This is a genomic window from Streptococcus sp. 2022WUSS135, from assembly GCF_044427045.1.
Lineage (GTDB): Bacteria > Bacillota > Bacilli > Lactobacillales > Streptococcaceae > Streptococcus > Streptococcus hashimotonensis.
Window position 1 is genome coordinate 1 of sequence record NZ_JAOTGL010000009.1, and the last position, 57,671, is coordinate 57,671.

A 57,671-nucleotide genomic window follows, 5' to 3' on the forward strand; every position below is an offset into this window, starting at 1 on the left:
GTATTTGGTAGGATGAAGGGTGTTTTTGGCGTGCGCAGAGTCCATGTCAGAGGTCAAAAGGTGGTTGAAACTGAGATAGGATTCCTCCTAATGAGCATGAATCTCACGAAATTGGCTAAGAAATTAGTCCAAGATAGTAGAAGCAGAAAGAAAAACACAGACAGTTCGGCTGAATTTCATCAGAATCAGCTTGAATCTATCTGTGTTTTTTATTTACTGGCTAGTTTTTGCCCAGTCTCTTTTCATTAAATATCTGTCGAATTAATAGCTGTGCTCGGTTTTTCTTTCGGTTTACGCAGATGGAAGAAAATAGTTACCCCAAAATAGATAGCAAATAGGACAACTCGAATAATATAATTCATCATTGCCTGCGCCTCTACTGACTGACGCATAACTGAATCAGTATAAATTTGACTCAACCCTTTCTCACCAATAAAAGCATAGGTCGAAAATAAGAGAGTTACAAAAAGATAACCCAGGTAGGCATAAGAAGCCTGCTCATTTTTCTTGAGGAAAAGCAGTACAATCGTCGCAATCACAGCAAGTAATAACACAACTGCAAATGCCTTATTGACAAGATTCGTTTGGAAATTGACAGACTCTCTCATATAGGTAAAATATACCTCATCAAGCCCCTCTACATTAAAATTCTGCAACAATTGACGCACAGCTGCCTCATCGTACTTCGCAAAAAACACATTAAAGACACGCACTACGCTCGCAATAGATGACAGCACAACAAAGATATACAAATGAATTGGTCTTTTCATAATAGCCTCCTTTTTTCTATATTTTATACTCATATTTTTATATTGTCAATCATATATTTCATTTGACTGCAAATATAATTTTGTTATACTAAGTTCAAAGGAGGAAAGCTCATGAAGAAATTGCCCACCTATATCGGAGTGATTATTTTTGTAGTCACTCTACTGATTAACTGGTTATTGCCAAGTCTTGCTAAAGTACTGAATACATTTTTCATTTGGACTATCGTAGCCTGCCTACTCTACACCATCTACTACTGGATTCGCTACTGGCTCTATGTCCGACAACAGAGATAACAAAGACTCCTCTAAGTTCACTGCTTAGAGGAGTTCATTTTATTATGACTTCTCATCAACTAAATGCACATTAACCCGACGATAGGTTTCTGTAAGGTCTAGCAATTCCGCTTCAATCTCTGGTGTCAATTGATCTGCCGTCATTCTCCAAGTCCAGTTACCACCAAGCGTATTTGGCAAGTTCATGCGAGCTGAACCATCCAAACCAAGTAGGTCCTGCATAGTAGCCACCGCCATAAAGGCAGGCGAACCAAAGAGCAGGCGGAAGAGGGCGTGATGGACCGTTTCATCATCGCGTCGATTGCTATACTTATCTAAGAATGCACGTGAAGCAGGAGTCGTTTCATTTTCGTACCAGCCAAGAATCGTATCATTGTCATGGGTTCCCGTATATGCCACCACATTATTAGGATGGTTATGTGGCATTTCAATGCTGTCGCCCTCAGGGTCAAAGGCAAATTGCAGGACTTTCATACCAGGAAAACCTGTCGTATCACGCAATTGGATAACCTTGTCCGTCACAGAACCGAGATCCTCAGCAATAATATTTAAATCACCAAGTTCACGTTTGATTGTATCAAATAATTCAAAACCTGGTGCTTCGACACGGTAACCGTTTACAGCAGTTTCTTCACCTGCTGGAATTTCCCAGAAAGAGGCAAAGCCGATAAAGTGGTCGATACGTACCATATCGTATATCTTAAAGGATTCACGTAAACGAGCAACCCACCAAGTAAATCCGTCATGCTTCATCGCTTCCCAATCATAAATCGGATTGCCCCAAAGCTGACCAATTTCCGAAAAGGCATCTGGTGGGCATCCTGCAACCACACTCGGCTTGCCTTCTTCATCCGTTTTAAAGAAATGTGGATTAGCCCACATGTCGGCAGAATCAGCCGCGATATAAATTGGCATATCCCCAACAAACTCAACACCTTTGGCATTGGCATAAGCCTTTAAAGCCTTCCATTGTGAAAAGAATAAATATTGTGTAATGCGGTGATAATCAATTCGATCTGCTAACAAGTGACGATAATATTCCAAGGTATCGTGGTAACGTAAGCGCGCCCCTTGATCTTCCCACTCTGTCCAAGGTTTGAGATCAAAATGCTCTTTTATAGCCATATACTCCGCAAAGGTATGAATCCAAAAGTCATTCTCCCCTAAGAACATCCAGTAATCTTCTGGCAAGCCTTGTGCCTTCATGTTGGCAACCGCCTTCTCCAGTAATGGACGGCGAGCATAAAAAACAGCTGCGTAATCTACCTCTGTAGGATTCTGCCCAAAGTCAACACCTTGTAAATCCTCTGCTGCCAGCCAGCCTTTATCAATCAATATATCGAAATCAATAAAATGAGTATTCCCTGCAAAAGCTGAAAATGACTGGTAAGGAGAATCTCCATAACTGGTTGTTCCCAAAGGTAAGATTTGCCAATAGCGTTGCTTAGTTCTTACCAAAAAATCAACGAATTCATAAGCCGATTGTCCCATGGAACCAATTCCATATTTCCCTGGTAATGATGAAATGTGCATCAGCACACCACTCTGTCTTACTTTCATAAGTTCTCCTATCTAATCCGCTTGCACAACGCAAACGTTTTCTCTTTTTTATTATATACTGAAAACGGTAACAAATCAAGAAATTTCCATTTAATTCTGTTAGTTCACATGCCATTCCATATTTCTTTTCATTAATATGTGCAAAAAAATTCTTATATTTTTTTAAACTCAAAAAAAATTTTAAAAATTTTTATAAAAACGCTTGCAAACGGATTCAATCTAGTGTATAATGAAGTCAACTTAGGAAAACGTTTGCGCAAAGCAAGCGTCACACAAAACTATTTATCTTCGGAGGGAAGAAAATGAAACACAATCTCCTTAAGAGCGTTGCTCTTCTTGCTGCATCAACTGCTGTTTTAGCTGCATGCTCAAACTCAGGTTCATCAACAGAGGCATCTAAGTCTGCTGAAGGTAGCAAAGAATTGACTGTCTACGTTGACCAAGGTTATGAATCTTACATCAACGATGTCAAAGCTAGCTTCGAAAAAGAAAATGGTGTATCTGTTACAGTTAAAACTGGTGATGCTTTAACTGGTTTGGATAACTTATCATTGGATAACCAATCAGGTTCAGCCCCAGACGTTATGATGGCACCATACGACCGTGTAGGTAGCCTTGGTTCTGAAGGTCAACTATCTGAATTGACTCTTGCAGATGATAGCAAAGCAGATGACACAACAACTGCTCTTGTAACAAACGGTGGTAAAGTTTACGGTTCACCTGCGGTTATCGAAACACTTGTTCTTTACTACAACAAAGACTTGTTGACTGAAGCTCCTAAAACATTTGCAGAACTTGAAACACTTGCTAAAGACAGTAAATACGCATTTGCTGGTGAAGAGGGTAAAACTTCAGCATTCCTAGCTGACTGGACGAATTTCTACTATACATACGGACTTCTTTCTGGTTACGGCGGCTATGTATTCGGTGAAAATGGTACAAATCCAAAAGACATCGGACTTGCTAATGAAGGTGCCATCAAAGCAATTGAATACGCTAAAACTTGGTACGAAAAATGGCCTCAAGGTCTTCAAGACGGTACTGCTGCAAACAACTTGATTAACACTCAATTTACAGACGGTAAAGCAGCTGCTATCATCGAAGGTCCTTGGAAAGCAGCTTCATATAAAGAAGCTGGTGTAAACTATGGTGTTGCAACAATACCAACTCTTGTAAACGGCAAAAACTACTCAGCATTCGGTGGTGGTAAAGCATGGGTTGTTCCAGCAGGCGCTAAAAACCAAGAAATGGCTCAAAAGTTTGTTGACTTCTTGACTGCTACAGACCAACAAAAAGCACTTTACGACGCTACAAACGAAGTTCCAGCTAACACTGAAGCTCGTGAATATGCTGTAAGCAAAAAAGACGAATTGACAACTGCAGTTATCAACCAGTTTGCTTCAGCTCAACCAATGCCAAACATCTCAGAAATGGGTTCAGTTTGGACACCAGCTGGTAACATGCTCTTCGAAGCTGCAAGTGGCTCAAAAGACGCTAAGACTGCTGCAACAGACGCTGTGAAAGCTATTGCAGACGAAATTGCTCAAAAACACAGCAACTAGTCAAGTTTAAAGTTGGACTGGGAGTTCTCTTCCCAGTCTACTTTATTACTTAACGATAAACTGAATAGATATAGTCTTTTAGTTTACTTTTAGTACGAGGCAATGAGTCGCAGGCATAACTGAAGTTAGGCAAGGCGAGTTAACGAAGTAATAAAAGAAAAACCAAATGACGATAACATCCACCATCTATTCAGAAGCTATATAAGGAGACTATGACTATGAAACAAAATCCAGGTAAGGCACTCCTTTTGTCCCTGATCCCTGGTCTCGGACAAATCTACAATAAACAAAAAGCCAAAGGATACATCTTTTTAGGTGTTACGCTTGCCTTCCTTGTTTATTTTATTGCTATTGCAGCTGGTGAATTAGGCAACTTGATTACCCTCGGTAGTGTTCGTGGACAAGATAATTCGCTATTCATGCTGATTCGTGGTTCTTTCCACTTAATTATCACAGTTGTCTATCTCGCTTTCTATGCACTCAACCTAAAAGACGCACGTGATACTGCGAAACGATGGAATTCAGGGATGCCAGTGGCTACCACATTAAAAGAAATGGTAAAAGGTATCTATGAGAATGGTTTCCCATATCTCTTGATTATCCCATCATATATTGCGATGACCTTTGCTATCATCTTCCCAGTTGTCGTTACATTGTTTATCGCCTTTACAAACTACGACTTCAAACACCTGCCACCAAGCGCATTGTTGGATTGGATTGGTATTACCAACTTTACAAACATCTGGAAACTAAGCACATTCCGTACCGCATTTGGTTCTGTACTTGGCTGGACAATTATCTGGGCACTCTGCGCTTCAACAGCTCAAATTGTTATCGGTATCTTGACAGCCATCATCGCAAATCAACCATTCATCAAAGGAAAACGTATCTTCGGTGTTATCTTCTTGCTCCCATGGGCTGTTCCTGCCTTCGTAACTATCTTGACTTTTAGTAACATGTTCAACGATAGTGTCGGTGCTATTAACACACAGGTATTGCCATTCTTGAGCAAATTCCTACCATTCATCGATAATTTCCTTATCCCTTGGAAGACCGACCCATTCTGGACTAAAGTTGCCCTCATTATGATGCAGGCTTGGCTTGGTTTCCCTTATATCTATGTTTTGACCTTAGGTATTTTGCAATCCATTCCAAACGACTTGTATGAAGCTGCTTACATTGATGGTGCAAGTGCCATTCAAAAATTCCGTAACATCACCCTTCCGATGATTTTAGCAGTAGCAGCTCCAACACTAATCAGTCAATACACCTTCAACTTCAACAACTTCTCTATCATCTACCTCTTCAACAATGGTGGTCCTGGTAGCGTCGGTGGTGGAGCAGGTTCAACTGACATCTTGATTTCATGGATTTATAAATTAACCACAGGTACATCACCTCAATACTCAATGGCGGCAGCAGTTACATTGATTATCTCAATGATTGTCATCAGTATTTCCATGATTGCCTTCAAAAAACTAAATGCTTTTGAAATGGAGGATGTATAAGATGAAATTATCTGTAAAATTTAGACGTAGAATCAATCAGACCTTAACCTATCTCTATCTGATTATTCTGTCTGTTATCATCATCTATCCTCTCTTGATTACAATCATGTCCGCCTTCAAGTCTGGTAACGTGGTTGCCTTCAAATTGGATAGCAATATCAACTTTACACTAGACAATTTCAGCAAGCTCTTTAGCGAGACTCTATACGGAACCTGGTACCTCAATACGCTTATCATTGCTCTCTTGACAATGGTTATTCAAACAAGTATAGTGGTACTAGCGGGTTACGCTTATAGTCGCTATAACTTCATCGCTCGTAAGCAGAGTTTGGTCTTCTTCTTGATTATCCAAATGGTACCAACCATGGCTGCTCTTACTGCCTTCTTCGTTATGGCCCTCATGCTCAATGCACTCAACCAAAGCTGGTTCCTCATCTTCCTTTATGTCGGTGGTGGTATCCCAATGAACGCTTGGCTCATGAAAGGCTACTTCGATACGGTGCCAATCTCACTTGATGAATCTGCAAAACTAGACGGCGCTGGTCACTTCAGACGTTTCTGGCAAATCGTCCTCCCACTCGTTCGTCCAATGATTGCTGTACAAGCGCTCTGGGCCTTCATGGGACCTTTTGGAGATTACATCCTATCCAAATTCTTGCTTCGTGAAAAAGAATTCTATACTGTAGCTGTCGGCCTTCAAACCTTCATCAGTGATGTGAAAAATATGAAGATTGCCTACTTTGCGGCAGGTGCCATTCTTATTGCCCTCCCTATCAGTATCCTATTCTTCTTCCTACAAAAGAACTTTGTATCTGGTTTAACAAGCGGTGGCGACAAGGGATAACCCTGTCCCACCTTTTCCCTTTTTAGGGGAAACATTGATATTTATGAAAGGTCCAACGAATGCTCCCATATCCTTTTTCCTATTTTTCTAGTATCTTCTCTCCAAGAAATATGTTTGCCAATCGTAGACTAATGAACCTTTGGCAACGGTTGTTTACAACGCTTTTTTTAGTGGCGCTCTTGCTCATTCCGAGCTCCCTACAGACTGTCAATCTCGAAACCTATCCTTTAGAAAATTTCGTAGAAGGTATCTATTCACCTCTGACAGATCAGGTCGTAGATGACCTCCGTCAACATGCAGTCATCGAAAACAACCACCTAACCTATACTGGAAATACTAACTGGGAGCAAGTGACATTTGGTGATACTGTTAGCTCTAGTTCTGACTTTACTTATCAATTCGCCAATCAGTCTCTAACTATTCGTAAAGGAAGTGATATTCTAAGCGAATTGACTTATGAAGATTTGAATACTGACGATTTTGCTAGTAAGGAAACATTAACTGCAGCCATCTCTAAAAAATGGTATCAAGCCAACCGAGCAGCTGTCGGACTGTCCATCACTCTTATTTCGACCTTTATTTTAACAACAAACCTACTCTTCATCCTACTAGGAGCCAGCTTCTTCCTCTTTTTGACTAAAAAGTCTCGTTTCTTCCATTTTGAAACGTTTGCAGAGTGCTATAATTTTGCTCTCAACTGTCTGGGCCTGCCTACTCTTATAGCCTGTCTAATTGGACTATTTGGTCAACCTGTGACTACCCTTCTAACCATACAAAATATCCTATTTGTGCTATGCTTGTTATGGGTATTTTTCAAAACAAAATTCAGAGATGAAATCTAGGAGGTCTATATGCGTGCAACCATCAAAGATGTGGCTAAATTAGCTGGTGTCTCGCCATCTACAGTTACTCGTGTCATTCAAAATAGCTCTGCCATTAGCCAAAAAACGAAAGACTTGGTTAGGAAAGCCATGGCGGATCTCAACTACCATCCAAACCTCAACGCTCGAAGCCTAGTTTCTAGCTATACACAGGTTATCGGACTGGTTTTGCCAGATGACTCGGATGTTTTCTATCAAAACCCCTTCTTCCCTACTGCCTTACGAGGAATTTCTCAAGTTGCAGCAGATCATAATTATGCCATCCAAATCTCCACAGGAAAGAATGAAGAACAACGTCTAGAAGCGATTTCTCAGATGGTCTACGGCAAACGAGTGGACGGCCTCATCTTCCTCTATTCCAAGCCCGACGATCCATTGGTACAATTAGCTATCCAACACAAATTCCCCTTCCTCATTCTTGGTAAGGCGGATTCTCCATTCATATCACTAGTTGATAATGATAATATCCAGGCCGGCTTTGAAGCTACCAACTACTTCATCAATAAAGGTTACAAAAACATTGCCTTCGTCGCTGGTAACAAAGAGTTGGTCGTATCTCAAGACCGTTATACAGGTTACAAGAACGCCCTTAAATCGCATAATATTCCCCTGGATGAAAACAAGGTCAAGTTTGTATCTGGCTTCCTTCTCGAAGACAGTGCCTATAAAATTTCTAAGAAATTACTCAAACAAGACCTGGATGCAATCGTCACAACCGACACTTCCGTTGCCGAAGGTGTTGTCAAATATCTCAACGAAGTCGGAGTCAAACTTCCTATCATTTCTTTCGACTCCGTCAAGCCAAAACTAGATATTGAAGCCTACGTTGACGTCCACGCTATTAAACTAGGACGTGTCGCATTCAATACTCTCCACCAAATCATCAATGACAACAAGGAAGACAAGCAAGTCTGCTACCGACGTGTCATTCCACATACCATTACCGAACTCTAACTTAGAAAGGAGCCTTTTGGCTCATGGCATTACGACAATTCCAAGCATTCCTTGATGATGTAGCAACTATTCGCTTGGTCATGGAAAAACGATTCGACTCCGAACATATGAGCTTCTCACTCGAATCAAATGATGCTACGTCTCAACTTTTTATCCATTCCTGTCTAGAAGTAGATAATCTCGTTATCTATTATCTAACCAGCCTCCATGCATTGACATTGGACAAGGACTATACCATCTACGACCAGGACCGTAATAAAGCTGAACTCGGCTATGGTCATATTGTTCGCTCGACACTTTTTGAACAAAGTTATACATACAATGGGCAAGACTTGGGAGCAACCTATCGACCAGAGGCAACAACCTTTAAGCTATGGGCACCGATTTCTAAGCAAGTTTTTCTTGTTCTAGAAGGAAACCCACATGCAATGACTAAGGGAGCAAAAGGAGTTTGGGAAATTACTGTTGAAGGAGACCTAGAAGCGCACAGCTATCACTATCTCCACAAAGTAAACGGTGAATGGATTTCCGTTCACGATCCCTACGCCCTGTCTTCCACAGCCAACTCAGGTGACAGCTACGTTATCAATCCAGATAAACTTCATAAAATCCGTCGTGCTAAGACCCAACGACCTATCTCTCAGGCCATTATCTATGAAATGAGCGTCCGTGATTTCTCATGGCAAAAAGAAGCTGGTTTCAAGCACCGCAGTCAATTTCTCGGATTGACAGAGTCTCCTACCATGGATGGCATGAAGCTAGGAATGGATTACATCAGAGAACTAGGCGTTACCCATATTCAATTATTGCCTGTTTATGATTTTGGCAGTGTGGATGAAAATAAACCCCAAGCTGTTTACAACTGGGGCTACGACCCTATGCAATACAATCTGCCAGAAGGTTCCTATTCTAGCCAACCAAATGATCCTTACGCACGTATTCTAGAGCTACAAGAAGCTATTCAGGCCTACCATGATGCAGATATTTCCGTTATTATGGACGTTGTTTACAACCACGTCTATCATGCTGAAAAGTACGCATTTGAGCTCATCGTTCCAGGCTACTTCTATCGCTATGATGACCACGGCATGCGAACAGACGGGACATTCTGCGGTAACGACGTTGCCAGCGAGCGCAGTATGGTCCGCAACTACATCAAACAATCCCTTCGCCAATGGCTAGAACTCTATGGTTTTGATGGCTTCCGTTTCGACCTTATGGGTATTTTAGATAGCGAAACAATCAACCAGATTCAAACTGAATTATCTGCCATTTACCCAAATGTCTACCTCTATGGTGAAGGCTGGAAAATGGCAACAGGCCTCGAATTTGAAAAGCTGGCTCACCAGTATAATGCAGAGCAATTACCTGAAATCAGCTTCTTCAATGACGATTACCGTGATACCTTTAAGAAACTCTTGCTCAATCCAAACCGTCTAGTAGATAAACAATTGCACGAAAAGGTACAACATCTCCTGACTGGTAGCCGATTAAGCCATTTCTTAACGCCTCAACAGTCCCTCAACTACATCGAATGCCATGATAATGCTACAGCATTTGACTATTTCCATATTGAGAATCCAAACTGGACACCTCAACAGCAAAAACGTGCTGCAAGTTTTGGTCTCCAGCTCATCTTAATCTCTCAGGGTATGGCCTTCATTCACAGCGGACAGGAATTTTTCCGTACAAAAGATGAAATAGATAATACTTACAATGTCCCTGACCGTATCAACCGTCTGGACTGGACACGAGCTATTCGCTATAAGGAACATATCGAGTTCATTCAGGAATTAATTACCTTCCGTAAAAATAATCCAATACTCAGCCAGGATAACTACGAAAGTATCCAAGAAACTTGTGATTTCTACTGGTTAACTGAATATGTTCTTCGCTATCAAGTGACAAGTGAAGAAAAGACCATTCAATTTATCATCAACTTTGCGGATAGCGACTTTACCTATGAACGTGAAAAAAATAAGACAGTTCTCTACAACTATCCTCCAGTCGAAGAGTGTGATCAGCAAGAAATCACGATTGCAGGACAGAGTATTTGCATTTTAGAAGACAAATAGGACTTTAGACCGATGAAACACGATATAGTCTGAGGTATACTATAGTCAATCCTAAATATTTTTCATAATCTCCTTAAAACTCACTAGTCACGCTGGTGAGTTTTTTTGTGTGACAAAAAAACAACCCAGCATAAAGCTGAGTTGAGGCTCTTTACATCAATTCCATTATCTTCCGACCAATGCGTTCAATGTCATTCTGCATCCCTCTAAGTTCAAAGGTGTCTATAACAGGAAAATTAAATCGCTCAGCATATTGCTTAGCAGTCAGACAATATTGGTTGTTAAAATTGCGGTTGCCTGAGCCAACGACACCCAGACAGAGCTCTGCATTGGTCCCCAAAGCGATAAAATCTCCGAGAGGATTGGTCAGAATTTCCACATCTCCGTTGTCCACTCCATTTCCACCTTCTAAGTAGGTTGGTAAAAAGGCGACAAAGGGTGCATCTAGCTGATAGAAAGGAATATCCCGCTTGACCAAATCTTTAACATGGACCAGTTCAACCTCCCAGTCAGTTTGAAATTGGAAAAAGGACTTTAGGCGTTTCACAAAACTTTCTGTATTGCCACTCAAACTAATGTAAACCAAATATATTTTCTTCTTCATACATTTCCTCTTTATAATAAAAACACTACATGTAGACTGTAAATACTATTTTACTCCTACATGTAGTGTTTGTCAATCAGTCACTTTCCACAAACCGACCAATAATATTAACGTTGTCAGCTACCGATACAAAGGCTTTGGGGTCTGCCTTTTTCATAATATGCTTGAAATCATTGAACTCTGCACGAGTGATGATGGTAATGAGAATCGTCTTTTGCTCATGGTTATAAGCACCCTCAGCACCGTTGATAATGGTCACACCGCGATTGAGCTTCTTATGGATTTTCTTAATGACTCGTTCAGGATGATTGGTGATAATCATGGCCTGCATCCGTTTTTGTTTCACGAAAATCGCATCTGTCATGCGACTGGAGATAAACAGCGCAACCATTGAATACAGGGCATATTGCCAGCCAAAGGTCATCCCTGCAATCAACATAATCATAATGTTGACAATCAAGGAAATGGAGCCAACTTGACGTCCCGTCTTCTTGCGAATAATAATAGAGACAATATCAGTACCACCACTGGATACATTGTTCCTAAGCGCAAAGCCAATCCCAGTTCCCAGCATAAGACCACCAAAAATAGCATTGACTAAAGGATCTGTCGTCAGAGTAACTGGTGGCATAAATTGAATAAAGAAAGAACTAAACGATACCGTAATAAAAGTAAAGATAGTAAATTTATAACCAATTTTATACCAAGCTAAGATAAGCAAGGGGATGTTCAGACCGTAGTAGACCACCGCAATCGGTACACTCCAACCAGCGTAAGAAGCTGCCAGAGCAGAAACAATTTGTGCAAGACCAGTAACTCCAGACGAATAGACATTCCCTGGTCTAAAGAAAAAATTGACTGCAATACTAGATAGGAGTCCATAAATAATGGACCCCGATATCCGTTCAGCATATTTTTCCCGAGAAATTCCCAAAATGACCGACCAAAACTTATTCTTTCTGGCCTTTCTTAAAAAGCGTACACGCTGTTTTCTGAAAAATTTATTCATTTTCAAGTGTAATGTCTAAAGCCAATTCCTCTAATTGAGCTGATGCAACCGTACTTGGTGCCTGTGTCATCGGATCAGATGCCTTGTTATTCTTCGGAAAGGCGATAACTTCACGAATATTATCCTCACCAGCCAATAACATGACAAAGCGGTCCAAACCGATAGCCAATCCACCGTGTGGTGGGAAGCCGTAGTCCATAGCTTCAAGCAAGAAACCAAACTGCTCATGCGCATCTTCAGCTGAGAAACCAAGAGCCTTGAACATCCGTTCTTGCATATCTTTTTGGTTGATACGAAGGCTACCGCCACCTAATTCATAACCGTTCAAAACGATATCGTAGGCAACTGCACGAACCTGTGCCAAATCACCATCCAAATGATGAGCTGTTTCTTCTGTCGGCAAAGTGAATGGGTGGTGGGCACTCATGTAGCGACCTTCTTCTTCAGACCACTCAAACATTGGCCAGTCTACAATCCAGAGGAAGTTGAACTTGCTGTCGTCAATCAAGCCTTGTTCCTTAGCCAAGCGGTTACGCAAAGCTCCCAAGGCATTGTTGGCTACTTCCAATTCATCTGCCACAAAGAGGACCAGGTCCTTATCTTCAAGTTGTAAACTTGCTGTCAACTTATCTGTAATACCTGTCAAGAACTTAGCAACTGGCCCCGCTAATTCTCCCTTGTCCACTTTCACCCAAGCAAGACCTTTGGCACCAAATTGTTTGGCGTATTCTGTTAATTTATCAATATCTTTACGTGAGTAGCTATCCGCCGCACCCTTGACTACAATAGCCTTGACAACAGGTGCTTCTGAGAAGACCTTGAAGTCAACTTCCTTGACAACCTCTGTCAAGTCTTGTAAAAGCATTTCAAAACGAGTATCTGGTTTGTCTGAACCATAGAAGTTCATAGCATGGTCATAGGCCATACGAGGGAATGGCAAGGTCACATCGATTCCTTTGGTATCTTTCAAGACCTTAGCAATCAAGCCTTCTACGATGTCTTGGATTTCAACTTCATTCAAGAATGAGGTTTCTAAATCCACCTGTGTAAACTCAGGTTGACGGTCCCCACGCAAGTCCTCATCACGGAAACACTTAACGATTTGGTAATAACGGTCAAAACCAGCATTCATCAAAAGCTGCTTAGTAATCTGTGGACTTTGTGGCAGGGCATAGAAATGACCTTTTGACACACGAGATGGTACCAAGTAGTCGCGTGCACCTTCTGGTGTTGACTTAGTCAACATTGGCGTCTCCACATCAATAAATTCCAAGTCATCCAGATAATTGCGAATGCTGTGGGTTACAGCTGCACGTAATTTGAAGTTGTTGAGCATTTCTGGACGGCGAAGATCCAAATAACGGTAACGAAGACGGGTATCATCACTAGCTTCAATGCCATCTTTGATTTCAAACGGAGTTGTCTTAGCTGTGTTCAACACTGTTAAGCTGGTTACTTGCAGTTCAACAGCTCCTGTCGGGATATTGTCGTTAGCTTGCTCACGCTCCACAACCGTTCCTGTTACTTCGATAACGAATTCAGAACGAAGACTCTCCGCTTTTGCCATCACTTCAGCTTCAACTGACTCAGGGTTAATCACCAATTGCATAATACCTTCACGGTCACGCAAGTCAATGAAAATCAGACCACCCAAGTCACGACGACGGCCAACCCAACCTTTCAAAGTAATTTCCTGTCCGACATGTTCTTTACGAACACGTCCAGCGTACATAGAACGTTTCATTTTCTTCCTCTTTTACTGATTTTATACCTATTCATTCTACCATAAAATGGCTGATTTTTGGGGGAAATTGCCGAGAAAAATCTAAGAACCTGCATTCACCGGCCAGCATTCCTATCTAAGGCTAGTTATTCAGCTACTCAGCCTTAGTTTTTTCAAAATACAGTCCGTATTCCTTCAAAAAACTATCTCTTATATAACTTGACTTGTGAGTACAGGCTTAAAAAACCAGCCTTAAACGACTGGTTTAGTATAAAGCATATCTAAATGCGGAATATCGTCCTCTGGATAGACTTCTGAAACTGGCTCGAAACCTAACGAACTATAGAACTTTTCTAAATGGGCTTGGGCACCGATTTTAATCTGACTTTCTTTCCATTCGTTTGTAATAAAGTGAATTGCCTGCTCCATCATTGGTCGACCTAAACCTTTGCCACGATGACTTGACTTGATGACCACACGACCAATGGAAACTTCATCATAACTTAGACCAGCTGGCAATATTCTCAAGTAAGCCACTAACTCTCCTTCATCAGTTCCCAAAAGATGAAGACAGTTTGGATCCTTTCCATCAACTTCAGGATAGGGACAGGCCTGTTCAACGACAAAGACATCAACTCTCAGTGTCAATATACCGTAAAGTTCCTGTAAACTTAGTTGGTCAAATGCTTTTATTTCCCACTGCATAGCTTCCTCCTAGGGCAAGATGTTGCCTGCACTTTTATATATTTCGTACCATTCTGGTCTAGTCAAGGTAATCTCACTAGCTTGTGCAATCTTGGTCAAACGTTCTGGATTCATGGACCCAACAATAGTTTGAATCTTTGCTGGATGACGCAAAATCCAAGCCACGACAATTGTTTCATGTGAAACATTGTATCGCTCTGCTATTTCCCCAATCGTTTGATTTAAAAGAGCATAATCTGGATGATTGGCAAAAATACCTCGTTGCAAATCAATCAAGAAAGGAGACCAGGCTTGGATAGTGATTTTTTTAAGCTGGCAATAATCAATCAGCCCACCATCACGCATAGTTGCAGCATCATCTTTCATATTGACATGTAATCCAGCATCAATCAAAGGCGTGTGAGCAGGAGATAGCTGCAATTGATTAACTGCAAGCGGTTGATCGAGATAGGATTGCAATAACTCCATTTGGTAAATGTTTTGGTTGCTGACGCCGAAATGATGAACCTTCCCTGTTTTTTTCAAGAGATAAAAGGCTTCTGCCACTTCCTCTGCTTCCATGAGAGCGTCTGGTCTATGTAAGGCGAGAACATCCAAATAATCTGTATCCAAGCGCTTCAAAATCCCGTCCACAGATTCCAAAATATAGTCTTTTGAAAAATCAAAATAACCCTTACGAATGCCACATTTGGACTGGAGAAGCAGGTCCTCACGCTTGAGACCTGCCAATTTTGCCCCCTGAGCAAAGCGAATTTCTGACTCACCACCACCATAAATATCTGCATGATCGAAAAAGTTAATGCCGCGACCCATTACAGTATCTAACACTTTAGCAGTTTCCTGCTCTGTCAAACTAGCCATTCGCATACAGCCTAAAGCAATTCGAGAAACCTGTAAACCTGTCTGTCCTAATTCTTGCATGTCTCTTCTCCTTGTAAGCGTTTTTCTTCTATTCATTATAACAGAAAAACTCAGCCGAAACTGAGTTTTAGTTAAAACCATAAATTCTTTTCGCGATTTTATAGACAGCATTGGAAATTTTTCGACCTGGATAACCGTATAAGTTAGTTAATTGCCCGAGTAACCCTTTTCGAACGATTTTAAAGAGAGCTGGATTGTTATCACGAATATAGTGCCATAATTCCTGCTTTTTCATCATGTGTTCAGCCGTTCCAGCACGATTGAGAAGGGCACAGGAGATAATGGTTGTAATCTCCACATGATTGAGCAAATAACTCCGTAAATCAGGATTGTCAATCGCCTCCAAGTCTAAATTATCTACCAAAATCCGATTGACTTTTAACTGCTGGTCAATGCGCTTAATCATGACGGATTCATTGACAGACTGGTCATTTCGACCAATAAAGTAACGATAAAAATCTACTGGTAGATAGAACATGGTTTTCACAGCCTGTAAAGGAGTAAATACGAAAATATTATCCACATAGAAAGTATGCTCTGGTAGAACGAGACCAACCTCACGCAATAAATCTGTCCTGTAAATCAAGGAATGCATCATCATGTATTGACCCTTGGAAAAGGCACCCACATCCTCCCAACCGAAGATACGGTTCTCAGGTAGAGTGGATTGATAAGACATGGATTTTTTACGAGATTGCCCCTCTTTTTCATAAACAAAATTGGAAATGAAGGCATCAACTGGCGTATTTTCGTCTTCCAATGCCTGCAAACTCTCTAGGATCTTCAAATAGGCTCTGGTATCAACCCAGTCATCTGAATCTACAACTTTAAAGTACTTCCCCTTGGCCTCACGTACCCCTGTATTTACAGCTCCGCCATGGCCCTTATTGTCCTGATAGATGGCACGTACGTTTGAAAATTGATTCTCTAGTCCCTCTGCGATTTCCTGAGTCCGATCGGTCGAACCATCGTTGATAATCAGAATTTCAACCTTGTCACCACCCATTACAAGGGAATGAACACAGTAATGAAGGTAAGCATCCGAATTATAACTCGGAATGGCAATGCTTAGTAAGGTCATCTTTCTCTCCATTTGACACAATTTGTTACTATTTTATCACATTTTCAGGAAAGTTGCTTTTGATATTTTCGTTTTGCTTGATAGGCTTTCCATAGTTGGCCTAAGCCCTTGAAAAAATGGCCATTGACAATGGTTAGAATCCCTTCCACCATCGGTAAATCAAGCATGTCACCTGTCATCTTTGCCATAGCCCTAAATGGCATATTATAAAGGAACAACAGGTTCAAGTCAGGAGTCCCTTTCTGCTCTGCTTTTTTGAGTAAGCTAACCAATAGTTTATGCACCCCACGTGCCAACCCACTCTTAGCAAATTGGAGTTTCAAAACTGGATCGTTCAGGCTCAGTTCTTGACCAATTTTCCAGGTTTCTTCTGGAACTGGACGTCCAAGCAATTGTGCAAAATCCTGCGATGAAACAGCCTGTACTTGGGCTGTCAGATAAGTCGGAAGCTGTTCTGAAGCAGGAAATTGGTCTACTGTACCATGTCGGGTAATCTCGCCAATCAAGCGAATATCCTGACTACTTGCACCTACATACAAGAGATAATTTCCAGCCTCTACTTCAAATTGGCCTGTCTCTCTATTAAAATAACGGAAAGTATAGTCCTCAAAAGGGATAAAAATTTGTTTGGACTCGCCTGCTTTTATAAATACCTTTTTAAAGCCTTTTAATTCCTTTACAGGTCGGTAAATCTGACTGTCTTCTTTGCCTACGTACAATTGGATAATTTCAGCCCCATCTACTATTCCTGTATTAGTGATCGTGACGGAAACCCCTGATTCAGACACTTCTAATTGACTGTAAGAAAAGTCTGTGTAGGACAATCCATAGCCAAAGGGATACTTGACATCCTTGTCAACGCTTGTAAAGTAACGGTAGCCTATATAGAGAGCTTCCTTATAGAGGGCAAGATCTCCCTCAGCAGGATAGCCCTCAGAAGACGGAACATCTGCCAACTCAACAGGATAGGTCTCGCTTAGTTTCCCTGACGGGTTGACACGACCTGTCAAGGTATCTAACATGGCTCTAGCGCCAGCTTCTCCTGATAGATAGCCGTGAAGAACCGCATCTACATCCACATCCCAATTCATATCCACAACCGAACCCGCTGATAGGACAACAACGATTTTTTTACCTGTCCCTACCAAGACATTCAGTAAGGATAACTGATTTTTGGGGAGACTTAGATGTTGACGATCCAAGCCTTCACTTTCACTCATTTCATCCAGCCCCATATAGTACAGAACAAGTTCTGCTTGGTTAGCAAGGTTGACAGCCTTGTCAACTAATTCCCCATCTTCTTTATCTACACGTTGATAGCCTTGTTCGTAACCAATGACATTTAATGGATAATCCGCGATGCAATCCACTGTTTTATCTAATTGTCTTGTATTGATTAAGGAAGAGCCGGCTCCCTGATAGCGAGGATTTTGGGCAAATTCTCCGATAAGGGCTATTTTTATCTCGCTAGATAAGGGCAAGACATGATCCTTATTTTTTAATAGCACAATGCTCTCAGCAGCAGCCTGACGGGCCAATTTATGTTGTTCAGAATAATCTACAGTTTGTTTTTCAGCATTGGCCAACTCCAAAACCACATCAAGTAGCTCATCCACGCGCTCATTCAATACCTGCTCGGACAGACGACCAGACTGAACAGCGTCAATGATTTCCTTTTGACCAACCTTTTTAGTACCCGGCATTTCCAAATGACTACCATTTTCAACACCGAGAACATGGTCATTAGAGCCTCCCCAATCCGATACGACAAAGCCAGTAAAGCCCCATTCGTCACAAAGAATGTCACGCAAGAGGCGCTTGTCTTCATTAGCGTAGACGCCGTTTATTTTGTTATAGGCAGACATGATTGCCTTTGGATTTCCTTCACGCACAGCAATTTCAAATCCTGTCAGATAGAGCTCTCTCAGCGTGCGCTCATCTACAATGGAGTCTGAAGCCATACGTCGCAATTCCTGACTGTTTACAGCTAAATGCTTAGGCGTTGCCGCAACACCTTGCGACTGCATTCCCCGAATCATTGCGGCCGCCAGTTTTCCCGCCTGATAAGGATCTTCTGAGTAATACTCAAAGTTTCGACCACATAAGGGACTGCGCTTAATATTAAGCCCCGGCCCCAAAATGACATTGACACCCAAGCTGTTTGCTTCTGCACCGAGACCCTGTCCGACACGTTCAATCAGATTTACATCCCAAGAATTTGCCAAAGTAGCAGCTGTTGGGAAACAAGTTGCAGGGACAGAGGCATTCAGCCCTAAGTGATCACCTTCACCTTCTTGCTTGCGAATTCCATGTGGCCCATCAGACAAAAAGATAGATGGAATTCCTTTTTCAGGGTAATCCTTGGTTTCCCAAACAGATTTTCCTGACATGAGAGCTGCTTTTTCTTCCAATGTTAAACGATTAATAATCTCCTGATGCTTCATCATCTTTTCCTCATTCTATTTCTTTATCATTATCATATCAGACTAACGGGGCAATTAAAACGCTTTCTTCATAATCTGTACGATTTTAGGCATAATCTGCTATAAAAAATCTCCCCAGAAAATACTAGGGAGACCGCTCCTATTACTTCTTATACTCAATGAAAATCAAAATCAGGCTAGCTCCAACAGTCTGAGAATAGACTGTTGGAGGTGGGAGATAGGACGAACCTTGTTCGTTTCGATATGAGCAGATAGAACTCTGTCACTTTATTATTGTCAAGTGACAGGCTGGAAACCTCCACTGGAGCTTTCCACTCATCAAATCAAGTCAACAACGGCTGAGTTTGATTTTCGAAGAGTATTATTTCATGATTACAAACTTCATCATCGGATAGTTAACAGCCACTTGAACGAAAATATTGACCCAGTTGGCTGCTGTCTGTGCCCAACCCAAACTCAAACCCCATGATGTAAAAAGCTGAGTAGTATAAGGTGGTAGCACAATGGACAAAATTCCTGCAACTAGAACAGTTAAGATATACCAATGGAGGGTCTTGGAAATATCATTTTCTGCACCAAATACCAACTTCCTTTGGACGATATAGTTGACAATCTGTGCCGCTACATAGGCCAAGAGGAAGGAGAGAAAGCCGTTTAAACCGCCATTTTCTACAGAATAGTGAAAGATAAACCAGTCAAATGGCTGACTTGACAAGGCTGTAAAGAGGAAATTTGTTGACAACCACAGAACACAGAAATTTGTGATGGTCGCTATGTTTGATAACACATTAAACTTGATAAATTCCCACAAGTCTGGGTGTTTGGCAATCCATTCTTTCATACTGTCTCCTATGCAAGACAAGGGGGACCCCCCTTGCTATGCTGCGTTTTTTTCTTCTTTTTTCTTACCTGTCAACTTGACAAGACCGAAACCTGTCAATCCGATGAGGGCAATATTGCTTGCTACTAAAGCTACAATCCACCATTTCGTTTTTGGTTTGTAGATGTCAAAGGCTGCAGAATGAGCAACGGTGTACAAGATATTTTTGCTTGCCTGACGAAGTGCTGCAACACCTTCTTCTGTACCTGTTGATGCTGCTGTAGGGAGGCTTCCCATAGGTGTCAACATGAGGTCACCACCATTGCGGATAGCCTGGTCTGGACTCATGTAATCCTTACCTGCAAAGTCTGTAATCACCATCCCTTTGAAGCCCCACTCGTCACGAAGGACAGTATTCAAGAGGTCGCTATTACCCCCTGCCCAGAGGGTACCAATACGGTTAAAGGATGACATAATAGCAGTCGCTCCGCCTTCTTTGACAGGAATTTCAAAGGCTTTCAGATAGATTTCACGGATAGCTTGTTCATTAGACCATGTTGCAACACCATCACGGTTATCTTCTTGGTCGTTGAGAGCAAAGTGTTTTGTAAAGGTATAGACTCCATTTTCAAGAGCTTTTGCAACCAGTGAGCTTGCCATTTTACCTGAAATCAGTGGATCTTCTGAATAGTACTCGAAGTTACGACCTGAAAATGGTGAGCGGTGGATGTTCACAGCTGGGGCATATAGACCAACGATACCATGGGCCAATGCCTCTTTGGCAAAAGCATCACCCATTTCTTCAGCCAAGTCAGTATTCCAAGTAGAAGCAACAACAACTTCTGAATTGTATTGAACACCTTTGATACCTTGGAAGATACCGTTAATACCAGCAGGGCCGTCCAAGTCAACAACAGCTGGTTTATCAATTGATTTGACTGCTCCTGTTGCATAACCACCATAACCGATTAAGTTGACCATTTCGTCAACAGACATTTGAGCAACTAATTGTTCCCAACGCTCATCATCATAGTCTGCACCAATCAAATCAACCAAACGAAGTCCATTATCTTCTGTTGTTACTGTATCAATCGGTGTTTCTGAAGATTCGTCAATGCGGAAGTTCGAACGATCTACCTCAGCAGCAATTTGCTCGCTAGCTTCTTTGTCTTTTGTACGTTCAGTTGAAAGCGTACCTTCCCAATCCGCACGGGTTACATACTTGACATCGCCAACAGCGTATTCAAAGGCGTTAGTTACCTCAGCCTTGTCAGATGAACGTTGCTTCAAGACTTCCTTGCTATCAACTGTGTAGGTTTCTGAATCCAATACATCATGAGCATTATTCATGAGTTTGATTTGGTAGTCACCTTTGTCTAAGACGTAGGCTTTTTCAGTCTTTTCATCATAAGATGCCATGTCATCACGGTCGAAAGAAATTGTCATTTCTTCACTTTGTCCTGGTTCAAGTACATCTGTCTTGTCAAAGCCAGCCAAGACAACATGGGATTTTTCAATGCCTCCTTCGGTATATGGAGCAGTGTAATAAACTTGTGCAACTTCTTTACCAGCTACATCACCAGTGTTGGTTACCTTGACATTGACCTCAATCTTATCACCATTCTCTTTCATACTGGTGATTTCTTGGTCAAATGTTGTATAGCTCAAACCGTAGCCAAATGGATATTGCACTGTTGCATCGTAGGCTGCCTCATCTACTTGACCAGTTGCATTGTCAATAAAGCGAGTTTCATAGTAACGATATCCTAGATAGATGCCTTCTTGGTAGTTAACAAATTTGTAGTTAAAGGTCTGAGGCTCTTTTGCTCCCCATGGAGTATCTTCATAAGTAATATTTGTATAAGAGAAGTCCCCTGTATTCCAGTAGGTTGGGTTGGTTTCCAAGTCATAGGCATAGGTATCGACCAAGCGACCAGACGGGTTGACATCTCCTGCCAAGACATTGGCTACACCGTTCAAACCAGTTGAACCTGGTCCTCCAATCCATAGAGCTGCATCGACACCTGCATCTTCCAAGAATCCAAGTTCCATAGCATTTGAAGAGTTGACTAAGACAACAACCTTATCAAAGTTTTCGGTTACAGTTTTCAACATTGCTTTTTCAACATCTTGAAGTTCAAGATAGTGTTTATCCTTGTCACCTTGTTGGTATTCTGCCATATTTTGTGGAAGGTCTGCACCCTCACCTCCGTTACGAGAAATGACCACCAAGGCTGTATCGGAGAAGTTCTTCGCATTTGTTAGCAATTCATCTGTGTATTTGTCTTGAGTTGGCTCATAGATATTGTAATCTCCGCCATTGAGAGAGAAGATGTTGGTACCTTCTTTTTCTGGGAGGTTTTCTGTATAGAAATCGGTCAATTCACTGTTGACTTCAAAGCCAGCATTTTCAAGACCTTGTTGCAGATTAACGTTTTTAGACTCATCCGCAGCACCTGAACCAGATCCTCCGTAAGTAATGGCTACAGAAGAAATACCAAAGACATTGACCTTAGATGATTTTTCAAGCGGTAGGATCTGATTTTTGTTTTCAAGCAAGACAGTGCCTTCTTCTTGAATGGTTGTTACCAAAGATTTAGAAACCTCTTCTGCCTCAGCTATTTTTGTCTCATCTGCATAAGATGGCGCAAAATAGGTGTCAATCACATTGACAAACATATTGACAGCATAGTTAGCACCAATGATTATTACACCTAATAATGCCAAAAGTGAAGTAAAGATCTTTGATTTTTTGGAAACAAATGCCTTATTCTTCACACCTTTATAAATATAGTATGCGAATAAAGCTACGACTGCTAAACTAGCACATATTAAAACAATCTTTGCAATCCCTGCTGCATCCCATGCTTGATAGGAACTAGCATAATCTTCCGCAAATACCGTTACTCCGACATTTCCTATCAGAGTAACTAAACTTGCTAAACCAAGTTTTTTCCAAGCCTTCATAAGACTTCCTCCTAAACGTTTCGGCTTTCATGTAAGCCTTTTCTTTTTCTTGAGTCCACTATATCAATTAACATACTTAATGAAAACCCTTTCTTCATAATCTGTCATTTAACCTTCATAATTTGTAAATTGAGAAAAATAATCCTACTCTTGCTATTTTATCATTTGATTTTTCTAAAATATAGCTAACAATTTCATTTTAATTTTGATATACTGATAGAAAATAAAAGGGGTGTTTTATGAAAATCGCGATTGTAGAAGATCAAAAAATCGAGCAAGAGAGATTGTCCAACTACATCAAAACCTACTGCCAAAAAGCTGGGATTGCAGTGGAAATCAGCTGTTTTAATGACGGTCTCCATATCACTAGTGACTATCAAAAACAATTTGATCTGATTTACCTAGATGTCGAGATGGAGATTATGGACGGGATGACCACTGCTCAAAAGATTCGGTCTGTGGATAAAGATGTTCTCATCGTCTTTGTGACCAATCATTCCCATGTCGCTATTCAGGGTTATTCTGTTGAGGCCATTGATTTTCTTCTCAAACCACTGAGCTCCTTCGTCTTTGAGGAACATTTTAAAAAAATTCTTAGAAAATTACCCGATAGCCAAGAGAAACAAAGTTTGTATATAAAAAGCAAACAGTCCACCGTAAAACTCTATCAAGAAGATATTGTTTACCTAGAAAGTCAAGGACATCAGGTTCACATCTACACAGTTGACGGTGGCCTAACGATTACCCATAATAGTCTCAAGAATCTCGAAGCCATGTTAGACAGTAAAGTGTTTGTACGAGCCCACTCAGCCTATATCATCAATCTATCCCACGTTCAAAAAGTGGAAGGTAGCCTTGTTTACGTCACAAATACAGCCTTGCCGATTAGCCGCCCAAGAAAAAAAGAATTTATGACAGCTCTAACCAACTTCATCGGAGATAGCCTACTATGATCAATTTCCCTGATATTCCGCGTTTCTATACTGCTCTAACAGAAAGCTTGGCCTGCCTACTGGTCTGTTCCTCACTTGTTTTGTCTGAAAAATGGTCACGCAAACAGGTACGCATCCTCCTGATTTTCCTCATACAAATCTTACTTCAACTATTGGCTGGCAAACTCCCCTTGCTTTTTTGGACTGTGGGAATGGGCATCAATATCGCTTGGATGTTTGTTTCCATTCGATTGCTTGGAGTTATCCACAAGAGGACTAGTCTCTATTTGACAGCAAAAGCCTTTATCATTGCCGAATTAGTAGCCTCCATTACTTGGCATCTCTACTGTTTGACGATTTATCAACAGCCTGTGGATAACTTGTGGACACAAGGGGTATTTCTGTTGATAACTTCTCTGCTTTCCTACTGGCTCATCTATCTACAAGATCGAAAAGTTCGCTTAGAAGAATTGGATAAATTCATTGAGCAGCGAGATGTGACGGTAGCCGTCTTTACAACCTTATCTATCTTTGTTCTCAGTAATATTGGCTTCATCCTCTCAGGCACGCGCCAATTTCAAGACTCAACCAGCATTTTCATTCTTCGGACAACCGTCAATCTCTCTGGTCTTCTGCTCCTATTCACCCAAGAATCTCAACAATACGATCGCTATTTACGGCAGGAATTGACTTCTATCAATAATATGTTCCAACTTCAATACAAGCAATACCAAGCCTATCGTGAAAACAGTGAGATTCTTGACCGTAAGGTCCATGATTTAAAGCATCAACTGGCCATCATTCAGCAAGAATCGGATAAAACAAAAAAGGAGAAATACCTAGAGGAAATGAGCGAGGTGATCCAAACCCTTGATGCCAAGATTGAAACAGGAAATCCCGTTCTAGATACCATTCTCAGCCAGAAAAATTATTACTGTTTGCAAAATGGAATCAACTTTACCTGTATTGTTCAGGGAGAACCCCTCCATTTTATGGATGTAATGGATATTTCAGCTCTGTTTGGAAATGCCATTGACAATGCCATAGAGGCTGTTGAAAAAATAGATAATCCTGAACAACGCTTGATTACTTTAAAGGTTGCCAGCCATCAGCAATTTCTCATCATTCGATTAGACAACTACGATACTTCTTCACTAGACTTATCCACAGGACAGCTCCCTGAAACCTCAAAAACAAACAAGGACTACCATGGATTCGGTCTTAAGAGTATGGAGTATGTTGCCAATAAATACGGTGGCAGTCTCACACTTAGCAAGGAAGATAATTGGGTTCAACTAAAAATCATTCTCCCTTTACAAGCATAGAAAAATCCCGTTTAAAGGCGGGATTTTCTTTCTATTCGTCATTTAGAAACCGTCACTTGCTCCACATCTCGACTTTGACTCCGTTTTATAATCACATCAAGATAATCAGCCAAGAAACTTCTCGGTGATGCCGCTTGCAAGGTCTGATAGGCTTGGCTTGGAAATACCGTCTCATCAAGCCAAGTCTGATTCAATTTTTCTCCTGAAAAATAAGCACGATTGGCTGGCATGATAAAGTGTGAAATAGCATCCGCTGTCTCGCCATCATACCACCGTTCATCGTTCAACACATTGTGGACCATGATGTCACTGGTATTGTCAAAGACGGTTTGTAAGTACTTTACGTGATTCTGCAAATTTGGATCACTAGGTTGGTGCTCTTCTGCCCACGAAGCCATATCAAGTTGAGTTTTTTGATAGCGAATGCTTGTATCATCAAGACTCAATTGGCCGATAACAGCTGGGTAAATAGAAAATGCTCCATTGACCACTTCAGTATAGCTGACTTGCCCCAAGTCTTCTTCAACAATATTCTGAGAATGAGTGTGTCCCGAAAAACCAAATTGAATGCCATATTGATTGAACAAGGCCTTCAAATCGGCAGCATTATCCAAAGTATAGCCTTTTGAGAGCATGGCATGCTGTTGCAAGATATTGTGATGGACAACAGGTATCAAGTTTACTCCAGCTTCCTTGGCTGCCTGAAGCTGTACTTCTATCCAATCCAAGGTCTCTTTTTTGATACGTCCATTGGTTGGAGGAGCTCCTTTACCGTAGCCGTCAGAGTAGATGTTACTGTCTATCATCAGAAACCAAGCATTGGAAAATGGCTTGGCCAGATAGCTCAATGAGACTTGATCACGACTGCTGGCTTGTTGATAGCCATGATCGTCAAATATATCTGAAAATTGCTGAGCGGTGACCTGATCTGTCACTACCTGCTGATATCCCTTAAAAGCCCTAGCCCAGCCACTGGCAATATCATGGTTACCAGGAATGACCAAAACCTCTGTTCCTTTTTCTTCAATCTGGGTAAAATACTGTGACAATTCAACCATGCTCTGCTTTTCACCATTGAGAGTCAAATCCCCACTGACTAGTAACAAGGACGGTTGCTCACGCTCAACCTGCTCAACCAAGGCCTCCATCCGCTCTTTTCCATAACGTAAATCCTTGCCAGTAGCTGTTTTTTCGATATAAGAAAAAGCCTCTCCATCATCAAATAAATCCTGTGACAAATAATGCAAATCTGTGATAATCCAAATTTTATCTTGATCTCTTAATTCAGCCTCGACATAGGATTGCTGATGCTGGCCAGCAATAGCAAACCAAATCAAAACAGTAACTGCAATAGCTCCTAACAATAATACTATTTTCTTCTTCATACCTTAAAAGTATATCATCTTAGATGAACAGCGACAATACAGAAAGAGGAGTTAGACTGTAGCCAACTCCTCATATTAAAATTTATTTCTTAGCAAATCCAGCTGCTTGTTCACCAGCCTGACGACCAAATACGATGATGTCTGCTACAGCATTACCACCAATACGGTTTTGACCATGAACACCACCAGTTACTTCACCAGCAGCATAAAGACCAGAAATTGCTGAACCATCTGTTTTCAATACTTCAGTATTGGTATTGATTTTCACACCACCCATTGTATGGTGAACACCAGGTGCAACTTTAATCGCGTGGTAAGAACCAGTATTCAAAGCATGGTCCATACCTGATGTACGACCAAATGCCGCATCATTCTTATCTGCTACAGCCCTGTTCCAAGTATCAAGTGTTGTTTGAAGTGTATCCGCAGGTAGGTCAATTTCTTTAGCCAAATCTGCAAGTGTAGCACCCGTTTTTACAAGACCTTTTTCTTCGTATTGAGCAATAGCTTTCACACGATCTTTCAAGGCATCATCAAAGATAACATAAGCATAGTTTGGCTCCAAGCTATTGATAGCCGCAGAAACTTTATCACGAGTTTCCAATTCGTTAACAAAACGCTCACCTTTTGAATTGACAAGGATAGCACCCTCACCACGAACAGCTTCCGTAATCAAGTAAGAAGTTTCTTGCTCAACACTTGGGTGAATTTGGATTTGTTCCATATCAACAGTTGCTGCACCTTCTGATTCAGCAAGCGCAATACCGTCACCTGTTGAACCTTCTTGGTTAGTTGTAACATAACCTTTCAATGCTGGGTTTAATTTAGCAACCATTTCCAAATCAGCACCGAAACCACCAGTCGCCAATACAACTGCTTTAGCTGAGATTTTCTTAGTTTCACCAGCAATCTTCACTTCAACACCTGTCACAGCCCCATCCTTGTCTTGGAGTTTTTTAACATCTGCATTGACAAAAATTGGTACTTTACGTTCAACAAGATTGTGGTAAAGACCATTTACTAAGTAGCCACCAACAGCTGAACCATCTGCTGGACGGTGGGTACGTTTCTCACTCATACCACCAGTTGTAGTAAGGTTGCTAAGAGTAATTCCCATTCCATCCAACCAGTCAATTGCACTAGCAGAGTTATCTACAAGATAACGAAGTAATTCAGGACTATTTGTTCCCTTACCGCCTTTAAGTGTTTCTTCATAGAACTTATCGTTTGTATCAGCAATACCTTCCGCTTCTTGGAATTTAGTCTGTGAAGCATTCATACCAGCTGATGATTTAGCCGTATTACCACCGATAACAGGCATTTTTTCCAAGAGAGCAACACTAGCGCCAGCATCTTTAGCTGATATAGCTGCCGACATCCCTGCACCACCTGAACCAACTACGATAACATCATAGCTATCTTTCAACTCAGATGGATCTGTATATTCTTTCACAGATGCACCTGAAACAGCCTCTTCTGAAGAAGATGTAGTAGACGATGAAGAAGTTGCAGTTTTGTCAGATTTTCCTCCACACGCTACCAAAAACACAACAGCAAGTAGACTCATTAGTAAGCCTAACCAAGCTTTCTTTTTCATGATAAACCTCCAATTTTTATCTGATATTAGTATTATACAAGATTGTGAAATGTTTTTCAATTTGTTTTGAAATATTTTCACAAACATGAACAAAAAATGTATGATTCAAACATCACACATTTTATATAGCTATTTACTGCCCTTGAAGAGATAAAAAGCTCGCTATTTCGGATATTGTTGCTTGGCTCCCTTTACGAAGTATTCCAGATAATTTACCCGATTTATAATAGGTTAAGCTAGGAACCGTAGCAAGACCTTGACTCTGTCGAAATTGTTGTATTTTTCCTGTCGGATCCGACTCGCTATCTAAATAGTAGATAGTCGCATGTGATTGCTCTACCGCCTCTGTTAATTTAGGAACAAAGTCACGACAATAAGGGCATGTCTCACGACCTATGTATAATATAAATTCTTCCTCGTTTTGGATTTTTTGCTCCACTTCATCTATCGAAATAGCCTGATAACTCTTTACAGCCTTCACGTAGTCTGATTCATCTGGTGCAGCCGCTGATTGAGATAGAAAGAATGCCCCACCTACGACAAAAATAGTCAATACCACTAGCAAAGAATACTTACGCCACATAATCCCTCCTCAAATACAGACAAAAAGCCCTTGTAAATAGGGCTTTTAAAATATCGATACAAATCTTAGAGCATTTTGTTGTAGAATTCTACGACAAGAGCTTCGTTGATTTCTGGGTTGATTTCGTCGCGTTCTGGCAAGCGAGTCAATGAACCTTCAAGCTTTTCAGCATCGAATGATACGAAAGCTGGACGACCAAGAGTTGCTTCAACAGCTTCAAGGATAGCTGGAACTTTGATTGACTTCTCACGAACTGAGATAACTTGACCAACTTCAACGCGGTATGAAGGAATATCAACGCGTTTGCCATCAACAAGGATATGACCGTGGTTTACGAATTGACGTGCTTGACGACGAGTAGTTGCCAAACCAAGACGGTAAACGACGTTATCCAAACGACGCTCCAAAAGAAGCATGAAGTTGAAACCAAGAGTACCTTGTTTGATTTTAGTAGCTTGTACGAACAAGTTACGGAATTGTTTCTCACCCAAACCGTAAGAGAAACGCAATTTTTGTTTCTCAGCCAATTGCAAACCGTATTCTGACAATTTAGAACGGTTGTTTGGTCCGTGTTGACCTGGTACGTAGTTACGACGTGCCAATTCTTTACCTGTACCTGTCAATGACAAGCCAAGACGACGAGCTTGTTTCCAAGATGGTCCTGTATAACGTGACATGTGTTATGTCCTCCTAAAATAAAATATAAAAATTATTTGTAGGAAATAACGTTTTAAGCAAACCTGATTCGTGCAGGAGGCCTTCATCGAAACAGCAACGATTACTCTTCTTGCTGACCTTCTGTTGACGAGCTTCATTTTGCCCTGCTGTTATTTCGCACAAAGATTAGTATAGCACAAAAAAAAGGCTCTGTAAAGCCTTATATAGCGATTAATCCAAATAATGAATCAAAATCTTTTCTGTCAAAATGTCTGAGTAAGTATAAGATTCCACAAAGGTATTGTTTGGATCTTCAAATTCAACGATAAAGAGAGACTGATAAACCTCCACAATACGCCCCTGCTTATTCTTCTCACGCTTACGACCATTTTCAAGGGTCAATTCAACGATTTGTCCCTCATGGTCCTTAATATCTTGTTTGATTTGCTTCATTTTAGCAACATCTGTAAATGCATCACTCATTCTCTATCCATCCTCTCTCTTGGAAATACTTGCAAATTTATTGTATTCTTTTTGGAACATGAGTTCCACGGTACCACGCGCACCGGAACGGTTTTTCTCGATGATGACTTCAACCGTATTGTTAGGAATGCCGCCATCTTCCTGCTCACCGCGCTCATAGTAATCATCACGATATAAGAAGGCAACGATATCGGCATCCTGCTCGATAGATCCCGATTCACGAATATCTGACAGAACAGGTCTCTTATCCTGACGTTGCTCAACTCCACGAGACAACTGACTGAGGGCGATAACGGGAACTTTCAATTCCTTGGCCAAAATCTTCAACTGACGGGAAATCTCAGAAACCTCTTGTTGCCGATTTTCCCGACCTGTTCCCGTAATCAATTGAAGATAGTCAATCAAAATCAAGCCCAGATTGCCCGTTTCCTGAGCCAACTTACGTGAACGCGAACGAATCTCTGTAATCTTGATACCTGGTGTATCATCAATATAGATACTAGCCCGAGCCAGGTTAGCTTGAGCCACCATGTACTTATTCCATTCTTCCTGCGTCAAATGCCCCGTACGAATAGCCCTCGAATTGATAACTCCCTCAGAAGCGAGCATACGGTCAACCAAGCTTTCTGCACCCATCTCCAAAGAAAAGATAGCAACTGTCAAACCCAGTTTTGTACCGATATTTTGTGCAATATTGAGAGCAAATGCCGTCTTACCAACCGCAGGACGAGCTGCAAGAATAATCAACTCTTCCTCATGCAGACCCGTTGTCATAGCATCAAGAGCAGGATAACCAGTTGCAATCCCTGTAATATCCGACGTCTGCTTAGCACGAGTTTCAAGGTTGTCAAAGTTGATATTCAAGACATCATCAATCCGCTTGAAACCACTTCGACTGGCTCCCTCACTGACATCAATCAAAGCTTTTTCAGCATTGGCAATAATGTCATCTGAACCATCCGCACCCTCATAAGCCTGATTAACTGCATCCGTCAAACGGGCAATCAGTTTACGGAGATTAGACTTTTCAGCAACAATCTTGGCATAGAATTCCGCATTGGCTGCCGTCGGCACGGAGCTAATGATTTCAGCCAAATAGGCCAAGCCACCAATATTTTCCAAATCACCATGGTTGACCAGATAGTTACGCATGGTAGTCGCATCAATTGCCTCATTTCTATCAGAAAGAGCAATCATAGCTTTAAAAATTAGCTTATGAGCATGTTTGAAAAAATCTTCAGCTTCGATGTATTCACGAACGAAGACCAGCTTGCCTTCATCAAGGAAAATAGCTCCTAATACCGATTGTTCAGCTAGAATATCCTGCGGTTGCACCCGCAATTCATCCAACTCTGCCAAGATCTCACCTCCTCACTGGCTAGATAAATAATTAAGCTTCCTTGATACTCAAATTAATGATGCCTGTTACATCTTGATAGATTTTAACTGGTACATCAATGAGACCAATCGCACGAATTGGGTGATCCAGCTGAATATGGCGTTTATCAATCTTGATGCCAAATTGCTTGTCCAATTCTTCAGCAATTTTCTTGCTGGTAATAGAACCAAAGGTACGACCATCTGGACCAACTTTTTCGACAAATTTCACTAAAGTAGCTTCCTCAGCCAGCTTAGCCTTGATAGCCTCTGCTTCTGCAATCATCTCTGCATGAGCCCTTTCCTTAGATTTTTCCTGACCACGAAGGGCGCTGATCGCTTGATTTGTTGCTTCCTTAGCCAAATTTTTCTTGATCAAGAAATTTTGGGCATAACCTGTTGGAACTTCCTTAATCTCACCCTTTTTACCTTGACCTTTAACATCTGCTAAAAAGATTACTTTCATATCTGTTCTCCTAATTTCCATTTATTTCTTCGCGGATTTTATCCGTCAACTTTTCACATACTTCTGCGATTGTCTGGTCATATACCTGAGCGGCAGCTAGGTTAAAGTGACCACCTCCACCCATTTCTTCCATGATGCGTTGAACATTGATCTTACTATGACTCCTTGCAGAAATAGATACATACCCTTTGGTATTTCTTGTTATAACAAATACCGCCTCAATTCCTGCCATGTCCAATATTGTATTGGCAGCCTTGCTCGGAATAATATTATCGTATTCTTTAGTATCATCTGCACACGCAATAACAACATTGGACTCAATTCTCTGCCCACTTAAAATCAGTTCATTGATTTGACGATATTCCTCAAAATCTGTCGCAGCAATCTGCTGAATTTCCAAGCTATCGCTACCACGAGTCCGCAAGTAACTAGCCACATCAAAAGTACGACTGGTCACACGAGAGGTGAAATTTTTTGTATCAAGCATAATCCCAGCCATCAATAAACTAGATTGAATGCGATTAAGCTTATGGTGTTTGTCATTCTGGAACTGAATTAATTCCGTTACTAACTCACTCGCAGAACTAGCACCACTCTCTATATAAGTCAAAACTGCATTATTTGGGAAATCTGTATCGCGACGATGATGATCAACCACCACAACCTGGGTAAATTGTTCATAGAAATCCTTATCCAAAGTCAAGCCAATCTTTGAATGATCTACCATGATTAACAACGACTGGAAAGTGACCATCTTCATGGCTTCCTCAACCGTTAGCAAATTAGAACAATTTTCATCACTCAACTTCTTGATGGCACGTGCAATATCTGGTGCCATTTCATCTGGATTATACACCGTGTAGGCATTGTTCATAATATTTTGAGCAAAGTACTGCATACCGACCGCGGATCCAAGCGCGTCCATATCTAAATTACGATGTCCCACCACAAAAACAGCATCAACCGATTTGAGTTTATCTGATACAGCAGTCATCATAGCACGAGTCCGCGTACGTGTTCGTTTAACGGAAGAAGCCGAGCCACCGCCAAAGAAAAGTGGCTGTTTACTCTCATCATTTTCCTTGACCACAACCTGGTCTCCACCACGAACCTCAGCCATATTGAGATTTTGGAGCGCAATCTGTCCGATTTGGTGATGATTTTCATTACCATACGCCAATCCCATACTCAAAGTCAAACCTAAATCTAACTTTTTAGCCTCCTCGCGGAACTTATCAATAACTGAAAACTTATTCTCTATCAATTTTTCCAACACAGCATAATCTGTAAAGAAATAGAATCGATCCATTGTGCCGCGTCGGTAGTAGATACCGTAATCATGGCAAAATTCCGAAACAAATTGAGCCAAGAAGGAATTGACTTGGCTGATTTGAGAATCTGTTACAGCATCCTCAAGCTCATCATAGTTATCAACTGAAATAATCCCTATAACAGGACGGCTTCCGATCAAACTATTTGTCGCCGAATACTCTGTTGACGCATCAAAAAAGTAAAATAACCCTTGATCAAAATCAACGTTAACAGCGTATCTCTTGCCTGAAAAGTTCGCATAAATTCGCTCCTCATCCAGACCAACGTCAATAATTTCACGTAGTTTTTTTTGATCAAACTCACCATTTTCTTGAGCAAAAATCAGCTCAGCAAAGGGATTAAACCATTCTACCTGATTACTATCTGGTCGGACTTTGATGACTCCCACTGGCATTTTATCCAAGAGCATCATCAAACCAGAATTGGCCTGATTATTGAGATATTCAATCTGTTCTAGCTCACTAAATTCATAAGAATGTTTTTGATAAATAAATAGCGCAATCAACACCAACAGGCTGATGAGTAGCGCAAAAACTGTACTGGCACCAATTGGAAAAAGTCGGTGGACAAGAGCCACCAACCCAAATAAAATGACACCTATCATGACAAAGTGAATTGTCGAAAATCGAAATCTTTTCATCACTAACCTCTGCCTGCCATTCTACCATAAATTCAGTAAAAAAGCTACTTTTCACATGATTTTAAAGTAGTTGACATATAGCTGACATACAGCGAAAAGAACAGCCTTAGTGACTGTCCTTTGATTTGTTTTTAGAAATGGAACGACTGCGTCCTTCCAAGTAAACCATGAGAATGGATATATCCGCTGGATTGACACCGGAAATCCGACTAGCCTGACCAATGGTTTCTGGTGAAATCAGCTTGAATTTCTGACGAGCCTCAGTCGCTATGGAGTCAATGTCATCCCAGTCAATGTCGGCTGGAATGCGTTTTTCTTCCATGCGTTTCATCTTCTCCACCTGATCCAAGGCCTTGGCAATGTAGCCCTCGTACTTGACTTCTGTTTCAATCAATTCAATGGTCTTAGCATCCAAGTCCTCTGCCGCAGGACCGATAAAGGCTACCGCATCTGCGTAAGTCACATCTGGACGACGCATGAATTCCTTGGCAGTCAAAGCGTCTGTCAAGGGCTTGAATCCCATAGTAACAACTTTTTCGTTGGTTTCCTTGATTGGTTTGAGTTTGATAGACTCCAAGCGTTTCATCTCATTGTCAAACTGGTTTTTATGGATTTGGAAGACCTGCCAGCGTTCATCATCTACCAAGCCAACCTGACGACCGATTTCCGTCAGACGCATATCGGCATTGTCATGACGCAGAATCAGGCGGTATTCTGCCCGACTGGTCAAGAGGCGATAAGGCTCCACCGTTCCCTTGGTTACCAGGTCATCAATCATAACACCAATGTAGCCGTCGCTTCGTTTCAAAATTAACTCAGGCTTACCCTGTACCTTAAGGGCTGCATTGATACCAGCGACAATTCCCTGACCTGCTGCTTCTTCATAACCTGATGTTCCGTTGGTCTGACCTGCTGTAAAGAGCCCAGAAATCTTCTTAGTTTCCAGCGTCGCCCGCAACTGATGAGGCATAACCATATCGTACTCAATAGCATAGCCCGTCCGCATCATCTGAGCATTTTCCAAGCCTTTAATGGAGTGGATCAAGTCCTGCTGCACATCTTCTGGCAGACTGGTTGACAGCCCTTGAACATAGATTTCATCGGTATTGCGACCTTCTGGCTCTAGGAAAAGCTGGTGGCGTTCCTTGTCGGCAAAACGCACAATCTTGTCCTCGATTGACGGACAATAACGGGGCCCAATCCCCTTGACAATCCCTGAAAACATAGGTGCTCGGTGGAGATTGCTGTTGATAATCTCATGGCTAGTCGCATTGGTATAGGTCAACCAACAAGGGATCTGGTCCTGCAAATAATCCTCGTCCTTGGACAAGAATGAAAAGTGATTTGGCTTTTCATCGCCTGGTTGAATCTCGGTTTCGTCGTAATTAATGGTGCGGGCATTGACACGCGGTGGTGTCCCTGTCTTGAAACGACCAATTTCAAGTCCCAATTCTTTCAGATTATCCGCCAGCGTGATAGAAGCTAGGCTATTGTTAGGACCTGACGAATACTTGAGGTCACCGATGATAATCTCGCCACGCAGGGCTGTACCCGTCGTCACCACAACCGCCTTGGCAGAAAATTTCTGATTGGTAGCCGTGCGAACACCGATAACCTTACCATCCTCCACCAAAATCTCATCAATCATAGTTTGACGCAGGGTCAGATTTTCCTGACGCTCCACCGTCCGCTTCATCTCTGCTGCGTACTCTGCCTTGTCCGCCTGAGCCCGCAAGGCACGAACAGCTGGCCCCTTACCCATATTAAGCATTTTCATCTGGATATAGGTCTTGTCAATGTTGCGGCCCATTTCGCCACCCAGGGCATCGATTTCCCTTACCACAATCCCCTTGGCAGAACCACCAATGGAGGGATTACATGGCATAAAAGCCACCATATCCAAGTTTATCGTAGCAAGCAGGGTCTTACAGCCCATACGACTAGCTGCCAATCCCGCCTCTACACCCGCATGCCCCGCACCGATCACGATGACATCATAGTTTTCTGCAAATGTGTATGTCATTTTTATTTCTCCTTTATGTTCATGATATGTTTGACTTGCCCATTCCAGTTTGGCAATTCTTGAGCCAGAAAAGCTGGTACGACATCTAGGTTGACAAGCTTGTCAAGTTCAATCCATTCACAAGCTTGTTTCAACTCCTCTTCTATCATCTCCTTAGGCATTTTCCCAATAGGATCGACGATAAAATGAAACTCGATGTTGTGAAAATCTATATCTTCGTGTGTAAACTGATTTTCAACGACAAAAGCTAGTTGGTTGACACGACTGTCAATCCCTAATTCTTCCTTGACTTCCCGAACAACCGCATCTTGTGCAGTTTCGTTGACTGCGACTGCACCGCCAATGGTATAATAACGCCCCTTAGAGTCCTTCGTGAGAAATATTTTCCCATCTTTTATAATCAATGCAGTCGCCCGAACACCGAAGATCTGATTGTCAATTCTGGTCCTAAAATCCATTCTTCCTTCTCTTTTCTAAAATTTCTTCAAGATATGGAACTAAATTTTTCTTATTTTCATCGCGACTAGTAAACCATATAAAATCAGTATGCTCTTCTGGATCAAGAAGAATGGTTTTGGGCTGTTCAGGAAGTGTTACTTCATAGACCAGCCTTGTAAACATCGCCTCTTTCTCTTCATCAAACTGACTATCTTCATGGATAATGGTCAGATTTTCCTTGACTATCGAAATGCCTGTTTCTTCATAGCATTCTCGAACGGCAGCATCACGAGGCAATTCATTCTCCTCGACACGACCACCTGGAATGTCCCAATATCGAGGAAAGACATTGGGCATGCCACGCTTAATCTGAGAACGCTGAATAATCAGGTGACTGTCTGCAACAGTCAGTAAAACATGGGCAATCAGTTTGACAGGCATAGTTCCTCCTAATCTCACAAAAAATAGCCAAAACTCTCGAAAATTGCAGGACAAAAAAGCCTACAATTCCCATGAGCTTTGACCATCATGATAATTGTTACTCTTATTCTATCAAAAGATTTGTAGAATTTCAAATCTAGTGTTACGCTAACGTTTCAATATATTCTAAGCCCCAAGCCTCAACAGCATCCAGTACCGAACGAAATTTTTCGCCCATCTCAGTCAAGCTATACTCTACACGAGGGGGGACTTCTGCATAGACCGTGCGACTAATAATGCGATCCTCCTCCAATTGTCTAAGGTGCCTTGTTAACATGGTTTGAGTAATACCTGGAATCAGTCGCTGTAATTCATTGAAGCGTTTCGTTCCTGTACTGAGTTGGTAGATAATCACCAATCCCCACTTACCAGTCAAGACTTTTTGTGTTGTTGCAAAAGGGCAAATACCATATTCACTAACTTTTTTCAAAAAAATTCTCCTTTATTTATCACAATAGTATCACTTTTGATACTAACGAATGCAAAAGTACCTACTTGCATAATGGAATGCTTCAGCTATAATTGTACTATATCAAAAAAATTGGAGGACATCAAATGTCAACAAACTTGGAAATTTTTAATGCCTATAACAATGCTCTCATCGCTGGTGATTTTGCAGCTCTTTTTGAAACAATGGCTAATAACATTATCTGGCATCAACCCGGAAATCATTCAACATCTGGTGCTAAAATTGGTAAGGAAGTACTCGGAGCACATCTAGCAACTTTCGCCGAAAAAACAAATGGAACTTTCAAAGTAGTGACAAACTGGGTATCCGATAATGATACTCTTGTTGCCGCTAACGTAACATTCCTCGGTACTCGAACAGATGGTGAAGAACTAAACATGAATGGCATCGATCTTTTCCGTATGGAAGATGGCAAAATCAAGGAAGTTTGGCTCTTCTCAGCCGACCAAAAAGCCGAAGATGCTTTCTGGGGATAAGATAAAAAGCTTAGCATGAGGGTGCTAAGCTTTTATTTTTGATTAAATATACTGACAAGCAACCCCATCTTTGTAGGCCATATCGATCATGCCACCGCCCAGACACTCTTGACCGTCGTAGAAAACAACGGCTTGTCCTGGTGTGATTGCTCGTTGTGGCTCTGCAAAAATAACTTCTGCCTTGTCACCTTTTACCTTGACAGTTACTTTACTATCTGGTTGACGATAGCGGAACTTAGCTGTGCATTCTAGCGTGAATTCTTCAGGCATATTACGTGTAAAATGTACTTGACTAGCCTGTAAAGAAGTTGACATCAAGGACTCATGATAGAAGCCTTGACCGACATAGAGGATATTTTTTGACAGGTCTTTCCCGACAACAAACCAAGGCTCATTGTCCCCACCGATTTGTCCTCCGATACCAAGCCCGCCCCGCTGGCCAATGGTATAGTACATAAGACCTGTATGTTCTCCCATGTCACGACCGTCCACCGTCATCATCCGGCCGGGCTGGGCTGGCAAATATTGTCCTAAAAATTCTTTGAAGTTCTTTTCACCGATAAAGCAGATGCCTGTCGAGTCTTTCTTTTTAGCGGTCGCCAAGCCTGCTCGCTCTGCTATTTCCCTTACCTGAGGCTTTTGTAAATGGCCGAGCGGAAACATGGTTTTCTGCAGCTGTTCCTGTGAGAGTTGGCTAAGGAAGTAGGTCTGATCCTTGCCATTGTCTGCCCCACGTAGCATATGAACGGTGCCGTCCTCGTCGCGTGACACCTGAGCATAGTGCCCCGTCGCCACATAGTCCGCCCCCAAATTCATAGCGTAATCCAAGAAGGCCTTGAACTTGATTTCCTTGTTACACATGACATCTGGATTGGGGGTGCGGCCAGCCCGATACTCTGCTAAAAAGTACTCAAATACGCGGTCCCAATACTCTTTTTCAAAGTTGACAGAGTAGTAAGGAATGCCGATTTGGTCTGCCACTGCAGCCACGTCCTTGTAGTCTTCTGTTGCTGTACAGAAGCCATTTTCGTCCGTGTCGTCCCAGTTTTTCATGAAGATGCCGATCACATCGTAGCCCTGCTCCTTGAGCAAGAGAGCCGTAACCGATGAATCCACACCGCCACTCATACCGACAACAACACGGGTTTTAGAATTGTCAATTGACATAATCTTCTCCCATCTTTTCGTAGAAATAACGATTTGAAGGTCGTATTCCAAAATTTGATTATCCAAAAACGGTTGACGATTTTGAACAACTTGTATTATACCATACAAAAAGAGTAAGCGATAGAATTTTAACATAAGAAAACACATTCATCTAGGCATATTCTCTAACTGGAAAATTTGATATAATAGTACCAAGAAAAACGTGAGGATTACTATGACAAACTTAAAATTTCAGTCGGTCTTTGATATTATTGGACCTGTTATGATTGGTCCATCTTCTAGTCACACAGCAGGTGCAGTCCGCATTGGGAAAATTGTATCTTCAATTTTCGGCGATGAGCCGACAGAGGTGGAATTTCAACTCTACAATTCCTTTGCCAAGACCTATCGTGGTCATGGTACAGACGTAGCCCTGGTAGCAGGTATTCTGGGCATGGATACGGATGATCCCCGCATTCCTGACTCTCTTGATATTGCAAGAGAACGAGGTATTAAGGTTTACTGGCGTGTCAACAAGGACAGCAATACCCCACATCCCAATACCACCAGAATCATCATAAAAAACGATAAAAAATCCATCTCAGCCACAGGCGTTTCCATCGGTGGGGGAAACATTCAAGTAACAGAGCTCAACGGCTTCTCTGTCAATCTCAATATGAATACGCCAACTATTATTATTGTTCACCAAGATGTCCCTGGTATGATTGCGAAAGTGACCGATGTCCTTTCTAAGTATGACATCAATATCGCCCAAATGAACGTGACACGTGAAAAAGCTGGCGAAAAAGCCATTATGATTATCGAAGTGGATGCTCGCCAATGTGAAAATTCTATTGCAGAGATTGAAAAAATTCCACACCTGCACAATGTAACCTTCTTCAACTAGAAAGAGAAAGACATGTTTTATACTATCGAAGAATTAGTTCAGCAAGCAGACAACTTTTCTGGTAATGTAGCTGAACTCATGATCGCTACTGAAATTGAATTGACCGGTCGTAGTCGCGAAGAAATATTGACAATTATGTCAAGAAACTTGACAGTTATGAAAGACTCCATCGTAGATGGACTTACTGAAAGCAAATCCGTATCTGGTTTAACAGGGGGCGATGCTGCCAAGTTAGATGCCTATATGAAATCTGGTAAAACCCTGTCAGATTCCGCTGTCCTATCCGCCGCAAGAAATGCCATGGCCGTTAATGAGTTGAATGCCAAAATGGGCTTAGTCTGTGCCACTCCGACAGCAGGATCAGCTGGTTGTTTACCAGCCGTTCTAGGAGTTGCTATTGAAAAGCTCAATTTGACAGAAGAACAGCAACTTGACTTCCTATTTACAGCTGGAGCCTTTGGACTAGTTATCGCCAACAACGCCTCCATCTCAGGTGCAGAAGGAGGCTGTCAGGCAGAAGTCGGATCTGCCTCTGCTATGTCTGCCGCAGCATTAACTCTTGCAGCAGGTGGAACTCCCTACCAAGCCAGCCAAGCCATCTGCTTTGTCATCAAAAATATGCTGGGTCTGATTTGCGATCCCGTCGCTGGTCTGGTAGAAGTCCCTTGTGTCAAACGTAATGCAATGGGAGCAAGCTACGCCATGGTAGCTGCCGATATGGCTCTAGCAGGTATCGAATCCAAAATCCCCGTTGACGAAGTCATCAATGCCATGTACCAAGTTGGAGCAGCTCTACCAACTGCCTTCCGTGAAACTGCTGAAGGTGGCCTTGCAGCTACACCGACGGGTCGTCGCCTTGCTCAAGAAATTTTTGGGGAAGATTGACAATAGTATAAACCAAAAAGGACCCTAACGGTCCTTTTCTTATTATGACTTCGAGCCAGTTTTCTCATAGAGAAAAACAAGAAGACCATCACCTATGCTTGTGGCTGGCAAGGCTTTGAGCTTCCCTTTCTTTTCCTGTTATAATCTAATTTGTCAAGTTAAATAAAGGAGGAGTAAACTAGTCCAGTGGACTAGTTTAGCATGGCTAAAACCAGTTACAGTTTATCACATACCAAATGTATGTCACTCCTAAGTACCGCAGAAAATCCATTTACTAAAAAATTAGACGGGATTTAATTGATATTTTCCATCACCTATATCCATACAGCGCGGAAATCAAAAGTTTTGGGCTAGAGGCTACTATTTAGTACCGTTGGACTGAACGAAAAAGCAGTTGCGAAATACATTCGTGAGACAGAAAAAGTCTAGCATCGTGCTAGACTTTTTCTAATTTATCTTAGTACCAACCATTTGCCAACCAGAAAGCCTTGGCTGCAGACCATGAACCATAGCGACTAGCAACATAAGCATCTGCTACACGCTCTTGGTTTTCTGGTGAGTAATCACCATTCAAGTAAGTATTTGTCAACTGGTAACGACCAATGTAGATACCGTTACGGGCATCATAGCTACCGCTTGATTCCTTCATTGCAATCCATTCTTTTGCTGCTGCATCTTCAGCACTCAAGTTTGAAGAATAGGTGCTAGTTGTTGCTGTTGCAGTAGAAGTTGATGTTGTTGTTGATTGAGTTTGTTCAACTGAACTCGCTACTGCCTTCACTGTCACATCACCCAATTCGATAACTTGACCGACATGGATAAAATCTAAGTTGGTAATCTTATTCTGCTCTGCTAATTTTTCAACAGTAGTATTGTGTGTTTCAGCAATTTCAGACAGGGTATCACCAGACTTTACAGTATAGGTTTCTGCACTGACTACACCCGCAGTCAAAAGGGAGATTCCCGCTACCAAACCAGCAATAGTTGTTTTTAAGTTTTTCTTTAATGTAATGTTCATAATAGTCACATTCCTTTCTGTCATGTGTCTATCATACCCTCTAACTATTACTTAGACTTTGTGAAATTGTTACAAATATTACAGACAAATTGAGATTAGACAATAAAAACGCTATTTCTAGCGTTTTTTACTCATTTTTTCAATATAAATAAGAGTCCAGCTAAAGCTAACATAACTAAAATTGCTAACGTATCTGCTAACTTCCATTCCAAAATCCGATACTTGGTTCTCCCATCTCCGCCTTGATACCCACGCGCCTCCATCGCCGTTGCAAGAGCATCTGCCCTCTTAAAACTTGATGCGAATAACGGAATCAAAATAGGAATAACTGACCTTACCTTCTGAATAAGATTTCCCTCATTAAAGTCCACTCCACGAGCTCTCTGAGCATTCATAATCCGAGTGGTATCATCCATCAAGGTCGGTACAAAACGCAAGCTCATGGACAACATCAAACCAATTTCATGCACAGGAACCCTAAATCGCTTCAAAGGTGCAAGCCCTGACTCGATACCATCAGCCAAACTGAGCGGTGTTGTCGTCAAGGTCAATAGGGTTGAGAAGAAAATAATCAAAACAAAGCGAACAAAAATAATCGCCGCCTGTTGCAAACCCTCAACTGATAATTTAAAAATCCAAAATTCCCAGAAAAGTGTCGCTCCAGGTGTAAAGAAAACCTGAAAGAAAGTTGTAAATAGAATAATTCCTATCATCGGTTTCAAACCATTAATAAAAAATGATAAGCGAATACGAGATAAAACAACCATTCCTAAAACAAATGCTATCAACAAGGCATTGGTGACCAAATTATTGGCCCAAAAAATCATCAATAGAAATCCAAACATTGCTAAAAGCTTACTTCTTGGATCCAAGCGATGAATAATTGAATCCCCAGGAATATAGCGACCTAAAATTAATTTATCCATGTGTCACCATCCCCGTAAATTCTTCAATTGTAATAGGAAGACGTTCAAATACAAAGCCTCTTCTCTCCAAATTAGCTGCAAACTTAGTAATCTTAGGCACTCCCAACTGAATACTCTCTAAAAAATCTACCTCTTGAAAAATATCGACTGGTTTACCAGAACGGACCAGCTTTCCCTTTTCCATAATGTAAACAAAATCAGCATAGTTAGCCACATCGTCCATCAAATGAGTTACCAAAACGATTGTCATGCCTGATTCATGAAGCTTTTCGAAAATATCCATCAATTCCTGACGCCCCGCAGGGTCCAATCCAGCCGTTGGTTCATCCAAAACTAAGATACTTGGTTCCATTGCCAGAATCCCAGCAATAGCTACCCGACGCATTTGACCACCAGATAATTCAAAAGGACTACGCTCAAACAAGCTTTCATCAATTCCAACCAAGGCCAATTTTTCACGCGCAATCGTTTCAGCCTCTTCCTGAGAAACTCCGAAATTTTGTGGACCAAAAGCAACATCTTTCAAAACTGTCTCATCAAACACTTGACTTTCAGGAAATTGGAAAACGAGCCCCACTTTCTTCCTTACTTGCTTAATATCCTTATTTTCAGACGTCGCTGTAATCACAACATCATCAATGACTACTCTTCCTTCTGTTGGTACATTTAATCCATTCAAGAGTTGTAAAATTGTTGATTTGCCCGAACCCGTATGCCCAATAAGGGCCGTGTAAGAGCCATCAACAATCTCCAAATCCACACCAAAAAGCGCACGCCCCTCAAAAGGAGTGCCAGCTTGATAGATATAGCTTACTTCTTGGAGATCAATTCCCATAAAGTTTCCTCTAATTCTTCCTCTGTAAAATAGCGGAGCGGTAAATCAAGTCCAGTCTGGCGCAAAGATGAAGCCAGTTCTGTCGTAAATGGTCTATCCAAGTCTAAATCTACCAAATCTTCTCGCATAAATAGTTCATTTGGAGTGCTAATTGATTCAACCTGTCCATTTTTCATCACGATAACTCGGTCACTCAATGCAACCTCATCCAAATCATGTGTTATAGAGATAACCGTCATACCATGACGATCCTTAATTTCACGGACAATTTTAATCAAGTCGAGACGACCTTCTGGATCCAACATAGACGTAGCCTCATCCAAAATAATAATTTTTGGACGTAAGGCAACCACTCCAGCAATCGCCACCCTCTGCTTCTGACCACCAGATAAACGAGCAGGCTCACGTGTTTTGAAATCAGTCATTCTAACCAATTCCAAAGCTTCGTCAACTCGACTACGCATCTCCTCCAAAGGGATTCCCTGGTTCTCTAAACCAAATGCAACATCATCTTCAACTGTGGCACCCACAAATTGGTTATCTGGATTTTGAAAAACCATACCAATCAAGCGTCGCTTATCCCATACATTATCAATGGTTAAGGCATCACCGTCAATATAAATATCACCTGATTCAGCTTCCAACAAACCATCAATCAAACGAACTATTGTTGATTTACCCGAACCATTATGTCCAATAATAGACAACCATTCTCCCTGTTTCACGTGAAACGAGACTTCATTTAGGGTATAGCGCTCATCCTCTTGGTCGTATTTATATTTAAGATTTTTTACTTCGATAATATTTGTCATCATTTAAAAGTATCTTTGAATAAGTAAGAGGCACCCCTGAAATAATCATAGCCTGAATATAGGGTGAAGAAAAGTGCAATATAGAGTGTTATTTGCCCCACGACGTTCCAGTGTAAGAGCAGGAAAATAACTGCAAACATCTGTGAAAATGTTTTGATTTTCCCTGGCATAGCCGCAGCTAGAACTGTTCCTCCATTTTCCACCAAGAGTAGACGAAGACCTGTCACTGCCAATTCACGACAAATAATAATTGCAACTACCCAAGCTGGAGCAAAGCCAAGCTCTACAAGCATGATAAACGCTGTCATCACCAAAATCTTATCTGCCATCGGATCCGCAAATTTTCCAAAGTTTGTTACAACCTGCCATTTACGAGCCAAATAGCCGTCTAGATAATCCGTAATACTAGCTAATGCAAAAATAAGTGCTGCCAACACATGACTAATTGTTGAATCCCAAACGGTCAGTAACAAGATAAAAATTGGGATTACCAAAATCCTACCTATCGTCAATGCATTGGGAATATTTTCTTTTTTCATTCTAATACCTTTATTGCCCTTATTCAAAATTTAAAGTGACCGCCCCTGTATCGGCTGTCAGAGCTGATATATCTAACTTTTGGCCACCTACACTTACCTCTACTCCTTTGACAACACCAAGAACAAGTGTAGTAGAAGTCACTCCTTCTTCAATAGTAGTAGTTACTGTTGGATTATCAGGTGTTAGTGTAACGCCCCCCTCTAACAAGGTGTCAGAAAGGCTGATCCAACTCGTTGTATTTTTTGCTGTTACAGTTACTTCTACTGGATAAGTCACTGTTTTAAGGGTCGCAACAATGTTAGAACCTGATCCTGAAATAGTCACATTTTCTGTAGCGGAACTACTTGAACTCGTTGAATTTGACTGCGCCTGCTCAGTAGAACTCGTCTCTGTACCACTACTTGCTTCAGATACAGATTGCTCAACTATACTATATGACGTTGTAGTAGGCGTAATAGATGCTCTATTTTGGAGCCTGCTATGAACAATATAAGTCACAAAAATAATAATCAAACCCGTCGCAAGAAATAAGTAAATCAACGGAAGATAAGAGTTCTTTTTACGTTTACGAACCTTATAACTTCTTTTCAATTCTGAAGATCGGAGTTCTTCTTCTCCATCTTCATAATATTTCACTAAACTATTGGTCTCGTAAGCATCCAGTAGGACATCTGCATCTAATTCCAAAGCCTCAGCATATGCTCTTAAAATAGAATGAACATCATCTGAGTTTGCAATAAAATCAAAATCATTGTACTCAAGTGCCTGCAAATATTTAGCTTGGATTTTTGTTATCCGTTGCAAATCAACGAATGTCCAACCCCGTCCTTCTCTAGCTGTTCTAAGTACTTCCCCTATACTCTTTTGTCTCATAATACCCTCTCTCTATCGCTCATCATGTACAGTATACTATTCTAACAAAATTCCAAGGAAATTTCGACGGGTTGCGCCCACTTATTTTGGAAAAATCGTGAAATCTGTCATATCACAGTGATCAATAAAGCGACGACCTGCCTCTCTGATGTCATCTAACTGAAGACTTTGTATCATTTGAGGTATATCAAAAACATTTTCATATTCTGAATACTGAGAAACAAAGTGACTAGCTGTAAACTCAAGAGAATTTAAGCTACGAATAAAATCTCCATACATCTCGTTTTTCAACAATTGTAAATGATCCTCTGTCACATCTGCATCATCCTCAAATTTCCTAAGTGCTTTCATCAGTATACTAGAAAGCGTAATGGGTTCTTGAGTATCTCCCGAGATAATCAAATAGTGGTACTCAGGTGTAACCTCTAATTGGAACTGGAAAGAAGAATCAATTTTTCCCTGCTCGTATAACTGTTGATATCGTTTTGAAGTCCAACCAAACAACATGGCAAATAAAAATTGTAAACTGAGCCGATATTTCTGAATAGTCTCCTTATCAACCTCGTCATTTCCCCGTAAACCAACAGCCAATTTTGGGGTAGATACTTCAAATTGTTCTGAGAGATGCTCCTGTATCGGCAACTTTTGGACACCTGCCAATTCAAACGACTGAGCTGGATTATCCATCTGAGCTACTTGATAACTTGAAATTTGTTTCCAAACTGCCTCTAAATCAAAATTACCAATAACGAATAAATTCATGTTACTTGGATGATAAAACACATCAAAATTCTCATGTAAATCATCCGCAGTAATTGCAGCAATTGATTCAACTGTCCCTGCTATATCATAGGCCAAAGGACTTTCTGGATAAAGCGATGATAAAATTCCCGTAAACAAGCGATAATCTGCATCATCTTGATACATCTCAATTTCTTGTTCAATAATCCCCTGTTCTCTTTCTACATTGTCTTCTGTAAAATACGGTTCTCGAACAAAAGATTGTAAAAGTGATATAGACTCCAATACTTTCTGAGTCGTTGAAAATAAGTAACTAGTCTGTCTAAAACTGGTATAAGCATTTGCGCTTGCTCCCAATTTAGCAAACTCATTCATAATATCCTCTTCATTCTCAGTTTCAAACAGCTTATGTTCTAAAAAGTGTGCAATCCCTGCAGGATAAACAACACTATTACCATTAGCCAATGTAAATCGAGTATGAATACCCCCAAAATTGGTCGTTAGAATTCCATATGTCTCATGGAAATCTACTTTAGGAAGTAAAACAACTGTCAATCCATTGTCAATTTTCCCATAAAAGACAGATTCTTTCATGTAAGGATACTTCTTCTCAATTAACTTCATTCTTCTGTCCCCTCCATAAAGTAAACAGCCTGTAAATTAATCATCTGTCCTACTCGAATGACATCGTCTATTGATACCGATTTGATAGCCTCAATCCAATCTAGCCAACTTAAATTTCTATTTCCTAAGGTAACTTGATTATATACTTGTTCTATCAAATTATTCTGCCTATCCTGAGCCAAGGTTGCCGAATGAATCAACATGTTTTTTGTCAACTCTAATTCTTCTTCTGTAAATTTACCACATTTTAAATCAAGTAGTTGTTTACTAATTAACTTCATTACCTTGAGTCTATTTTCGCGGCTAATTCCAGCATAGACCTTTAGCATTCCTGAAAAAATAGAGACCTGACTTCCAATTGTATAGGCCAAACTTTCTTTCTCACGAACATTCATAAATAACTTCGAATGGGAGAAAGCACCTAGTAGACCATTAAATACCATCAAAGCCGGATAGTTTACATCGTTGTAAACCACCTGTAAATGATATGCCAATTCCAAAATGGACTGCCTTGCCTGTTTACGCTCGATTTTTTCTTGCGTGATGTTTGAGTATTCTTGATGATATTCTAACTCTAATTTTGGATTTCTATAAGTAAAACCAAAATCTTCAAGTTTTCTTTTTACTTGTTCTCTGTCAACCTTCCCTAAGACAAATATATCAATTTTATCCATACGCAACATATTCCGATAAATCTGAAAGGTTGATTCTGCTGTTTCTTTTTCAACCAAATCAAGCCTACCGACGCGTGGAATTTGAAGAGAGGGATCTTTATAAAAAAGCTTACTCATTTCAACATCTGCATGATAAAAATTATCTTCTATCTCTGACTGAAGAAAATTGATTAAATTCGTTTTTTCAACCTCGAAAATCTGGCTATCAAATCCTCGCCCCTTTTTCAGTGGTCTAAATATACACGTGTGTAAAAAATCAAGAATCTCTACTGTAATATCCTCATTTTCTGGCAAGTGACGAGGACTGACATATGAAATTATCACATCTACACAGTGCACCCTACCACGTTTTGAAACTGAGGTCGAGAACTGAGCACCATACAATTCTGCCAATCTTCTCCGAACAGCCTGAGCTGTCTGAAATTCTTGGTTACCCATTTCAAAAATATTTGCAACTAACACACGACCAGCAACTGTAGCCTCACTCATTTCAGCTGCAAAGCGAATACGTATACGATTTGTCGTAAACTGATCTGTATCAATAAAATGAAGATCTACTCCCTCTTGTAATTTCATCTTCTTCCTCTTTCAAACATTGTACCTTCCATTATACCATTTTGTGATATAATATTCTGTAACGAGGTGACTTATGGAATTTAAATTATTTGATGACTACATCACATTACAAGCATTATTAAAAACGACTGGTATTCTCCATTCAGGAGGTGCCATTAAAGGTTTCTTAGAAGAAAATACCATTCTTTTCAATGGAGAGGATGAAAAAAGACGCGGTAAAAAAATCCGTATCGGAGATGTTATCACACTCCCAGACCACAACACCAACATCACAATCGTCGCACCTAGTGCAGAAGAAATACAGCAACACCAAGAATATCAAGCTGAAAAAGAACGTGTGGCTGCAATCGTTAAAAAGTTAAATCAAGAAAATAAAAAGAATAAGAAACAGGTAAAGACTCCTAAAAAAGCAACTAAAAAGACTGAAAGAAAACCTGTTCGTTTCCCTGGTATGTAGACATGTGGCTAGAACGATTAGAGTTACAACATTTTCGCAATTACAACCAATTAGATATTGAGTTCCACAAAGGGCTCAATGTCTTTTTAGGCGAAAACGCCCAAGGAAAAACCAATATTCTAGAATCTATCTATACTTTAGCTTTAACACGAAGTCATCGAACACGGACAGATAAGGACCTACTACAGTTTCAAGAAAAGGAATTATCTATTTCGGGTTTACTCCATCGCGCAAGCGGTAAAGTTCCACTTGACATTCACTTGACAGATAAGGGGCGAGTGACCAAGGTCAACCATCTCAAACAAGCAAAACTTTCTAATTACATTGGACATATGAACGTCGTCCTATTTGCTCCAGAAGATTTACAGCTGATAAAAGGTGCGCCTGCTTTGAGAAGAAAGTTCATCGATGTCGAGCTCGGGCAAATCAAACCACTCTATCTCTCTGACCTATCGAATTATAACCACGTTTTAAAACAAAGAAATACTTACCTCAAATCTACAGATAAGATTGATGAGAACTTCCTATCCGTGTTAGATCAGCAACTTGCTGAATATGGTAGTCGTGTTATCCAACATCGTATTGACTTTTTAAAGAAATTAGAGGAATTCGGAAATAGAAAAGTTCAAGATATTTCAGATAAGAAGGAGGAACTAACTATCGAATATCAATCCTCAATTAAGTTTACTACTTCTGTCAATTTAATTGACATATTCTTGACAGAATTGGAAAGGTGTCGAAAACGTGATTTATTTAAGAAAAATACAGGAGCTGGACCACATCGAGATGATGTAGCTTTCTTTATAAATGGAATGAATGCCCATTATGGTAGTCAAGGTCAGCACCGCAGTCTTGTTCTGTCACTTAAACTGGCTGAAATCGAGCTGATGAAAGAAGTCACACGAGAGTATCCAATTCTACTCTTAGATGATGTTATGAGTGAGCTGGATAATAATCGTCAAATCAAGCTACTAGAAACTATTACAGATACGATTCAAACATTTATTACAACGACATCTTTAGACCATTTACATAAGCTACCTAATAGTTTAAAAATCTTCCATATTGAGTCTGGTAAGGTTACTGAGTCAGAATAAGATTGTTTACACTGTTGTCAATAAAATTTACAAAAAAGTAAAGACCCTGTCAAGAGGGTCTTGTTTTTGTTTACTGTACTGAATAGTTTGGAGCTTCGTTTGTAATTTGAACATCGTGTGGATGGCTTTCTTTCAAACCAGCACCTGACATTTCGATGAACTGAGCATTTTCATGCAATTCAGTCAAGTTACCAGCACCTACATAACCCATACCTGAGCGAAGTCCACCAACCATTTGGAAAATCATATCTGCAACAGAACCTTTATAGGCTACACGTCCTTCAATTCCTTCTGGAACAAGTTTGTTGGCTTCATTTACAGATGCTTGGAAGTAACGGTCTTTTGAACCTTGTTTCATGGCAGCGATAGAGCCCATACCACGATAGGTCTTGAACTTACGACCTTGGAAGATTTCTGTCTCACCTGGTGCTTCATCCGTTCCTGCAAACATAGAACCAAGCATAACGGCATGACCACCCGCAGCAAGTGCCTTGACAATATCTCCTGAATACTTGATACCACCGTCAGCGATAATGGTTTTACCATATTCACGCGCGACACCAGCTGCATCATAGATAGCTGTCACTTGTGGTACACCAACACCTGCGATGACACGTGTTGTACAGATTGAACCTGGTCCAATACCGACCTTGACAACATCAACACCAGCTTCATAAAGAGCACGAGCTCCTTCAGCTGTGGCAATGTTGCCAGCAATCAAGGTACGAGTTGGGAAGTGGTCACGGATTTCTTTGATCTTACGAAGAACACCTGCTGAGTGACCGTGAGCCGTATCGATGACAATCGCGTCTGCACCCGCTTCAAAAAGGGCTTCTGCACGTTCAAAAGTATCAGATGTGACACCAACAGCACCCGCAACCAAGAGACGACCAAATTCATCCTTCGCTGCATTTGGGAACTCAATGACTTTCTCAATGTCTTTGATAGTAATCAAGCCTGACAAACGACCATTTTCATCAACCAATGGCAATTTTTCAATACGATGCTTGTGAAGAATAGCCTCCGCAGTCGCAAGGTCTGTTCCAACTGGCGCTGTTACCAAAGCATCGCTTGTCATGTTTGTAGAAATTGGCTGTGAATAATCGGAAATGAAACGCATATCACGGTTGGTGATGATACCAACCAATTTACGATTTTCCAATGTTTCAACGATTGGCACACCGGAAATACGATAAGTAGCCATTAATTTCTCAGCCTCAGCAATGGTGTGCTCTGGTGTTAGGAAGAATGGATCAATAATGACACCATTTTCGGAACGTTTTACCTTACGCACCTCATCAGCCTGCTCCGCGATAGACATATTCTTATGGATGACACCCAAACCACCTGCACGTGCCATAGCGATAGCCATTTTACTATCTGTTACTGTATCCATGGCAGCAGAAATAATCGGAAGATTAAGGGTCAAATTTGGTGCTAATTGTGTTTTTAAATCAATATCATGTGGTAAAACATGACTTTCAGCCGGAATAAGTAATACATCGTCGAAAGTAAAGCCTTTTTTCAAAAATTTAGTGTCCCAGTTTGACATTTTCTTCCTCTTTTCTTATTTAATATGTAGCATGATTGTATTTGTATTTTAATTATGATAACATTTTGAAATCATTTGTCAATCATTATTCGCTTTAATATCATCATTCCTAAAAATTCAGAAAATTCTATTCAGTTTTATATATAAAATTCGAACGTTTGTTTTTTACTACGTCGTAAAACAAATGAAAAAAGCAACATTTTCTCAACATTGCTCTTTCATTGTTAACCTTATTTAAAGTAGTTAATTCCCATAGCAGATTTCACTTGGTCAAGAGTTGTCGCAGCAACTTGGCGAGCTTTTTGGCTACCTGCTTCCAATATTGCATAGACCTGTCCCATATCCTGTGCAAACTCCAGACGGCGTTCACGGATTGGTCCTAATTCTCTCTCTAAAATGTCCAGCAAATAACGTTTAGTCTTCACATCGCCCAAACCACCACGTTGATAGTGCTCCTTCATAGCCTCAATCTCAGCCTTATCTTCTTCGCGCCCAAAAACGTCAAGATAGTGGAAAACCATGTTTCCTTCAATCTTACCTGGATCTTCAACACGGATGTGGTTGGGATCAGTGTACATGGACATGACTTTCTTTTTGAGTGTATCCATGTCATCTGCCAAGTAAATCCCATTTCCAAGTGACTTGGACATCTTGGCATTGCCGTCCAAACCTGGTAAGCGACCAGCTGCCTCATTTTCAGGATAGATACCTTCTGGCTCCACCAAAATATCCGTCTGATAAGCATGGTTAAAGCTACGAACGATTTCACGGGTCTGCTCAATCATCGGTTTCTGGTCATTTCCAACAGGGACAAAATTTGCCTTGAAGGCTGTGATGTCAGCCGCTTGAGACACAGGATAGACCAAGAAACCAGCTGGAATTCCTTCGCCAAATCCCTTCTGAGCAATCTCGGTTTTTACAGTTGGATTGCGTTCTAGACGTGCAACAGATACCAAGTTCATATAGTACATGGTCAACTCTGCCAATTCAGGAATTTGACTCTGGATGAAAATCGTTGTCTTAGCTGGATCAAGTCCTGCCGCTAGATAATCTAGTGCTACGTTTCCAACGGATTCAACAATCTTTTGCGGTTCCTTTGCATGATCTGTCAACGCTTGTTGGTCTGCTAAAAAGACAAAAAGTTCATGTTGACCTGCATCCTGTAATAAAACACGATTTTTCAACGAACCAACATAATGTCCAATATGTAATTTGCCTGTTGGACGGTCTCCTGTTAGGATAATCGTTTTCCCCATAAAATATTCTCCTTTTACATAATAAAAGCCCACGCACAGAAAACTGTGCGAGGGCGTCAAGGACACGGTGCCACCTCACTTATAAGCATTAAATAAGCTTACATCTTTTTGCACATAAGGCCTGCTAGCCGAATCCTTATTTATTCAGATTCTATTCACTCAGTCCATTCATAAGCGACTCTTGTTTGTTCCCACCAACCACAAACTCTCTAAAAATTATCCACTTACTACTCTTCTGATTGATTCCTATTATAACCGCAAAAAATTAGAAAGTCAAGCTGACAAAGCCTTGACGATACTGTCTAAATTAGGGATAATAGAAATTGCTTTTATAACACTAACCAAGGAGAATATATGAAAGAACGTATAAAGGACTTTATCTCTGTCACACTCGGATCAGTTGTCATGGCCATTGGATTTAACAGTTTTTTTCTAGAGAATAATATCGTATCTGGTGGGGTCGGAGGTTTAGCAATCGCACTCAATGCTCTTCTGGGGTGGAGTCCGTCTGACTTTGTCCTCTACTGTAACATCCCTTTATTAATCATCTGTTGGTTTTTCTTAGGAAAATCTGTATTTATCAAAACTGTCTATGGTGCTGTCATTTATCCTCTTTGCATCAAGTTGACAGCAGGTTTACCCAACTTGACAGAAAATCCTCTCCTAGCTGCTATTTTCGGTGGAATTATCCTAGGTTTTGGACTTGGGCTTGTTTTCCTTGGAAATTCTTCTACTGGTGGAACAGGTATTCTTATTCAATTTATTCACAAGTACACCCCTTTATCATTAGGTCTGACAATGGCTATTATTGATGGTATTATCGTTGGTCTTGGATTTATTGCCTTCGATACTGATACTGTTATGTACTCGATTATTGCCCTAATGACCATTACTTATATTGTCAACCGCATGATGTCTGGTACCCAATCTTCTCGAAATGTCATGATTATTTCTCAAAAATCAGAAGAAATTAAAGACTATATTACTAAAGTTGCTGATCGCGGTGTGACAGAACTTCCAATTATCGGTGGCTTTACAGGGGTTGACAAGCGCATGTTGATGACTACTATCTCTATTCCAGAAATGCAAAAACTGGAAACAGCTATATTAGAAATTGATGAAACTGCCTTTATGGTTGTTATGCCTGCGAGTCAGGTGCGCGGACGTGGCTTCAGTCTTCAAAAAGACTATAAACATTATGATGAAGATATCTTGATTCCAATGTAATTCATTGAAAATTCAAGTTCTTTCTAGTACAATAAAACTAACAGACAGAAATAGAGGAGAAACTATGCTTACAGTATCAGACGTATCGCTTCGCTTTAGCGACCGCAAATTATTTGACGATGTCAATATCAAATTTACAGCAGGAAATACCTACGGTTTGATTGGTGCAAACGGGGCCGGTAAATCTACATTTTTAAAAATTCTTGCTGGTGACATCGAGCCATCAACAGGTCATATTTCACTTGGACCAGACGAACGCCTTTCTGTACTACGTCAGAACCATTTCGACTATGAAGATGAGCGCGTGATTGACGTTGTTATCATGGGAAATGAGCAACTTTACAGCATCATGAAAGAGAAAGATGCCATTTACATGAAGGAAGATTTTTCTGATGAAGATGGGGTTCGTGCTGCTGAATTAGAAGGTGAGTTTGCTGAACTTGGTGGCTGGGAAGCTGAAAGTGAAGCCTCTCAATTGCTCCAAAACCTCAACATCTCAGAAGACCTCCACTACCAAAACATGAGCGAATTGACCAACGGTGAGAAGGTTAAGGTCCTATTGGCTAAGGCCCTCTTTGGTAAACCAGATGTTCTTCTTTTGGACGAGCCAACCAACGGTCTGGACATCCAATCCATCAACTGGCTCGAAGATTTCTTGATTGACTTTGAAAATACGGTTATCGTTGTATCCCACGACCGCCACTTCTTAAACAAAGTATGTACCCACATGGCCGACCTTGACTTCGGTAAAATCAAGATTTTCGTTGGTAACTACGACTTCTGGAAACAATCTAGTGAATTAGCAGCTAAACTACAAGCTGACCGTAATGCCAAAGCAGAAGAAAAAATCAAGGAATTACAAGAATTCGTTGCTCGTTTCTCTGCTAATGCCTCTAAGTCTAAGCAAGCTACTTCACGTAAGAAGATGTTGGATAAAATCGAGTTGGAGGAAATTATTCCTTCTAGCCGTAAGTATCCATTTATCAACTTCAAATCAGAACGTGAAATCGGTAATGACCTCTTAACAGTTGAAAACTTAAAAGTTGTCATCGATGGTGAAACGATTCTTGACAATATCAGCTTTATCCTGCGTCCAGGTGACAAAACTGCTCTTATTGGTCAAAACGACATCCAAACAACTGCTCTCATTCGTGCTCTTATGGGCGATATTGAATATGAAGGTACTGTCAAGTGGGGTGTCACTACTAGTCAATCCTACTTACCAAAAGACAATACTCGTGACTTCGATACAAACGAATCTATCCTTGATTGGCTCCGTCAATTTGCCAGCAAGGAAGAAGATGACAATACCTTCTTGCGCGGTTTCTTGGGACGTATGCTCTTCTCGGGTGATGAGGTTAACAAACCTGTAAACGTCTTGTCAGGGGGCGAAAAAGTGCGCGTGATGTTGTCAAAACTCATGCTCCTCAAGTCAAATGTCTTGGTCTTAGATGATCCAACCAACCACTTGGACTTGGAGTCAATTTCCAGTCTGAACGATGGTTTGAAAGCTTTTAAAGAGTCCATCATCTTTGCCAGCCACGACCACGAATTTATTCAAACTTTAGCAAACCATATCATCGTCATTTCTAAAAACGGTGTTATCGATCGAATCGATGAAACTTACGATGAATTTTTGGAAAATGCTGAAGTACAAGCTAAAGTACAAGAACTTTGGAAAGCATAATAAAAAGGCGATTTATTCGCCTTTTCTTTTAAATCTATGAAAAAAATATTTACAAAAACATCCATTTATTATCTCTTATCTTTCCTTATTCCGCTGACTATTATTTCTATCGTCTTAGCATTTCAAGGAATCTGGTGGGGAAGTGATACAACAATATTGGCCAGTGATGGCTTCCACCAGTATGTTATTTTTAATCAAACATTACGAAATACTTTACACGGAGACGGCTCTTTATTTTACACATTTTCAAGTGGTTTAGGACTCAATTTTTATGCTCTATCCTCCTATTACCTAGGTTCATTCCTATCTCCAATTGTATTTTTCTTTGATTTACAATCCATGCCTGACGCTATCTATCTTGTCACTATTGTCAAATTTGGATTGACTGGGTTGTCAACTTATTTCAGCCTAAAGGGTATCCATAAAACTTTGAAAGAAGAATGGGCACTATTACTCGCTACTAGTTTTTCTCTGATGAGTTTTAGTACAAGTCAATTAGAAATAAACAACTGGCTAGACGTTTTTATACTCCTCCCACTCGTTCTTCTTGGATTGCATCGATTATTAAAAAAACAGGGTCCGATTCTCTACTACATAACATTAACATGCTTGTTTATCCAAAACTATTACTTCGGTTATATGGTGGCTATTTTTCTAACATTATGGACATTGGTTCAATTATCATGGATAGATAGTCAGAGAATCAAAAGATTTATCAACTTTACAATAGTGTCAATTTTATCTGCTCTAAGTAGCATGTTCATGTTGTTACCAACCTACTTGGATTTAAAAACTCATGGTGAGACATTTACAAAAATTGTCAACCTAAAAACCGAAGACTCTTGGTATCTGGACTTCTTTGCAAAAAACTTAGTTGGTAGCTTTGATACAACAAAATTCGGTTCTATTCCCATGATCTCTGTTGGTCTCGTTCCATTAATACTCGCTTTATTATTCTTTACATTAAAAGAAATAAAACCAACTGTCAAACTCTTCTATGCTCTATTCTTTACATTCATTATTTCAAGTTTCTACCTACAACCACTCAATCTTTTTTGGCAAGGTATGCATGCGCCAAACATGTTCCTCTATCGTTATGCATGGGCTCTATCAATAACCGTTATCTATTTAGCAGCAGAGACATTGGTACGACTGCGTCAAGTAAGTATTAAAAATTTTACTCTGATTGTTTCATTTTTACTCATTTGCTTTGCTTCTACCTTTATTTTTAGAGATCATTATGAGTTTCTAATGGATGTAAATTTCCTACTCACACTAGAATTTCTAATAGCCTACTTCATTCTTTTTGTAGCAATGATTCACTATAAATCATCCTTAAAATGGACTAATATTGTTTTATTGTTCTTCACTTTCTTAGAACTTGGATTACATAGTCATTATCAGGTTCAGGGGATTTCTGATGAATGGCATTTCCCTAGCCGATCAAACTATGAAGAAAAATTGACAGATATTGACAGTATTGTAAAGTCTACAAAGACTACAACTGATTCATTTTATCGTATAGAACGTCTATTACCACAAACTGGCAATGATAGCATGAAATTCAATTACAACGGTATTTCTCAATTCTCCTCCATTCGAAATCGTGCTTCCAGCTCAGTACTAGATAAGCTCGGTTTCCGTTCAGACGGTACCAATTTGAATCTTCGTTATCAGAATAATACAATTATTGCTGATAGCCTATTCGGAATCAAATATAATTTAGCTACTACGGACCCAAATAAGTTTGGTTTCACACTGAATCAGAGTCAGTCTACTATTAATCTTTACGAAAATAGTTTTAATCTAGGGTTAGCACTATTGACTGAAGGGATTTACAGAGATGTCAATTTTACAAATCTGACTCTCGATAATCAAACAAATTTTCTTAATCAACTAACAGGGCTATCTCAAAAATACTACCACACTTTATCAGATGTTGTTTCACAAAATACAGTTGAACTGAACAATCGAATGACTGTCAACAAAGTTGACAATGAGGATGCTGCAAAGGCAACTTTCTTAGTAAATATACCTGCAAATAGCCAATTATACTTAAATTTGCCAAATTTAACATTCTCAAATGAGAATCAAAAAAAGGTTGTCATTACCGTCAATAATCAGTCAAGTGAGTTTACACTAGATAATGCTTTCTCTTTCTTCAATGTGGGGAACTTTACTACAGATGTACAAGTTCAAGTCGATGTATATTTTCCTGAAAATAATCAAGTTTCTTTTGATAAACCACAATTTTATCGATTGGACTTATTAGCTTTCCAACAGGCTATTTCCATTCTCCAAAAAAAACAAGTAGTAACAAAAACTGATGGTAATAAAGTAACCGTTGATTTTGTAACCGATAAAGAAGCCTCGCTCCTCCTTACTTTACCCTATGATAAAGGATGGAATGCAACCATTGATGGTAAACCTATCAAAATCCAAAAAGCGCAAGA

General features: G+C 40.6%; 51 protein-coding genes and 1 other annotated feature (1 of these 52 running past the window's edge). Of the genes, 17 read left to right on the plus strand and 34 right to left on the minus strand.

Going from position 1 to position 57,671, the window contains the following annotated elements; all coding sequences use genetic code 11:
- Positions 1-245 precede the first annotated feature (245 nt).
- Complete coding sequence (locus ODU45_RS04255; RefSeq protein ID WP_044758461.1) at positions 246-770, minus strand: hypothetical protein; 525 nt, start codon at positions 768-770, stop codon at positions 246-248.
- 111 nt (positions 771-881) lie between these two features.
- Here ODU45_RS04255 and ODU45_RS04260 point away from each other — a divergent pair, with 111 nt between their 5' ends.
- The gene (locus tag ODU45_RS04260) at positions 882-1,064 is read left to right on the plus strand and encodes a hypothetical protein (protein ID WP_002937045.1); all 183 of its coding nucleotides are present in this window, start codon (positions 882-884) and stop codon (positions 1,062-1,064) included.
- Positions 1,065-1,106: 42 nt separating this feature from the next.
- Here ODU45_RS04260 and malQ read toward each other — a convergent pair whose 3' ends face one another.
- Entirely contained in the window at positions 1,107-2,624 is a 1,518-nt protein-coding gene (gene malQ, locus ODU45_RS04265) for a 4-alpha-glucanotransferase (RefSeq protein WP_398580832.1), read from the minus strand.
- A 302-nt stretch (positions 2,625-2,926) separates the two neighbouring features.
- Here malQ and ODU45_RS04270 point away from each other — a divergent pair, with 302 nt between their 5' ends.
- From ODU45_RS04270 to pulA, 6 genes are all read left to right on the plus strand, one after another.
- Entirely contained in the window at positions 2,927-4,186 is a 1,260-nt protein-coding gene (locus tag ODU45_RS04270; RefSeq protein WP_044758459.1) for an extracellular solute-binding protein, read from the plus strand.
- Between the two features lie 212 nt (positions 4,187-4,398).
- A complete protein-coding gene (locus ODU45_RS04275) occupies positions 4,399-5,694 on the plus strand; it encodes a sugar ABC transporter permease (RefSeq protein ID WP_009911009.1) in 1,296 nt (431 codons plus the stop codon).
- A 1-nt stretch (position 5,695) separates the two neighbouring features.
- A complete protein-coding gene (locus tag ODU45_RS04280; RefSeq protein WP_044761969.1) occupies positions 5,696-6,538 on the plus strand; it encodes a sugar ABC transporter permease in 843 nt (280 codons plus the stop codon).
- Between the two features lie 131 nt (positions 6,539-6,669).
- Positions 6,670-7,380: a hypothetical protein gene (locus ODU45_RS04285; RefSeq protein ID WP_398580833.1), complete on the plus strand. Its 711-nt coding sequence runs from the start codon at positions 6,670-6,672 to the stop codon at positions 7,378-7,380.
- Between the two features lie 9 nt (positions 7,381-7,389).
- Positions 7,390-8,373: a LacI family DNA-binding transcriptional regulator gene (locus ODU45_RS04290; RefSeq protein ID WP_002936122.1), complete on the plus strand. Its 984-nt coding sequence runs from the start codon at positions 7,390-7,392 to the stop codon at positions 8,371-8,373.
- Positions 8,374-8,396: 23 nt separating this feature from the next.
- Positions 8,397-10,448 carry a type I pullulanase gene (gene pulA / locus ODU45_RS04295; RefSeq protein ID WP_074391267.1) on the plus strand — a complete coding sequence of 684 codons (2,052 nt, stop codon included), beginning with the start codon at positions 8,397-8,399 and terminating at the stop codon, positions 10,446-10,448.
- 151 nt (positions 10,449-10,599) lie between these two features.
- Here pulA and nrdI read toward each other — a convergent pair whose 3' ends face one another.
- The 9 genes from nrdI to ODU45_RS04340 form a co-directional block, all read right to left on the minus strand.
- Positions 10,600-11,052: a class Ib ribonucleoside-diphosphate reductase assembly flavoprotein NrdI gene (gene nrdI / locus ODU45_RS04300; RefSeq protein ID WP_044758456.1), complete on the minus strand. Its 453-nt coding sequence runs from the start codon at positions 11,050-11,052 to the stop codon at positions 10,600-10,602.
- A 76-nt stretch (positions 11,053-11,128) separates the two neighbouring features.
- A complete protein-coding gene (locus ODU45_RS04305) occupies positions 11,129-12,067 on the minus strand; it encodes a YitT family protein (RefSeq protein WP_398580834.1) in 939 nt (312 codons plus the stop codon).
- Positions 12,054-13,805 (minus strand): aspartate--tRNA ligase, encoded by a 1,752-nt coding sequence (gene aspS, locus ODU45_RS04310; protein ID WP_398580835.1) that lies wholly within the window; start codon positions 13,803-13,805, stop codon positions 12,054-12,056. The genes ODU45_RS04305 and aspS overlap by 14 nt, the downstream gene beginning before the upstream one ends.
- Positions 13,806-14,036: 231 nt before the next feature.
- Positions 14,037-14,489 carry a GNAT family N-acetyltransferase gene (locus ODU45_RS04315; RefSeq protein ID WP_208547233.1) on the minus strand — a complete coding sequence of 151 codons (453 nt, stop codon included), beginning with the start codon at positions 14,487-14,489 and terminating at the stop codon, positions 14,037-14,039.
- Between the two features lie 9 nt (positions 14,490-14,498).
- A complete protein-coding gene (locus ODU45_RS04320; protein WP_105136730.1) occupies positions 14,499-15,410 on the minus strand; it encodes an aldo/keto reductase family oxidoreductase in 912 nt (303 codons plus the stop codon).
- A gap of 67 nt (positions 15,411-15,477) precedes the next feature.
- Positions 15,478-16,491, minus strand: coding sequence for a glycosyltransferase family 2 protein (locus ODU45_RS04325; RefSeq protein ID WP_398580836.1), 1,014 nt, complete (start codon positions 16,489-16,491; stop codon positions 15,478-15,480).
- A 44-nt stretch (positions 16,492-16,535) separates the two neighbouring features.
- Positions 16,536-18,935 carry a glycoside hydrolase family 3 C-terminal domain-containing protein gene (locus ODU45_RS04330; protein ID WP_398580848.1) on the minus strand — a complete coding sequence of 800 codons (2,400 nt, stop codon included), beginning with the start codon at positions 18,933-18,935 and terminating at the stop codon, positions 16,536-16,538.
- A gap of 361 nt (positions 18,936-19,296) precedes the next feature.
- On the minus strand, positions 19,297-19,776 hold the full coding sequence (locus ODU45_RS04335) for a GtrA family protein (protein ID WP_114866972.1): 480 nt from the start codon (positions 19,774-19,776) through the stop codon (positions 19,297-19,299).
- 36 nt (positions 19,777-19,812) lie between these two features.
- Positions 19,813-22,722 (minus strand): glycoside hydrolase family 3 C-terminal domain-containing protein, encoded by a 2,910-nt coding sequence (locus tag ODU45_RS04340; RefSeq protein WP_205026784.1) that lies wholly within the window; start codon positions 22,720-22,722, stop codon positions 19,813-19,815.
- A 239-nt stretch (positions 22,723-22,961) separates the two neighbouring features.
- Between ODU45_RS04340 and ODU45_RS04345 the strand changes: the two genes are divergently transcribed.
- Positions 22,962-23,675, plus strand: coding sequence for a LytTR family DNA-binding domain-containing protein (locus ODU45_RS04345; protein WP_205026783.1), 714 nt, complete (start codon positions 22,962-22,964; stop codon positions 23,673-23,675).
- Positions 23,672-24,979: a GHKL domain-containing protein gene (locus ODU45_RS04350; protein WP_398579517.1), complete on the plus strand. Its 1,308-nt coding sequence runs from the start codon at positions 23,672-23,674 to the stop codon at positions 24,977-24,979. The genes ODU45_RS04345 and ODU45_RS04350 overlap by 4 nt, the downstream gene beginning before the upstream one ends.
- A gap of 38 nt (positions 24,980-25,017) precedes the next feature.
- Here the strand turns inward: ODU45_RS04350 and ODU45_RS04355 are convergent, their stop codons facing one another.
- The 12 genes from ODU45_RS04355 to ODU45_RS04410 form a co-directional block, all read right to left on the minus strand.
- On the minus strand, positions 25,018-26,364 hold the full coding sequence (locus ODU45_RS04355) for a metallophosphoesterase (RefSeq protein WP_398580837.1): 1,347 nt from the start codon (positions 26,362-26,364) through the stop codon (positions 25,018-25,020).
- An 82-nt stretch (positions 26,365-26,446) separates the two neighbouring features.
- Positions 26,447-27,961 carry a flavocytochrome c gene (locus ODU45_RS04360; RefSeq protein WP_105256926.1) on the minus strand — a complete coding sequence of 505 codons (1,515 nt, stop codon included), beginning with the start codon at positions 27,959-27,961 and terminating at the stop codon, positions 26,447-26,449.
- Positions 27,962-28,094: 133 nt separating this feature from the next.
- Positions 28,095-28,544, minus strand: coding sequence for a thiol reductase thioredoxin (locus ODU45_RS04365; RefSeq protein WP_044758446.1), 450 nt, complete (start codon positions 28,542-28,544; stop codon positions 28,095-28,097).
- Between the two features lie 65 nt (positions 28,545-28,609).
- Complete coding sequence (gene rpsD, locus ODU45_RS04370) at positions 28,610-29,221, minus strand: 30S ribosomal protein S4 (RefSeq protein WP_002938227.1); 612 nt, start codon at positions 29,219-29,221, stop codon at positions 28,610-28,612.
- A gap of 211 nt (positions 29,222-29,432) precedes the next feature.
- Positions 29,433-29,684 (minus strand): Veg family protein, encoded by a 252-nt coding sequence (locus ODU45_RS04375; RefSeq protein ID WP_002938218.1) that lies wholly within the window; start codon positions 29,682-29,684, stop codon positions 29,433-29,435.
- Positions 29,685-29,687: 3 nt separating this feature from the next.
- Complete coding sequence (gene dnaB, locus ODU45_RS04380; protein WP_002938217.1) at positions 29,688-31,043, minus strand: replicative DNA helicase; 1,356 nt, start codon at positions 31,041-31,043, stop codon at positions 29,688-29,690.
- Between the two features lie 31 nt (positions 31,044-31,074).
- Positions 31,075-31,527: a 50S ribosomal protein L9 gene (gene rplI / locus ODU45_RS04385; RefSeq protein WP_136671737.1), complete on the minus strand. Its 453-nt coding sequence runs from the start codon at positions 31,525-31,527 to the stop codon at positions 31,075-31,077.
- A gap of 10 nt (positions 31,528-31,537) precedes the next feature.
- Complete coding sequence (locus ODU45_RS04390; RefSeq protein ID WP_172030101.1) at positions 31,538-33,499, minus strand: DHH family phosphoesterase; 1,962 nt, start codon at positions 33,497-33,499, stop codon at positions 31,538-31,540.
- A 106-nt stretch (positions 33,500-33,605) separates the two neighbouring features.
- Positions 33,606-35,522, minus strand: a complete 1,917-nt coding sequence (mnmG, locus tag ODU45_RS04395) for a tRNA uridine-5-carboxymethylaminomethyl(34) synthesis enzyme MnmG (protein ID WP_105256924.1) — start codon at positions 35,520-35,522, stop codon at positions 33,606-33,608.
- Positions 35,523-35,524: 2 nt separating this feature from the next.
- Positions 35,525-35,980 (minus strand): NUDIX hydrolase, encoded by a 456-nt coding sequence (locus ODU45_RS04400; RefSeq protein WP_105256923.1) that lies wholly within the window; start codon positions 35,978-35,980, stop codon positions 35,525-35,527.
- Positions 35,970-36,401: an NUDIX hydrolase gene (locus ODU45_RS04405; protein WP_105121902.1), complete on the minus strand. Its 432-nt coding sequence runs from the start codon at positions 36,399-36,401 to the stop codon at positions 35,970-35,972. The genes ODU45_RS04400 and ODU45_RS04405 overlap by 11 nt, the downstream gene beginning before the upstream one ends.
- Positions 36,402-36,543: 142 nt before the next feature.
- Positions 36,544-36,870: a helix-turn-helix domain-containing protein gene (locus ODU45_RS04410; protein ID WP_014638837.1), complete on the minus strand. Its 327-nt coding sequence runs from the start codon at positions 36,868-36,870 to the stop codon at positions 36,544-36,546.
- Between the two features lie 125 nt (positions 36,871-36,995).
- On the opposite strand from ODU45_RS04410, the gene ODU45_RS04415 reads away from it, so the two are divergent.
- Positions 36,996-37,385 carry a nuclear transport factor 2 family protein gene (locus ODU45_RS04415; protein ID WP_105256922.1) on the plus strand — a complete coding sequence of 130 codons (390 nt, stop codon included), beginning with the start codon at positions 36,996-36,998 and terminating at the stop codon, positions 37,383-37,385.
- Positions 37,386-37,427: 42 nt separating this feature from the next.
- Here the strand turns inward: ODU45_RS04415 and mnmA are convergent, their stop codons facing one another.
- Positions 37,428-38,552, minus strand: coding sequence for a tRNA 2-thiouridine(34) synthase MnmA (gene mnmA, locus ODU45_RS04420; protein ID WP_029179677.1), 1,125 nt, complete (start codon positions 38,550-38,552; stop codon positions 37,428-37,430).
- A gap of 214 nt (positions 38,553-38,766) precedes the next feature.
- On the opposite strand from mnmA, the gene sdaAB reads away from it, so the two are divergent.
- The gene (sdaAB, locus tag ODU45_RS04425; protein ID WP_002938202.1) at positions 38,767-39,438 is read left to right on the plus strand and encodes an L-serine ammonia-lyase, iron-sulfur-dependent subunit beta; all 672 of its coding nucleotides are present in this window, start codon (positions 38,767-38,769) and stop codon (positions 39,436-39,438) included.
- Between the two features lie 12 nt (positions 39,439-39,450).
- Positions 39,451-40,323 carry an L-serine ammonia-lyase, iron-sulfur-dependent, subunit alpha gene (sdaAA, locus tag ODU45_RS04430; RefSeq protein WP_105249613.1) on the plus strand — a complete coding sequence of 291 codons (873 nt, stop codon included), beginning with the start codon at positions 39,451-39,453 and terminating at the stop codon, positions 40,321-40,323.
- Between the two features lie 457 nt (positions 40,324-40,780).
- Here sdaAA and ODU45_RS04435 read toward each other — a convergent pair whose 3' ends face one another.
- The 8 genes from ODU45_RS04435 to yfmF all read right to left on the minus strand — a co-directional run bounded on the left by ODU45_RS04435 (position 40,781) and on the right by yfmF (position 47,942).
- Positions 40,781-41,341, minus strand: a complete 561-nt coding sequence (locus ODU45_RS04435) for a LysM domain-containing protein (protein WP_105256921.1) — start codon at positions 41,339-41,341, stop codon at positions 40,781-40,783.
- A gap of 131 nt (positions 41,342-41,472) precedes the next feature.
- Positions 41,473-42,267: an energy-coupling factor transporter transmembrane protein EcfT gene (locus tag ODU45_RS04440; RefSeq protein ID WP_105249614.1), complete on the minus strand. Its 795-nt coding sequence runs from the start codon at positions 42,265-42,267 to the stop codon at positions 41,473-41,475.
- On the minus strand, positions 42,260-43,102 hold the full coding sequence (locus ODU45_RS04445) for an energy-coupling factor transporter ATPase (protein ID WP_136671734.1): 843 nt from the start codon (positions 43,100-43,102) through the stop codon (positions 42,260-42,262). The genes ODU45_RS04440 and ODU45_RS04445 overlap by 8 nt, the downstream gene beginning before the upstream one ends.
- A complete protein-coding gene (locus ODU45_RS04450) occupies positions 43,078-43,914 on the minus strand; it encodes an energy-coupling factor ABC transporter ATP-binding protein (protein WP_398580838.1) in 837 nt (278 codons plus the stop codon). Before ODU45_RS04450 ends, ODU45_RS04445 begins: the two co-directional genes overlap by 25 nt.
- Positions 43,914-44,453 (minus strand): CDP-diacylglycerol--glycerol-3-phosphate 3-phosphatidyltransferase, encoded by a 540-nt coding sequence (gene pgsA / locus ODU45_RS04455; RefSeq protein WP_014638849.1) that lies wholly within the window; start codon positions 44,451-44,453, stop codon positions 43,914-43,916. Before pgsA ends, ODU45_RS04450 begins: the two co-directional genes overlap by 1 nt.
- Positions 44,454-44,472: 19 nt before the next feature.
- On the minus strand, positions 44,473-45,327 hold the full coding sequence (gene rodZ, locus ODU45_RS04460; RefSeq protein ID WP_136671732.1) for a cytoskeleton protein RodZ: 855 nt from the start codon (positions 45,325-45,327) through the stop codon (positions 44,473-44,475).
- Positions 45,328-45,408: 81 nt separating this feature from the next.
- Positions 45,409-46,692 (minus strand): EF-P 5-aminopentanol modification-associated protein YfmH, encoded by a 1,284-nt coding sequence (gene yfmH / locus ODU45_RS04465; protein ID WP_136671731.1) that lies wholly within the window; start codon positions 46,690-46,692, stop codon positions 45,409-45,411.
- Positions 46,689-47,942: an EF-P 5-aminopentanol modification-associated protein YfmF gene (gene yfmF / locus ODU45_RS04470; RefSeq protein ID WP_105256917.1), complete on the minus strand. Its 1,254-nt coding sequence runs from the start codon at positions 47,940-47,942 to the stop codon at positions 46,689-46,691. The genes yfmH and yfmF overlap by 4 nt, the downstream gene beginning before the upstream one ends.
- A 73-nt stretch (positions 47,943-48,015) precedes the next feature.
- On the opposite strand from yfmF, the gene yaaA reads away from it, so the two are divergent.
- The gene (yaaA, locus tag ODU45_RS04475; protein ID WP_105256916.1) at positions 48,016-48,399 is read left to right on the plus strand and encodes a S4 domain-containing protein YaaA; all 384 of its coding nucleotides are present in this window, start codon (positions 48,016-48,018) and stop codon (positions 48,397-48,399) included.
- Positions 48,400-48,401: 2 nt separating this feature from the next.
- Complete coding sequence (recF, locus tag ODU45_RS04480) at positions 48,402-49,496, plus strand: DNA replication/repair protein RecF (RefSeq protein WP_398580839.1); 1,095 nt, start codon at positions 48,402-48,404, stop codon at positions 49,494-49,496.
- 70 nt (positions 49,497-49,566) lie between these two features.
- On the opposite strand, the gene guaB is transcribed toward recF, so the two are convergent.
- Together guaB and trpS are read right to left on the minus strand one after the other, a co-directional pair.
- Positions 49,567-51,048: an IMP dehydrogenase gene (guaB, locus tag ODU45_RS04485; RefSeq protein WP_024379541.1), complete on the minus strand. Its 1,482-nt coding sequence runs from the start codon at positions 51,046-51,048 to the stop codon at positions 49,567-49,569.
- 230 nt (positions 51,049-51,278) lie between these two features.
- Positions 51,279-52,304, minus strand: a complete 1,026-nt coding sequence (gene trpS, locus ODU45_RS04490) for a tryptophan--tRNA ligase (RefSeq protein ID WP_398580840.1) — start codon at positions 52,302-52,304, stop codon at positions 51,279-51,281.
- 46 nt (positions 52,305-52,350) lie between these two features.
- Positions 52,351-52,557: a binding site (T-box leader), on the minus strand.
- A gap of 101 nt (positions 52,558-52,658) precedes the next feature.
- Here trpS and ODU45_RS04495 point away from each other — a divergent pair.
- The 3 genes from ODU45_RS04495 to ODU45_RS04505 form a co-directional block, all read left to right on the plus strand.
- A complete protein-coding gene (locus tag ODU45_RS04495; RefSeq protein WP_105256913.1) occupies positions 52,659-53,531 on the plus strand; it encodes a YitT family protein in 873 nt (290 codons plus the stop codon).
- A 64-nt stretch (positions 53,532-53,595) separates the two neighbouring features.
- Positions 53,596-55,218 (plus strand): ABC-F family ATP-binding cassette domain-containing protein, encoded by a 1,623-nt coding sequence (locus ODU45_RS04500; protein ID WP_012775415.1) that lies wholly within the window; start codon positions 53,596-53,598, stop codon positions 55,216-55,218.
- A gap of 36 nt (positions 55,219-55,254) precedes the next feature.
- A protein-coding gene (locus ODU45_RS04505; RefSeq protein WP_398580841.1) for a YfhO family protein crosses the window boundary here: on the plus strand, positions 55,255-57,671 show its 5' portion. Its footprint extends 163 nt past the window's final position; only the first 2,417 of its 2,580 coding nucleotides appear in the window; it begins with the start codon at positions 55,255-55,257; its stop codon lies beyond the right edge, outside the window.

Bases quoted from the DNA above. Each gene is read 5' to 3' on its own strand.
- ODU45_RS04445 (WP_136671734.1), bottom strand. From the start codon at position 43,102: ATGGGAATTGATCTCCAAGAAGTAAGCTATATCTATCAAGCTGGCACT.
- ODU45_RS04260 (WP_002937045.1), top strand. From the start codon at position 882: ATGAAGAAATTGCCCACCTATATCGGAGTGATTATTTTTGTAGTCACT.
- rpsD (WP_002938227.1), bottom strand. From the start codon at position 29,221: ATGTCACGTTATACAGGACCATCTTGGAAACAAGCTCGTCGTCTTGGC.
- ODU45_RS04435 (WP_105256921.1), bottom strand. From the start codon at position 41,341: ATGAACATTACATTAAAGAAAAACTTAAAAACAACTATTGCTGGTTTG.
- ODU45_RS04320 (WP_105136730.1), bottom strand. From the start codon at position 15,410: ATGCAAGAATTAGGACAGACAGGTTTACAGGTTTCTCGAATTGCTTTA.
- pgsA (WP_014638849.1), bottom strand. From the start codon at position 44,453: ATGAAAAAAGAAAATATTCCCAATGCATTGACGATAGGTAGGATTTTG.
- ODU45_RS04335 (WP_114866972.1), bottom strand. From the start codon at position 19,776: ATGAAAGAATGGATTGCCAAACACCCAGACTTGTGGGAATTTATCAAG.
- ODU45_RS04270 (WP_044758459.1), top strand. From the start codon at position 2,927: ATGAAACACAATCTCCTTAAGAGCGTTGCTCTTCTTGCTGCATCAACT.
- ODU45_RS04350 (WP_398579517.1), top strand. From the start codon at position 23,672: ATGATCAATTTCCCTGATATTCCGCGTTTCTATACTGCTCTAACAGAA.
- ODU45_RS04450 (WP_398580838.1), bottom strand. From the start codon at position 43,914: ATGACAAATATTATCGAAGTAAAAAATCTTAAATATAAATACGACCAA.
- ODU45_RS04405 (WP_105121902.1), bottom strand. From the start codon at position 36,401: ATGCCTGTCAAACTGATTGCCCATGTTTTACTGACTGTTGCAGACAGT.
- ODU45_RS04495 (WP_105256913.1), top strand. From the start codon at position 52,659: ATGAAAGAACGTATAAAGGACTTTATCTCTGTCACACTCGGATCAGTT.
- ODU45_RS04315 (WP_208547233.1), bottom strand. From the start codon at position 14,489: ATGCAGTGGGAAATAAAAGCATTTGACCAACTAAGTTTACAGGAACTT.
- ODU45_RS04345 (WP_205026783.1), top strand. From the start codon at position 22,962: ATGAAAATCGCGATTGTAGAAGATCAAAAAATCGAGCAAGAGAGATTG.
- nrdI (WP_044758456.1), bottom strand. From the start codon at position 11,052: ATGAAGAAGAAAATATATTTGGTTTACATTAGTTTGAGTGGCAATACA.
- mnmG (WP_105256924.1), bottom strand. From the start codon at position 35,522: ATGACATACACATTTGCAGAAAACTATGATGTCATCGTGATCGGTGCG.
- rodZ (WP_136671732.1), bottom strand. From the start codon at position 45,327: ATGAGACAAAAGAGTATAGGGGAAGTACTTAGAACAGCTAGAGAAGGA.
- ODU45_RS04390 (WP_172030101.1), bottom strand. From the start codon at position 33,499: ATGAAAAGATTTCGATTTTCGACAATTCACTTTGTCATGATAGGTGTC.
- malQ (WP_398580832.1), bottom strand. From the start codon at position 2,624: ATGAAAGTAAGACAGAGTGGTGTGCTGATGCACATTTCATCATTACCA.
- aspS (WP_398580835.1), bottom strand. From the start codon at position 13,805: ATGAAACGTTCTATGTACGCTGGACGTGTTCGTAAAGAACATGTCGGA.
- ODU45_RS04290 (WP_002936122.1), top strand. From the start codon at position 7,390: ATGCGTGCAACCATCAAAGATGTGGCTAAATTAGCTGGTGTCTCGCCA.
- yaaA (WP_105256916.1), top strand. From the start codon at position 48,016: ATGGAATTTAAATTATTTGATGACTACATCACATTACAAGCATTATTA.
- ODU45_RS04375 (WP_002938218.1), bottom strand. From the start codon at position 29,684: ATGAGTGATGCATTTACAGATGTTGCTAAAATGAAGCAAATCAAACAA.
- pulA (WP_074391267.1), top strand. From the start codon at position 8,397: ATGGCATTACGACAATTCCAAGCATTCCTTGATGATGTAGCAACTATT.
- ODU45_RS04280 (WP_044761969.1), top strand. From the start codon at position 5,696: ATGAAATTATCTGTAAAATTTAGACGTAGAATCAATCAGACCTTAACC.
- recF (WP_398580839.1), top strand. From the start codon at position 48,402: ATGTGGCTAGAACGATTAGAGTTACAACATTTTCGCAATTACAACCAA.
- ODU45_RS04365 (WP_044758446.1), bottom strand. From the start codon at position 28,544: ATGTGGCGTAAGTATTCTTTGCTAGTGGTATTGACTATTTTTGTCGTA.
- ODU45_RS04355 (WP_398580837.1), bottom strand. From the start codon at position 26,364: ATGAAGAAGAAAATAGTATTATTGTTAGGAGCTATTGCAGTTACTGTT.
- ODU45_RS04415 (WP_105256922.1), top strand. From the start codon at position 36,996: ATGTCAACAAACTTGGAAATTTTTAATGCCTATAACAATGCTCTCATC.
- sdaAA (WP_105249613.1), top strand. From the start codon at position 39,451: ATGTTTTATACTATCGAAGAATTAGTTCAGCAAGCAGACAACTTTTCT.
- ODU45_RS04255 (WP_044758461.1), bottom strand. From the start codon at position 770: ATGAAAAGACCAATTCATTTGTATATCTTTGTTGTGCTGTCATCTATT.
- sdaAB (WP_002938202.1), top strand. From the start codon at position 38,767: ATGACAAACTTAAAATTTCAGTCGGTCTTTGATATTATTGGACCTGTT.
- ODU45_RS04340 (WP_205026784.1), bottom strand. From the start codon at position 22,722: ATGAAGGCTTGGAAAAAACTTGGTTTAGCAAGTTTAGTTACTCTGATA.
- ODU45_RS04440 (WP_105249614.1), bottom strand. From the start codon at position 42,267: ATGGATAAATTAATTTTAGGTCGCTATATTCCTGGGGATTCAATTATT.
- ODU45_RS04325 (WP_398580836.1), bottom strand. From the start codon at position 16,491: ATGACCTTACTAAGCATTGCCATTCCGAGTTATAATTCGGATGCTTAC.
- ODU45_RS04330 (WP_398580848.1), bottom strand. From the start codon at position 18,935: ATGAAGCATCAGGAGATTATTAATCGTTTAACATTGGAAGAAAAAGCA.
- ODU45_RS04500 (WP_012775415.1), top strand. From the start codon at position 53,596: ATGCTTACAGTATCAGACGTATCGCTTCGCTTTAGCGACCGCAAATTA.
- trpS (WP_398580840.1), bottom strand. From the start codon at position 52,304: ATGGGGAAAACGATTATCCTAACAGGAGACCGTCCAACAGGCAAATTA.
- ODU45_RS04285 (WP_398580833.1), top strand. From the start codon at position 6,670: ATGAACCTTTGGCAACGGTTGTTTACAACGCTTTTTTTAGTGGCGCTC.
- rplI (WP_136671737.1), bottom strand. From the start codon at position 31,527: ATGAAAGTAATCTTTTTAGCAGATGTTAAAGGTCAAGGTAAAAAGGGT.
- ODU45_RS04400 (WP_105256923.1), bottom strand. From the start codon at position 35,980: ATGGATTTTAGGACCAGAATTGACAATCAGATCTTCGGTGTTCGGGCG.
- mnmA (WP_029179677.1), bottom strand. From the start codon at position 38,552: ATGTCAATTGACAATTCTAAAACCCGTGTTGTTGTCGGTATGAGTGGC.
- yfmF (WP_105256917.1), bottom strand. From the start codon at position 47,942: ATGAAATTACAAGAGGGAGTAGATCTTCATTTTATTGATACAGATCAG.
- ODU45_RS04360 (WP_105256926.1), bottom strand. From the start codon at position 27,961: ATGAAAAAGAAAGCTTGGTTAGGCTTACTAATGAGTCTACTTGCTGTT.
- yfmH (WP_136671731.1), bottom strand. From the start codon at position 46,692: ATGAAGTTAATTGAGAAGAAGTATCCTTACATGAAAGAATCTGTCTTT.
- ODU45_RS04275 (WP_009911009.1), top strand. From the start codon at position 4,399: ATGACTATGAAACAAAATCCAGGTAAGGCACTCCTTTTGTCCCTGATC.
- guaB (WP_024379541.1), bottom strand. From the start codon at position 51,048: ATGTCAAACTGGGACACTAAATTTTTGAAAAAAGGCTTTACTTTCGAC.